Origin of the sequence: Mixta mediterraneensis (assembly GCF_014946725.1) — a bacterium.
Lineage (GTDB): Bacteria > Pseudomonadota > Gammaproteobacteria > Enterobacterales > Enterobacteriaceae > Pantoea > Pantoea mediterraneensis.
Window position 1 is genome coordinate 1 of record NZ_JACFXY010000006.1, and the last position, 57,671, is coordinate 57,671.

The 57,671-nt window shown below is 52.2% G+C and carries 53 protein-coding genes, 1 tRNA gene and 3 pseudogenes; 18 read left to right on the top strand and 39 right to left on the bottom strand.

Annotated elements, in window-relative coordinates; genetic code table 11:
- Window positions 1–389: 389 nt before the first annotated feature.
- From H2P46_RS11880 to copC, 3 genes are read right to left on the bottom strand one after another with little or no spacing between them, the layout of a single operon-like run.
- Window positions 390–737, bottom strand: coding sequence for a DUF2511 domain-containing protein (locus tag H2P46_RS11880; RefSeq protein WP_193405516.1), 348 nt, complete (start codon window positions 735–737; stop codon window positions 390–392).
- 33 nt (window positions 738–770) lie between these two features.
- A complete protein-coding gene (copD, locus tag H2P46_RS11885; RefSeq protein WP_193405269.1) occupies window positions 771–1,649 on the bottom strand; it encodes a copper homeostasis membrane protein CopD in 879 nt (292 codons plus the stop codon).
- A 3-nt stretch (window positions 1,650–1,652) separates the two neighbouring features.
- Window positions 1,653–2,030 carry a copper homeostasis periplasmic binding protein CopC gene (copC, locus tag H2P46_RS11890; RefSeq protein WP_193405270.1) on the bottom strand — a complete coding sequence of 126 codons (378 nt, stop codon included), beginning with the start codon at window positions 2,028–2,030 and terminating at the stop codon, window positions 1,653–1,655.
- A gap of 151 nt (window positions 2,031–2,181) precedes the next feature.
- Between copC and H2P46_RS11895 the strand changes: the two genes are divergently transcribed.
- Window positions 2,182–2,412, top strand: coding sequence for a DNA polymerase III subunit theta (locus H2P46_RS11895; protein WP_193405271.1), 231 nt, complete (start codon window positions 2,182–2,184; stop codon window positions 2,410–2,412).
- A 2-nt stretch (window positions 2,413–2,414) separates the two neighbouring features.
- Window positions 2,415–3,083 carry an exodeoxyribonuclease X gene (exoX, locus tag H2P46_RS11900; RefSeq protein WP_193405272.1) on the top strand — a complete coding sequence of 223 codons (669 nt, stop codon included), beginning with the start codon at window positions 2,415–2,417 and terminating at the stop codon, window positions 3,081–3,083.
- Here the strand turns inward: exoX and H2P46_RS11905 are convergent.
- Entirely contained in the window at window positions 3,077–5,140 is a 2,064-nt protein-coding gene (locus tag H2P46_RS11905; protein WP_193405273.1) for a prolyl oligopeptidase family serine peptidase, read from the bottom strand. The genes exoX and H2P46_RS11905 overlap by 7 nt on opposite strands.
- 389 nt (window positions 5,141–5,529) lie before the next feature.
- Here H2P46_RS11905 and purT point away from each other — a divergent pair, with 389 nt between their 5' ends.
- Window positions 5,530–6,708, top strand: coding sequence for a formate-dependent phosphoribosylglycinamide formyltransferase (gene purT, locus H2P46_RS11910; RefSeq protein WP_193405274.1), 1,179 nt, complete (start codon window positions 5,530–5,532; stop codon window positions 6,706–6,708).
- Window positions 6,709–6,744: 36 nt separating this feature from the next.
- Here the strand turns inward: purT and H2P46_RS11915 are convergent, their stop codons facing one another.
- The 3 genes from H2P46_RS11915 to H2P46_RS23520 form a co-directional block, all read right to left on the bottom strand.
- Entirely contained in the window at window positions 6,745–7,383 is a 639-nt protein-coding gene (locus tag H2P46_RS11915) for a bifunctional 4-hydroxy-2-oxoglutarate aldolase/2-dehydro-3-deoxy-phosphogluconate aldolase (protein ID WP_193405275.1), read from the bottom strand.
- Between the two features lie 202 nt (window positions 7,384–7,585).
- Window positions 7,586–9,061, bottom strand: coding sequence for a glucose-6-phosphate dehydrogenase (zwf, locus tag H2P46_RS11920; RefSeq protein WP_193405276.1), 1,476 nt, complete (start codon window positions 9,059–9,061; stop codon window positions 7,586–7,588).
- A gap of 409 nt (window positions 9,062–9,470) precedes the next feature.
- Complete coding sequence (locus H2P46_RS23520; RefSeq protein ID WP_193405277.1) at window positions 9,471–9,614, bottom strand: hypothetical protein; 144 nt, start codon at window positions 9,612–9,614, stop codon at window positions 9,471–9,473.
- Between the two features lie 268 nt (window positions 9,615–9,882).
- On the opposite strand from H2P46_RS23520, the gene H2P46_RS23525 reads away from it, so the two are divergent.
- The 3 genes from H2P46_RS23525 to H2P46_RS11940 all read left to right on the top strand — a co-directional run bounded on the left by H2P46_RS23525 (window position 9,883) and on the right by H2P46_RS11940 (window position 13,111).
- On the top strand, window positions 9,883–10,113 hold the full coding sequence (locus H2P46_RS23525; RefSeq protein ID WP_476738970.1) for an SIS domain-containing protein: 231 nt from the start codon (window positions 9,883–9,885) through the stop codon (window positions 10,111–10,113).
- 238 nt (window positions 10,114–10,351) lie between these two features.
- Window positions 10,352–11,794, top strand: a complete 1,443-nt coding sequence (gene pyk, locus H2P46_RS11935) for a pyruvate kinase (RefSeq protein ID WP_193405278.1) — start codon at window positions 10,352–10,354, stop codon at window positions 11,792–11,794.
- Between the two features lie 84 nt (window positions 11,795–11,878).
- Window positions 11,879–13,111, top strand: coding sequence for an MFS transporter (locus H2P46_RS11940; protein WP_193405279.1), 1,233 nt, complete (start codon window positions 11,879–11,881; stop codon window positions 13,109–13,111).
- 29 nt (window positions 13,112–13,140) lie between these two features.
- On the opposite strand, the gene lpxM is transcribed toward H2P46_RS11940, so the two are convergent.
- The 3 genes from lpxM to znuA all read right to left on the bottom strand — a co-directional run bounded on the left by lpxM (window position 13,141) and on the right by znuA (window position 16,546).
- On the bottom strand, window positions 13,141–14,115 hold the full coding sequence (lpxM, locus tag H2P46_RS11945) for a lauroyl-Kdo(2)-lipid IV(A) myristoyltransferase (RefSeq protein WP_193405280.1): 975 nt from the start codon (window positions 14,113–14,115) through the stop codon (window positions 13,141–13,143).
- A 125-nt stretch (window positions 14,116–14,240) separates the two neighbouring features.
- Window positions 14,241–15,572 (bottom strand): murein DD-endopeptidase MepM, encoded by a 1,332-nt coding sequence (gene mepM, locus H2P46_RS11950; protein WP_193405281.1) that lies wholly within the window; start codon window positions 15,570–15,572, stop codon window positions 14,241–14,243.
- A 14-nt stretch (window positions 15,573–15,586) separates the two neighbouring features.
- Entirely contained in the window at window positions 15,587–16,546 is a 960-nt protein-coding gene (gene znuA, locus H2P46_RS11955; protein WP_193405282.1) for a zinc ABC transporter substrate-binding protein ZnuA, read from the bottom strand.
- Between the two features lie 77 nt (window positions 16,547–16,623).
- Here znuA and znuC point away from each other — a divergent pair, with 77 nt between their 5' ends.
- The gene (znuC, locus tag H2P46_RS11960) at window positions 16,624–17,379 is read left to right on the top strand and encodes a zinc ABC transporter ATP-binding protein ZnuC (protein WP_193405283.1); all 756 of its coding nucleotides are present in this window, start codon (window positions 16,624–16,626) and stop codon (window positions 17,377–17,379) included.
- On the top strand, window positions 17,376–18,161 hold the full coding sequence (znuB, locus tag H2P46_RS11965; protein ID WP_193405284.1) for a zinc ABC transporter permease subunit ZnuB: 786 nt from the start codon (window positions 17,376–17,378) through the stop codon (window positions 18,159–18,161). The genes znuC and znuB overlap by 4 nt, the downstream gene beginning before the upstream one ends.
- On the opposite strand, the gene ruvB is transcribed toward znuB, so the two are convergent.
- From ruvB to aspS, 6 genes are all read right to left on the bottom strand, one after another.
- Window positions 18,162–19,166, bottom strand: a complete 1,005-nt coding sequence (gene ruvB / locus H2P46_RS11970; protein WP_193405285.1) for a Holliday junction branch migration DNA helicase RuvB — start codon at window positions 19,164–19,166, stop codon at window positions 18,162–18,164.
- 8 nt (window positions 19,167–19,174) lie between these two features.
- A complete protein-coding gene (ruvA, locus tag H2P46_RS11975; protein ID WP_193405286.1) occupies window positions 19,175–19,789 on the bottom strand; it encodes a Holliday junction branch migration protein RuvA in 615 nt (204 codons plus the stop codon).
- Between the two features lie 97 nt (window positions 19,790–19,886).
- Window positions 19,887–20,414, bottom strand: coding sequence for a crossover junction endodeoxyribonuclease RuvC (gene ruvC, locus H2P46_RS11980; protein WP_193405287.1), 528 nt, complete (start codon window positions 20,412–20,414; stop codon window positions 19,887–19,889).
- Window positions 20,415–20,451: 37 nt separating this feature from the next.
- On the bottom strand, window positions 20,452–21,195 hold the full coding sequence (locus H2P46_RS11985; RefSeq protein ID WP_193405288.1) for a YebC/PmpR family DNA-binding transcriptional regulator: 744 nt from the start codon (window positions 21,193–21,195) through the stop codon (window positions 20,452–20,454).
- Between the two features lie 240 nt (window positions 21,196–21,435).
- The gene (nudB, locus tag H2P46_RS11990; protein WP_193405289.1) at window positions 21,436–21,867 is read right to left on the bottom strand and encodes a dihydroneopterin triphosphate diphosphatase; all 432 of its coding nucleotides are present in this window, start codon (window positions 21,865–21,867) and stop codon (window positions 21,436–21,438) included.
- A complete protein-coding gene (aspS, locus tag H2P46_RS11995; protein ID WP_193405290.1) occupies window positions 21,867–23,645 on the bottom strand; it encodes an aspartate--tRNA ligase in 1,779 nt (592 codons plus the stop codon). Before aspS ends, nudB begins: the two co-directional genes overlap by 1 nt.
- Before the next feature lie 219 nt (window positions 23,646–23,864).
- Here aspS and H2P46_RS12000 point away from each other — a divergent pair, with 219 nt between their 5' ends.
- The 4 genes from H2P46_RS12000 to cmoB all read left to right on the top strand — a co-directional run bounded on the left by H2P46_RS12000 (window position 23,865) and on the right by cmoB (window position 26,925).
- Window positions 23,865–24,686, top strand: a complete 822-nt coding sequence (locus H2P46_RS12000; protein ID WP_193405291.1) for a DUF72 domain-containing protein — start codon at window positions 23,865–23,867, stop codon at window positions 24,684–24,686.
- A gap of 68 nt (window positions 24,687–24,754) precedes the next feature.
- Window positions 24,755–25,150, top strand: a complete 396-nt coding sequence (locus H2P46_RS12005) for an MAPEG family protein (RefSeq protein WP_193405292.1) — start codon at window positions 24,755–24,757, stop codon at window positions 25,148–25,150.
- A gap of 81 nt (window positions 25,151–25,231) precedes the next feature.
- Window positions 25,232–25,960 (top strand): carboxy-S-adenosyl-L-methionine synthase CmoA, encoded by a 729-nt coding sequence (cmoA, locus tag H2P46_RS12010; protein WP_193405293.1) that lies wholly within the window; start codon window positions 25,232–25,234, stop codon window positions 25,958–25,960.
- On the top strand, window positions 25,957–26,925 hold the full coding sequence (gene cmoB / locus H2P46_RS12015; protein ID WP_193405294.1) for a tRNA 5-methoxyuridine(34)/uridine 5-oxyacetic acid(34) synthase CmoB: 969 nt from the start codon (window positions 25,957–25,959) through the stop codon (window positions 26,923–26,925). Before cmoA ends, cmoB begins: the two co-directional genes overlap by 4 nt.
- A 3-nt stretch (window positions 26,926–26,928) precedes the next feature.
- Here cmoB and H2P46_RS12020 read toward each other — a convergent pair whose 3' ends face one another.
- The 3 genes and pseudogenes from H2P46_RS12020 to cutC form a co-directional block, all read right to left on the bottom strand.
- Window positions 26,929–27,549 carry a LysE family translocator gene (locus tag H2P46_RS12020; RefSeq protein WP_193405295.1) on the bottom strand — a complete coding sequence of 207 codons (621 nt, stop codon included), beginning with the start codon at window positions 27,547–27,549 and terminating at the stop codon, window positions 26,929–26,931.
- Between the two features lie 82 nt (window positions 27,550–27,631).
- A pseudogene (locus H2P46_RS12025) lies at window positions 27,632–28,447 on the bottom strand (hypothetical protein).
- A 203-nt stretch (window positions 28,448–28,650) separates the two neighbouring features.
- Window positions 28,651–29,403 (bottom strand): copper homeostasis protein CutC, encoded by a 753-nt coding sequence (gene cutC / locus H2P46_RS12030; protein WP_193405296.1) that lies wholly within the window; start codon window positions 29,401–29,403, stop codon window positions 28,651–28,653.
- Window positions 29,404–29,477: 74 nt separating this feature from the next.
- Here cutC and H2P46_RS12035 point away from each other — a divergent pair, with 74 nt between their 5' ends.
- Window positions 29,478–30,665 carry a MalY/PatB family protein gene (locus H2P46_RS12035; RefSeq protein ID WP_193405297.1) on the top strand — a complete coding sequence of 396 codons (1,188 nt, stop codon included), beginning with the start codon at window positions 29,478–29,480 and terminating at the stop codon, window positions 30,663–30,665.
- On the opposite strand, the pseudogene H2P46_RS12040 reads toward H2P46_RS12035, so the two are convergent.
- A pseudogene (locus H2P46_RS12040) lies at window positions 30,629–31,180 on the bottom strand (VOC family protein); the annotation flags it as partial. The gene H2P46_RS12035 and the pseudogene H2P46_RS12040 overlap by 37 nt on opposite strands.
- Before the next feature lie 314 nt (window positions 31,181–31,494).
- Here H2P46_RS12040 and H2P46_RS23255 point away from each other — a divergent pair.
- Window positions 31,495–31,617, top strand: a complete 123-nt coding sequence (locus H2P46_RS23255; protein WP_256449270.1) for a hypothetical protein — start codon at window positions 31,495–31,497, stop codon at window positions 31,615–31,617.
- Window positions 31,618–31,802: 185 nt separating this feature from the next.
- Window positions 31,803–33,533 (top strand): arginine--tRNA ligase, encoded by a 1,731-nt coding sequence (argS, locus tag H2P46_RS12045; protein WP_193405517.1) that lies wholly within the window; start codon window positions 31,803–31,805, stop codon window positions 33,531–33,533.
- 26 nt (window positions 33,534–33,559) lie between these two features.
- Here the strand turns inward: argS and flhE are convergent, their stop codons facing one another.
- From flhE to otsB, 17 genes and pseudogenes are all read right to left on the bottom strand, one after another.
- A complete protein-coding gene (gene flhE / locus H2P46_RS12050) occupies window positions 33,560–33,997 on the bottom strand; it encodes a flagellar protein FlhE (RefSeq protein WP_420846543.1) in 438 nt (145 codons plus the stop codon).
- Window positions 33,997–36,087 carry a flagellar biosynthesis protein FlhA gene (flhA, locus tag H2P46_RS12055; RefSeq protein ID WP_193405298.1) on the bottom strand — a complete coding sequence of 697 codons (2,091 nt, stop codon included), beginning with the start codon at window positions 36,085–36,087 and terminating at the stop codon, window positions 33,997–33,999. The genes flhE and flhA overlap by 1 nt, the downstream gene beginning before the upstream one ends.
- Window positions 36,080–37,231, bottom strand: coding sequence for a flagellar biosynthesis protein FlhB (gene flhB, locus H2P46_RS12060; RefSeq protein ID WP_193405299.1), 1,152 nt, complete (start codon window positions 37,229–37,231; stop codon window positions 36,080–36,082). Before flhB ends, flhA begins: the two co-directional genes overlap by 8 nt.
- A gap of 213 nt (window positions 37,232–37,444) precedes the next feature.
- Complete coding sequence (gene cheZ / locus H2P46_RS12065) at window positions 37,445–38,086, bottom strand: protein phosphatase CheZ (RefSeq protein WP_193405300.1); 642 nt, start codon at window positions 38,084–38,086, stop codon at window positions 37,445–37,447.
- Between the two features lie 9 nt (window positions 38,087–38,095).
- Window positions 38,096–38,485 (bottom strand): chemotaxis response regulator CheY, encoded by a 390-nt coding sequence (cheY, locus tag H2P46_RS12070; protein ID WP_193405301.1) that lies wholly within the window; start codon window positions 38,483–38,485, stop codon window positions 38,096–38,098.
- A 39-nt stretch (window positions 38,486–38,524) separates the two neighbouring features.
- Entirely contained in the window at window positions 38,525–39,574 is a 1,050-nt protein-coding gene (locus H2P46_RS12075) for a protein-glutamate methylesterase/protein-glutamine glutaminase (RefSeq protein WP_193405519.1), read from the bottom strand.
- Window positions 39,574–40,446 (bottom strand): protein-glutamate O-methyltransferase CheR, encoded by an 873-nt coding sequence (gene cheR / locus H2P46_RS12080; protein WP_193405302.1) that lies wholly within the window; start codon window positions 40,444–40,446, stop codon window positions 39,574–39,576. Before cheR ends, H2P46_RS12075 begins: the two co-directional genes overlap by 1 nt.
- Window positions 40,447–40,528: 82 nt before the next feature.
- On the bottom strand, window positions 40,529–42,205 hold the full coding sequence (locus H2P46_RS12085) for a methyl-accepting chemotaxis protein (RefSeq protein WP_193405303.1): 1,677 nt from the start codon (window positions 42,203–42,205) through the stop codon (window positions 40,529–40,531).
- Window positions 42,206–42,466: 261 nt separating this feature from the next.
- Window positions 42,467–44,128 (bottom strand): methyl-accepting chemotaxis protein, encoded by a 1,662-nt coding sequence (locus tag H2P46_RS12090; protein ID WP_193405304.1) that lies wholly within the window; start codon window positions 44,126–44,128, stop codon window positions 42,467–42,469.
- Between the two features lie 159 nt (window positions 44,129–44,287).
- Window positions 44,288–44,785 (bottom strand): chemotaxis protein CheW, encoded by a 498-nt coding sequence (gene cheW, locus H2P46_RS12095; RefSeq protein WP_193405305.1) that lies wholly within the window; start codon window positions 44,783–44,785, stop codon window positions 44,288–44,290.
- Between the two features lie 23 nt (window positions 44,786–44,808).
- Complete coding sequence (gene cheA, locus H2P46_RS12100) at window positions 44,809–46,776, bottom strand: chemotaxis protein CheA (protein ID WP_193405520.1); 1,968 nt, start codon at window positions 46,774–46,776, stop codon at window positions 44,809–44,811.
- A 10-nt stretch (window positions 46,777–46,786) separates the two neighbouring features.
- Complete coding sequence (gene motB / locus H2P46_RS12105) at window positions 46,787–47,752, bottom strand: flagellar motor protein MotB (protein ID WP_193405306.1); 966 nt, start codon at window positions 47,750–47,752, stop codon at window positions 46,787–46,789.
- Window positions 47,749–48,636 carry a flagellar motor stator protein MotA gene (gene motA / locus H2P46_RS12110; protein WP_193405307.1) on the bottom strand — a complete coding sequence of 296 codons (888 nt, stop codon included), beginning with the start codon at window positions 48,634–48,636 and terminating at the stop codon, window positions 47,749–47,751. The genes motB and motA overlap by 4 nt, the downstream gene beginning before the upstream one ends.
- 130 nt (window positions 48,637–48,766) lie before the next feature.
- A complete protein-coding gene (gene flhC, locus H2P46_RS12115; protein ID WP_193405308.1) occupies window positions 48,767–49,345 on the bottom strand; it encodes a flagellar transcriptional regulator FlhC in 579 nt (192 codons plus the stop codon).
- A complete protein-coding gene (flhD, locus tag H2P46_RS12120) occupies window positions 49,345–49,695 on the bottom strand; it encodes a flagellar transcriptional regulator FlhD (protein WP_193405521.1) in 351 nt (116 codons plus the stop codon). Before flhD ends, flhC begins: the two co-directional genes overlap by 1 nt.
- A gap of 1,000 nt (window positions 49,696–50,695) precedes the next feature.
- Window positions 50,696–52,131, bottom strand: a pseudogene (gene otsA / locus H2P46_RS12125) (alpha,alpha-trehalose-phosphate synthase).
- Window positions 52,128–52,916, bottom strand: coding sequence for a trehalose-phosphatase (gene otsB / locus H2P46_RS12130; RefSeq protein ID WP_193405309.1), 789 nt, complete (start codon window positions 52,914–52,916; stop codon window positions 52,128–52,130). The pseudogene otsA and the gene otsB overlap by 4 nt, the downstream one beginning before the upstream one ends.
- A 486-nt stretch (window positions 52,917–53,402) precedes the next feature.
- On the opposite strand from otsB, the gene H2P46_RS12135 reads away from it, so the two are divergent.
- Window positions 53,403–53,969, top strand: coding sequence for a flavin reductase family protein (locus tag H2P46_RS12135; protein WP_193405310.1), 567 nt, complete (start codon window positions 53,403–53,405; stop codon window positions 53,967–53,969).
- Between the two features lie 60 nt (window positions 53,970–54,029).
- Window positions 54,030–54,563, top strand: coding sequence for a peptide-methionine (S)-S-oxide reductase MsrA (msrA, locus tag H2P46_RS12140; protein ID WP_193405311.1), 534 nt, complete (start codon window positions 54,030–54,032; stop codon window positions 54,561–54,563).
- A gap of 124 nt (window positions 54,564–54,687) precedes the next feature.
- Here msrA and phoA read toward each other — a convergent pair whose 3' ends face one another.
- Window positions 54,688–56,094 carry an alkaline phosphatase gene (gene phoA, locus H2P46_RS12145; RefSeq protein WP_193405312.1) on the bottom strand — a complete coding sequence of 469 codons (1,407 nt, stop codon included), beginning with the start codon at window positions 56,092–56,094 and terminating at the stop codon, window positions 54,688–54,690.
- A gap of 244 nt (window positions 56,095–56,338) precedes the next feature.
- Between phoA and H2P46_RS12150 the strand changes: the two genes are divergently transcribed.
- Window positions 56,339–56,426 (top strand) — tRNA-Ser (locus H2P46_RS12150).
- 339 nt (window positions 56,427–56,765) lie between these two features.
- Here the strand turns inward: H2P46_RS12150 and phoH are convergent.
- Window positions 56,766–57,554 carry a phosphate starvation-inducible protein PhoH gene (phoH, locus tag H2P46_RS12155; protein ID WP_193405313.1) on the bottom strand — a complete coding sequence of 263 codons (789 nt, stop codon included), beginning with the start codon at window positions 57,552–57,554 and terminating at the stop codon, window positions 56,766–56,768.
- Window positions 57,555–57,671: the final 117 nt, after the last annotated feature.

The window sequence follows — 57,671 nt, forward strand, 5'->3', positions numbered from 1 at the left end:
TCCGGGAGAAGTGGAGCCATTTTCTCCCAGAGTTCATCGCTGATCTGCCACTTGTTGCCCGCCATACTTCGCCCTCAAAAATTGCCATTATTTACGATCTGACAATTCCTTTTGGGATAGGTTCTTAGTGAAAATAATTATTATAAAACAATGAAACAAAAAAAAGACCGAATACGATTCCTATATTCGGTCCAGGGAAATGGCTCTCAAAGAGCCGTGCGCTAAAAGTTGGCATTAATGAAGGCAGTTTCGCCTTACCCCTTAAGATTAGAACAGGGTGATAGATTTTCCAGCTAGCCAGGTTTTGATCAGGAAAAAGGAGGGCTGTTTGTGATCCGAACGGCAGAAATGGCATGAAACAAGGGCAGCATGGCTGCCGCCCCTCCAATTTACTTATTACACAGCGCCTGGGTGCGCTCGATAATCGGTTGCAGACTCATCATTTTGCCTGGATTCGCTTTGTCCTCAATTTGAATCACGCTAATCGGCTGAGCTTTTACCTGGCCCGCTTTAAAATGCGCATCAGCAAGCTCGTTTAAAGGGTATTGCATCAGCGTGCCGGGATTAATAGCGAATAGCGAACCATCTTTTTCGCAAGTCAGCATCACTTCTTCACGGTTAAAGGGCCACTTATCTTTACCGATCTCGAAGCGGCTAACCGTAATAATTTCAGCCGCCAGCGCCTGACCGCATACAGATAACAGCAAAATAGCGGGGATCACTTTCTTCAGCAAAATAGCCTACCTTGTACTCGTTCAATTTAATCATATTCAGGCTGGTGAAAGCGTAGCAAATACGCTGACCAGTCCAGTTACTCCGCATGCCAGCAGTAACTCAAACTGTGTCATACGAATAAATTTTTGTTGCGTGTCACTTCCTGCCAGGTGAAAGCGCGGCACGAGCCAGTAACGGTTTATTAAGGCCACCAGCACCATCACTGCCACCAGAGATACCTTCACTGAGAGCAACAACAGGTAAAGATTGTCGCGCCACACCAGGGGCCAGGCGACAATGAACAGGCTGTTGACCAGGCCGGTTAGCAATGCCAGCGCCACCGCCAGATGACCATAGCGGGAAAATCGCATCATAGTGAGAATAGCGTCAGCGCGGCGATCAATCTGGCGCGTATCTCGCATCAGCAACAACAATGGTAATAAGCCACCCGCCCAAAAAGACGAGGCGACCAGATGCAACGCATGATTGACTTGTTGTAGCACGCCGCCGGTAAAACCGTCGTGCATCGCAGCGTGTCCTGTCAGGGCCAGACATAGTAACTGCCCTATCCCGGACAGCAACAAACCTTGTTGGCGCAGCCGCCCGCGTAGCAACATCATTAAACACGCGCCCAGCGCAAATCCAATTTCCCACTGCCACACCATGCCAAATCGAGTGCCCAGCACGGCTAACCAGGTAACGCCATCGTTGAGATTATGCCAGTCGCCACTCATCAATACATTTTGCGTGGCCAGCATGGCCAGTGCGCTCAATAATGCCAGGCCGGCGCTGATTTGCAACAATAGCTGCATACGGATCGCCAGCACACGACGATAAGAGACGGGGGCCAGCAGTGCAGTGTAAAAGGCACTGCCTGTCAGCCCCATCACGGCGATAAAATGCAGCATCCGCAGCAAAATCCACAACGTTGTCACAAATCACTTCACGCTGAAGCGGTAGCTTCCTTTAGTTTTATGCCCATCAACCGACAACACATGCCAGTTCACCTGATAGCTTCCCGCTGCAAGCGGCTGCGCGAGATCGACAATCAGCCGGTTATGCTGTTTCGCATCCAGCCTGGTTTTTTCACCAGCGACGGGCTTTTGCTGTGCATCAACAATCTCAACCCCGCTAAATGCCGCTTCGACGTTTTCAGTAAAACTCAGCGTCAATGTCCGGGTGGATTGCGTCACATCGGTGTTGGCTGCTGGCATTGATGATGTCAGGTGGGCGTGTGCACAAGCCAACTGGCTAAAAGCTAACGCGCTGGTAGCAATCAGGGACATTGCCACACGTGAGGCGAGTTTTTTTTGCATGAGATCATCCTTTTAACCGCAGCTATCGCTGCAAACGTGGCGCAAGGATACGCTGCTGTTTTTAAGGTGTCGAGACCAGCGGTGCGATCCTTTACTCTTGATTCAGACGGGGGAAAACATTACTTTTGCCCGACATCATCAGGAGAACACCATGAGTCACAACCTTGCCCTGCTGTCGCAGGAAGAGAAAGACAAAGTGAACGTCGATTTAGCTGCAGCGGGTGTGGCGTTCAAAGAGCGCTATAACATGCCAGTCGTGGCCGAAATGGTCGCGAATGAGCAGCCTGAAGCGCTGCGCGACTGGTTCCGTCAGCGTTTGATGCATTACCGCCAGGCATCGCTGAGCCTGTCTCGCCTGCCCTACGAACCGAAGCAGAAATAGTTATGTTGCGAGTGATTGATACTGAAACCTGCGGCTTACAAGGCGGCGTGGTAGAGGTCGCATCGGTCGATGTCATCGACGGGCAGATCGTAAATCCCATGAGTGATTTGATTTCACCCGATCGTCCCATCAGCCGCCAGGCGATAGCGGTGCATCGCATCACCGAGGCGATGGTCGCTGGCAAACCGACAATTGAGCAGGCGATCGGTCGTTATCATGGCAGTCCGTTTTATGTGGCGCATAATGCCAGTTTTGATCGGCGTATGCTGCCGGAAATGCATGGCGAATGGATCTGCACAATGACGCTGGCTCGCCAGCTGTGGCCGGGCATTAAATATGGCAACCAGGCGTTGCGGCATAGCCTGAAGCTTGACGTTACCCCCCCGGATGATCTCCATGCGCACCGCGCACTTTACGACTGTTATGTCACCGCCGCGCTATTGATCCGCATTATGGCAATATCTGGCTGGGATACGACGCAAATGGCGCAGCGTTGCCAGCCAGCGAAACAGTCCGACGACGTGCTGCCGTTTGGCAAATACCGTGGTCAGCCCGTTGCGGTCATCGCAAAGAAAGATCCGGGGTACCTGAAATGGATGCTGGATAACGTCAAAGATTTACGCCCACCGTTGCGGCAGGCGCTACGTAAATATCTCAGTCAGCTTCAGTAATCGCGGGTGTCAGGCAAACTGCCCTGCGCTAATGCGATAATAAAAGTCAGCTCCATCGCCACGCCTTCATAGGCCTTATAGCGACCTGATTTACCGCCATGCCCGGAATCCATGTCGGTACACAGCAGCAGTAAATTATCGTCGGTTTTCATTTCTCTTAGCTTCGCCACCCATTTAGCCGGTTCCCAGTATTGCACCTGGGAATCGTGTAAGCCGGTGGTGACAAGCAAATGCGGATAGGCTTTCGCTTCGACGTTATCATACGGGCTGTACTGCCTGATGTAGCGATAATATTCCTCGTCATCAGGGTTGCCCCACTCATCGTATTCGCCCGTGGTTAACGGGATGGATTCGTCGAGCATGGTGGTGACGACATCCACGAACGGCACCTGTGCGATCACGCCGTGAAAACACTGTGGCGCCAGATTGATCACCGCTCCCATTAACAATCCACCCGCGCTGCCTCCCATGGCATACAATCGCTCAGGATGCGCGAAGCCGCGTTTGACCAGGGCCTGGGTGACATCGATAAAATCGGTAAAACTGTTCATCTTATTCAGCAGGCGCCCGCCATCGTACCATTGCTGGCCCAGCTCGCCGCCGCCGCGAACCTGTACCAGCGCATAGACAAAACCGCGGTCCAGCAGGCTCAGACGACTGACGCTAAAATCCGCATCCATGTTACTACCATAAGCGCCATAGCCGTATACCAGCATCGGATTCTTCCCTGGCTGGTAGTGTTTGCGGTGATAAACCAGCGATACCGGCACTTCGGTGCCGTCAGTAACGGTAATCCAGTGGTGTTCGCTTTTATAATCATCCGCATTGAAATTGCCGACCACGCTTTGTTTAAGAACGCGGCGTTCGCCGGTATCCATATCCAGCTCAAACAGAGTCGTAGGGGTGGTCATTGATGAATAACCATAACGCAGTTTACTGGTGCGTGGTGAAGGGTTATAGGCCAGCCAGGTTACATAGGTCGGATCGTCGAACGCGATACCACTGGTTTCGCCGCTGCTCCAGTTTATTTGCCGCAAGCTGGTTAAGCCGCGTTGCCGTTCCTCCACGACCAGCCAGTCACGGAAGAGCTGGAAATCTTCCATGACGACATGGTCACGTGCCGGAATAATGGTTTCCCAGCGCGCCTTAGCCAGATAACGGGAACGATACAAACCGAAATTTTTGCCGTCGCGATTGGAGCGAATAAAGAACTGATGCTCGTAGTGATCAAGGCTATATTCATGGTCTTTACGACGTGGCAAAAATACCTGCGGCTGCGCATCAGGAAAACCGGCATCAAGCAGCTGTATTTCACTGGTTGTGGTGCTGTAAAGCGCTATCAGAATAAACTGTTTAGAGGTGGTTTTATGCACGCTAAGATGATAGGTGTCATCCTTCTCTTCATAGATTAACTGATCGTCAGCCTGCGATGTCCCGAGATCGTGCCGCCAGACCTGATAAGAAAGCAGAGTTTGTGGATGCTTTTGCACGTAATATACGGTGCGCGAGTCATTGCCCCAGGCAAAGCTGGAAGAGGCGTTACTTAATACTTCGGGATACCAGCTACCGCTTTGCAGGTTACGAAAGCGAATGCCATATTGGCGACGTGAAAGGAAATCCTCCGCCAGCGCCATTACCTTATTATCCGGGCTGATGTGCAACGCGCCCATGGTATAAAACTCACTGTGTGAGGCGCGCTGGTTGGCATCAAGCAATAGCGTCCATTCCTCTTCCGCTTCGCTGTTGGCCGGTTGGCGATAATAGGCCGCATATTCGTTGCCGCTTTCGTAGCGACTTTGATAACGGTAACCATTTTTAACATAAGGAACGGAATGGTCTTGCGGTGGCAAGCGGTCAACGATCTCTTTAAGAATACTGTCCTGCAATGGCTGCTGTGATGCCATGATTTTTCTGCCGTAATTATTTTCGGCACGCAGGTAATCAAGTACATCGCTGTTTTCACGTTTATCATCACGCAGCCAGTAATAATTATCGATACGCGTTTCGCCATGCAGCGACATTTCATAAGGGATTTTATTTGCGATGGGTGCTTTCATGACATCCGTCTCCGTGAAAGTAATGTCCTGTAAGCGTGGCATCTCTGACCGAAGATGCCAAGCGGAGACCGATAACCGAAGCGGCAAAAAGGCCACATCTGCCCCTCAGAAATAACTTAACTGGCGGAGAAGCGGGCTTGTTCGCCCTGCTCTCTTTTTGCCTGTTATCACAGCTCACCTATGGGCTTTTCTTCAGTGCCGATTGGATCTGTTGCCATTAGTGATTTATCCACGCCTGTTCGTGTGGTTAGCCAACAGCTCTGACGAAACGGGCCTGAGAAAATGACAGAGCAGGCAAAGCAAGAAAAGCCATCCGTGACGGAAGGATGAGAACGCAAACGTTTTCGTTTATACTGCGCGCGCATTTTTGTGACTGTTTAGGTGGAATAATGACGACCCTCGGAACTGCGCTGCGCCCTGCTGCGACGCGTGTGATGTTGTTAGGCTCAGGCGAGCTGGGTAAAGAAGTCGCGCTGGAATGCCAGCGTTTAGGTGTAGAAGTGATTGCGGTTGATCGTTACGCCGATGCACCTGCGATGCACGTTGCGCATCGTAGCCACGTCATCAATATGCTGGATGGCGATGCGCTGGCAGCACTTATCGCCCAGGAAAAACCGGACTTTTTGGTGCCGGAAATCGAGGCCATTGCCACAGAAAAGCTGGTTGAGCTGGAACAGCCTGGCCAGCGCGTCGTGCCGACGGCTCGTGCCGCGCGGCTGACCATGAACCGTGAAGGCATTCGCCGCCTTGCGGCTGAAGAGCTGGCACTGCCCACCTCCCGCTATCGCTTCGCCGACAGCAAAGCCACTTTTGATGCTGCAGCCACTGAGATCGGTTTCCCGTGTATCGTTAAGCCGGTAATGAGCTCATCCGGTAAAGGCCAGAGCTTTATTCGCGAAGCCAGCCAGCTGGACCAGGCCTGGGCGTATGCGCAGCAAGGCGGACGTGCCGGTGCCGGTCGCGTCATCGTTGAAGGTGTGGTGAAGTTTGATGTTGAAATTACTCTGCTGACCATTAGCGCGGTGGATGGCATTCACTTTTGCGCCCCCATTGGTCATCGTCAGGAAGAGGGTGACTACCGTGAATCCTGGCAGCCACAGCAGATGAGCGATAAAGCGCTAGAACAGGCGCAAGACATCGCTGAAAAAGTGATAAAAGCTTTAGGGGGATATGGCCTGTTTGGCGTTGAGCTGTTTGTTTGTGGTGATGAGGTGGTGTTCAGTGAAGTCTCGCCGCGTCCGCACGATACCGGCATGGTGACGCTGATTTCGCAGGATCTGTCGGCGTTCGCTCTGCATGTACGCGCTTTCCTGGGCCTGCCGGTTGGCGGCATTCGCCAGTATGGCCCGTCGGCATCCGCCGTGATCCTGCCACAACTAGTCAGCCAGAACGTACAGTTCGTAAATGTGGAAGCGGCGCTGGGCGCGGGTTTGCAGGTGCGTCTGTTTGGTAAGCCCGCTATTGATGGACAACGCCGTTTAGGTGTGACGCTGGCCAGTGGCGATACCACCGACCAGGCGATTGCACGTGCTGTAGCCAGCGCGGCGTCGATCAAGGTCCAGGGTTAACTCTGATGCGGTGAGCAGAGGTTCACCGCACTTCGGTTATTGAGCGCCTTCTACCGCTTCACGCGCCAGCTTAGTGATTCGATCCCAGTCGCCCGTCTCCAGCGCATCATTTGGCACCAGCCACGAGCCACCAATGCACAGCACACTTTTCAGCGCCAGGTAATCGCGATAGTTAGCGGGTGAAATGCCGCCGGTTGGGCAGAAACGCACCTGCGGGAAAGGCCCACCGATCGCCTGTAACGCTTTTACACCCCCATTCGCTTCTGCCGGGAAAAACTTAAATTCGCGCAGCCCATAATCCATACCGGTCATCAGTTCAGAAACCGTGCTGATACCAGGAATGAGCGGCACTGGGCCTTCAACCGCCGCTTTCAGCAAAGATTCGCTAATCCCAGGACTAATGATAAACTGGGCACCCGCTTCGGTAACTTCCTGCAACTGCTGAGTATTAATCACCGTACCCGCTCCTACAATCGCTTCCGGGACCGCTTTAATCATCGCCCGCAAAGCATCCATTGCCACCGGGGTGCGCAGCGTCACTTCCAGTACTTTTACTCCGCCTGCCACCAGCGCTTTCGCCATCGGCACCGCGTGTTCCAGCTTGTTCACTACGATAACCGGCACGACTGGTCCGGTTTTGAGAATCTGTTCTGCACTCGTTGTCCAGTTTTTCATCACTTCCCCTTGCTTGATAATGCCGGGATTAACGTTCCGACACAGGCGCGTCGGCGCTAACCCTGTAAATTAGCGCATCTACCATACATGATAAGCTTCGCAGGCGTCTATTGAACTACGATGTTTTTGAAACGCCAGTTCAATTTCTCAGGATGATAACAGAGACAAAAAGGCCCGCTCATGGCGGGCCAGATTATTTCAGTTATTCGAACTCATTCCAGGAACGTCCATCGCGAGTAATCATAGCAACGGAAGCCACCGGTCCCCATGTTCCCGCCTGGTAAGGCTTAGAGGAGTCGCCATCAGCGGCCCAGGCATTAACAATTGAGTCTACCCACGTCCAGGCTGCTTCCACTTCGTCACGACGTACGAACAGAGCCTGGATGCCACGCATGGTTTCTAACAGCAGACGTTCATAGGCATCCGCCAGATGCGACTGGTTAAACGTTTCGGAATAACTCAGATCCAGCTTGGTAGTTTGCAGTTTGTGCTTGTGATCAAGACCCGGTACTTTGTTCAGAATCTCAATATCTACGCCTTCATCCGGCTGTAAACGGATGGTCAGCTTGTTCTGTGGCAGCTCTGAATAGGAGTCCTTAAACAGGTTCATCTCAGGATTTTTGAAATACACAACCACTTCAGAACATTTGGTTGGCAGGCGCTTGCCGGTTCGCAGGTAGAACGGTACTCCCGCCCAACGCCAGTTATCAATATCAACGCGGATTGCCACAAAAGTTTCGGTCGCGCTGGTTTTATTCGCGCCCTCTTCTTCCAGATAACCGGGGACTTTTTTGCCCTGAACAAAGCCGGCGGTGTATTGCCCGCGCACGGTTTTATCGCGCACGTTGGTTTGATCGATACGGCGCAGCGAGCGCAGGACTTTTACTTTCTCGTCACGGATGCTGTCTGCGCTGAGATCTGACGGCGGTGACATCGCAATCATCGTCAGGATTTGCAGCAAATGGTTCTGGATCATGTCGCGCATCTGACCGGCTTTGTCGAAGTAACCCCACCGACCTTCGATACCCACCTCTTCCGCCACGGTAATCTGCACGTGATCAATGGTGCGATTGTCCCAGTTGTTGACAAAAATGGAGTTCGCAAAACGCAGCGCCAGCAGATTCAGGACCGTCTCTTTTCCAAGGTAGTGGTCAATACGGAAAACCTGGCTCTCTTCAAAGTATTTTCCCACGCTGTCGTTAATTTCTTGCGAGGTTTCCAGTGACGTGCCAAGCGGTTTTTCCATTACCACGCGTGCCGGTTTAGCATTAAGTTTTGCCGTGCCCAGACCCTGACAAATCGCGCCAAACGTGCTTGGCGGCATGGCGAAATAGTTAATGGTGGTACGATTTTTTTGATCGAGCATTTTGCCCAGTTTCGGGAAATGCGAGGTGTCATTAACGTCGAGGTTGCAGAAGTCAAGACGGCCGCTGAGCTTATCCCATAGCGCTTCGTCTATTTTCTCCTTCATGAAGGTTTCCAGCGCTTCACGTACCACTCTGGTGTATTCTGCTTTATCCCATTCGGCGCGACCTACGCCAATAATGCGCGTCTCTTCATGGATCTGACCTGCTTTTTCCAGCTGATACAGTGAAGGCAACAGTTTACGGCGCGCAAGATCGCCTTTGGCACCGAAAATCACCAGATCGCATGCCTGGGCTGTTTGTGTTACCGCCATTTTCCTCTCCTCGTTGCAGGATAGCCCCGGTGGCGATGCGTCCTCAGCAACCGGGTCCATGTTGTAATTTTCTTTCAGCACAATGTACTTTTTTCCCCGAGCCAGGTAAACCGGCTCGCTGTCGTCAACCGGAATAACTCTGTACCGGATTGCGGCTGCATGTGTGTTGACGCGTGCGCTTTACGCGTTTTTTCTATGTCAGAGCTTGTCCAGATAAAACTTCCACCGGATCACATGCTGCTAAAAAAACCCTATCAAGCGTCTCCGGTATGGCAGGTTGTTAGTGCTTAACGCAATATATTCCCTGTTAATCGCATCAAGCGACAGTAATAATTGAAATCGATAAAAGTGATGATACTCATCGGGTTATGCCAGTGCTGGGTAAACGCAGGGCGCGCAGCTGGCTGCGCTAAGTAACTCTGAACATAAAGTCATCTTCTCGTGGCGCCGCAAAATCAGTCCATTCCCGTATTGCTACGCTGGCACAGGCCGCCGACATCAGCGAGCCTTTTGCCATCGTCTGGGTATGCGTGGTTTTGATTTCAGGTTTCATCTGGTACAGCGCCAGGCAACCGTTGGATAAATAGTGATGTGGAAAAAAGGATGTTGAAAGCGGCAACCATTAAATTTTCGATGCGGCGCTTGTCGGCTGCAACAGCACGTAATCATCGGGATCTGCCCACCATGCGACAAATGGACACACCTGACACGGCACATAAACTGGCGTGCTTCGGCCCTGGCATTTCGGCAGTGAGGGCTTATGACGATTTTTGCATGTTAATTTGCCTGTCATCGGGTCGGGCGATATTGTGATCCAGCGCATGAGTTGTATAAATAGTCGTCCAGCCGACGTATTTGTTCTTATTTCGCATACTGGGCGCCCACAAAATATGGTAGAACTGGCTCGCCTGGCCCGTGTAAACGGTTCCACCGTTATTGCCATCGCCTCTCCCGACTCACCTCTTGCCCAATACGCCATCCAGGCTTTGGTGCCTGATGTGCCGGGAGATACGATGTCTGTTGGCCGAGGGTATCGCGCCTGGCGCAATTAACCGTGATCGATTTTTTAGCTACCGGTTTCTCCCTTGAGCGCGGTGTACCGTTCCGGGATGCTCTAAACGAGTAAAGTAGCGCTTATGGCAGGGAGATTCTGCTTGTAACCGCGTCCAATAAAAAAATTAACAGCACATTTACATATGTGCGTCGTATCACACCGCATCGATCATATAAAATAAATGACCACACCATGTCCAAACGAAGGGACATGCTAATTTGTTAACGGAGTCCTTCATGTCAAGACGTCTCAGAAGAACCAAGATCGTTACAACCCTCGGCCCGGCTACCGATCGCGATAACAACCTCGAAAAAATCATTGCTGCTGGTGCGAACGTTGTTCGTCTTAATTTCTCCCACGGCACGCCAGAAGATCACCAAATGCGTGCCGACAAAGTCCGTGAAATTGCTGCTAAACTGGGCCGCCATGTGGCCATTCTCGGCGACCTTCAAGGGCCGAAAATACGTGTATCGACCTTCAAAGAAGGTAAAGTTTTCCTGAATATTGGCGACCGCTTCCTGCTTGATGCCAGCCTGGGTAAAGGCGAAGGCGATAAAGAGCGTGTTGGCATTGATTACAAAGGGTTACCTGCTGACGTGGTGCCGGGCGATATTTTGTTGCTTGACGACGGTCGTGTACAGCTAAAAGTGCTTGAAGTTCAGGACATGAAAGTGTTTACCGAAGTCACCGTTGGTGGCCCGTTGTCGAACAATAAAGGCATCAACAAACTGGGCGGTGGGCTGTCAGCGGAAGCGCTGACTGAAAAAGACAAAGCGGATATTCTCACCGCTGCAAAAATCAAGGTTGATTACCTGGCCATTTCTTTCCCACGCAGTGGTGAAGATATGCATTACGCTCGCCGACTGGCGCGCGAGGCGGGTTGCGAAGCCAGGCTGGTTGCAAAGGTTGAACGTGCTGAAGCCGTAGCCAGCCAGGAAGCCATGGATGACATCATTCTGGCATCCGATGTGGTGATGGTCGCGCGTGGCGACCTGGGCGTGGAGATTGGCGATCCTGAGCTGGTGGGTATTCAGAAAGCCTTGATACGTCGTGCGCGTCAGTTAAACCGAACCATCATTACCGCCACACAGATGATGGAATCAATGATTACGAATCCAATGCCAACCCGCGCCGAAGTGATGGACGTGGCTAACGCTGTGCTGGATGGTACCGATGCGGTCATGCTTTCCGCTGAAACGGCTGCGGGTCAGTATCCCGCTGAAACCGTTTCCGCAATGGCAAAAGTGTGTTTAGGCGCGGAAAAAATTCCAAGCGTGAACGTATCGAAACACCGTTTAGAAGTGCAGTTCGATAACATTGAAGAAGCCATTGCGATGTCTGCTATGTATGCGGCAAACCATTTGCAAGGCGTCACCGCAATTATCACTATGACTGAGTCAGGTCGTACCCCGTTAATGACTTCACGTATTACCTCCGGCCTGCCAATCTTCGCCATGTCACGTCACGAACGTACGCTGAATCTGACAGCACTTTATCGTGGTGTGACGCCCGTGTTTTTCGACAGCAATAACGATGGGGTTGCTGCGGCCCATGACGCCGTAAAACTGCTGCGTGACAAGGGTTTCCTGGTTTCCGGTGATTTAGTGATTGTGACGCAAGGCGACGTGATGGGCGCTACCGGTACCACCAACACCAGCCGTGTATTGCGCGTGGATTAATTTCCTGTCGCTGACAGCGACTGTATCAATCGGATAACGCGACTGCCTGACAGTCGCGTTTTTATTTTCTGACAAGGAGGCCAGATGGTTCGCTTTCAACCTGTCAGCCAACTGAGCGGGCGCAGTTTACTGTTTCCACTGGCGTTGGTTCTGTTTGAATTTGCGACTTATATCGCGCATGACATGATTCAGCCAGGCATGTTGATCGTCACGGATGAATTTCATGTCGGCCCGGAATGGATTTCTACTTCTTTGACGGCTTATCTGCTGGGGGGCGTGGTACTGCAATGGCTGCTGGGACCACTTTCTGACAAGTTTGGTCGTCGCCCTATTATGCTGTCTGGCATACTGTTTTTTGCGGCGGCCTGCATTCTGACAACCTGGGTTAACGATATTCAACAATTCGTCGGGTTGCGCTTCATACAGGGCATCAGTCTGTGCTTCATCGGCGCGGTCGGCTATGCCGCTATTCAGGAAGCGTTCGACGAGGCATTAGCCGTCCGCATGATGGCATTGATGGCGAACGTCGCGTTACTCGCGCCACTGGCCGGGCCGCTGGCTGGCGCCGCATGGTTAACCCTCGGCGGCTGGCGCAGTATGTTTTGGCTGTTCGCAGCCTGTAGCATCCTGGCTTTTCTCGTGTTGTGGCGCGTAATGCCAGAAACCGCGGGGGATCGCAGCCACTCCGTCTCGTTACCCAGTCTGGCCCGCAGTTATGCGCGACTGGCGAAAGATCGTCAGGTGATATACGGATCGTTCGCCATTGGGCTCGTGTTTATTCCCATCCTGACGTGGGTGGCGCTGTCGCCAGTGATCCTAATGCACGACGAAGGCCTGTCGCGTATGCAATATGCTCTGCTGCAACTGCCTGTTTTTCTGGCGATGATTGGAGGCAATCTGACCCTGAGTAAGCTTGCAGGGCGCGTACCGATTGAACAACCCGTAAAATTTGCCACATGGCCGATTTTGCCTGGTTTAGGGCTGGCGTTAATGGCCAGTTTGCTGCATAGCCATAGCTATCTGTTACTGACTGCCGGGCTGAGCCTGTACGCGTTTGGTGCTGGTATGGTGAATGCGGGTTTGTATCGCTTAACGCTGTACGCCAGCAGTGAAGGAAAAGGCAGCGTAGCGGCCATGCTTGGCATGATTAGTATCATCACATTCGCTATCGGGATCGAACTGGCGAAAAGCGGCTACTTCAGTGGCGGCACGCTGTGGTTTAGTCTGGTTAACTTTGCCAGTGGCGTGCTGTGGTTTGGTCTGGTGTTGCTCTTTCTGCGTGAGCGCAAACGCCGCGCGCAGTTGATGTCGCTATAAACACAAGGCCGCTTTTATGCGGCCTTGGGCTATTTACGCGGATAAAGCTCTTTACGCTTATAAGGTTCGATGTCGCCCTCTTTTCGCGTTTTAAACAACTTTAATATCCAGGTATATTGTTCTGGATGGGGCCGCACAAACACTTCGACTTCTTCATTCATACGACGTGCCAGTTGGCGATCGTCGGCTTCGAGCAAATCATCCATCGGCGGTCGCACATAAATTTCAAGCTTGTGCGTTTTCTCGTTATATACCGGAAACAGCGGCACAACGCGTGCACGACACACTTTCATTAAACGCCCAACCGCTGGTAAGGTCGCTTTGTACGTGGCAAAGAAATCGACAAATTCGCTATGTTCTGCGCCATGATCCTGATCAGGAAGATAGTAGCCCCAATACCCCTGACGCACAGAACTAATAAAAGGTTTGATGCCGTCATTACGCGCATGCATACGACCACCAAAGCGGCGACGTACCCGGTTCCATACATAGTCCAGTAGCGGATCACTTTGGTTGTGAAACATTGCCGCCATTTTTTGGCCTTCGGAGGCCAGCAGCATGGCGGGAATATCCACCGCCCAACCGTGCGGCACCAGAAAAATGACGTTCTGCTTTTCTGTCTGCATCTGATCGATAATTTCACGACCGTGCCATTCAACACGCGGACGGATACGGGCAGGATCGCGCATCCCGAGTTCCGCCATCATAGCCATCGCTTGTGGCGCGGTAGCAAACATGCGCTCCACAATTTCAGCGCGCTGCGTTTCGCTCAGTTCAGGCAAGCAATAACAGAGATTGATCAGCGCCCGACGTCGCGCGCCTTTGGCAAGCTTCCCGCCAAATTTTCCCAATCTGCCTAAAATCGGGTCGCGCACTTTTGCTGGCAGTCTCGCCATGCCCGCTAACGCACCAATCGCTAGCCAGCTACCCCAGTATTTAGGTTTAAGGAATGAACGTTCAAAAACGGGAATAAACTCAATGTTATTTTTTTTACGGGTTTCCATGCACTCGCCTCAATCAATGACCGGCTAATGATAATGTCGATGTGCAAATTTGCAATCATCCCGCAATAGATATGAAAAAACCGACAGCCTGGCCGTCGGTTTTTGCATTACTACAAAGGAAACGCTTATTTCAGGCTTAATTGTGGTAACCAGGATTTAACTTGTGCTAAGTACTGGGTACGATCTTTGCCGGTCAGCCCTTCCATACGCGGCAGTTTCGCCGTCAATGGGTTTACCGCCTGGTTGTTAATCCAGATTTCAAAATGCAAATGAGGTCCGGTTGAACGCCCCGTATTGCCTGATAAACCAATGCGATCGCCACGCTTCACTTTCTGGCCCGGTTTTACCAATACCTTCTTCATGTGCATGTAACGGGTCATATACTGGCGACCGTGGCGGATTGCCACATAGTTGCCCGCTGCGCCGCCGTTTTTCGCAACCACGATCTCGCCATCACCGACCGCCAGTACCGGCGTGCCAATTGGGAGAGCGAAATCGACACCTTTGTGAGGCGCGATACGTCCAGTAACCGGATTAAGCCGGCGCGGATTAAAATTAGATGAAACGCGATACTGTTTCACGGTTGGAAAGCGCATAAAACCACGCGCCAACCCGGCTGCATTACGGTCATAAAACTTGCCATCTTCGGCGCGGAAAGCGTAATAATCTTTTCCACCGGTATGCAAACGCACACCTAACAGCTGGCTTTGAGCGCTTTTACCGTCCAGCATTTCGCGTGACATCAGCACGCTAAACTGATCGCCCGCGCGCAGTTTGCGGAAATCCATTTGCCATTGCAGCGCTTTAATTACGCTGCTGATTTCAGCACTGCTTAATCCGGCACGCTGGGCGCTGGCAGCAAAACTGCCCCGCACTTCGCCCTGCAATACGTTGTTTTTCCATTCACCCTTCTGCAGCTCAGTCTGCATTTTGAAGCCACCTTTATCGGTGCGCTCGTAGGTGCGGGTTTCACGGCGGGAAATTTCCCAGCTCAACGTTTGTAGGCTGCCATCGTCAGCCAGCGTCCAGCTGAGTTGCTGCCCGACCTGTAAGGTACGCAGATCGCGATCGCTGGCAACCAAAGCAGTAATATCACCAATATCAATGCCATATTGGTTGAGCGCGCTACTTAATGTATCGCCAGATGAGACGGTATAGTCATGGACGCCGCTGGTTTCAGGCACCTCTTTATCCATGTCATCCGCAGGCAGTTCTTCGTCTGGTTCCGGTGTGCTTTGATCGATCGGCTCACTGGCTTCCGGCAACAGCGTACGAAGCTCATTTTTATCCAGCTCGATGGTTTTGACAATCGGCAACACATCATCGGTAGGATGATAAACATAAGGCCGCCAGACGGCGACGGCCAGAGTTACAACAGTTAATGAACCCAGCATTACGCGGTGGGGGCGCGGCAAATTATTAAATGCGAGGGCGACAGAGCGGGCTATCTGCTGCACTTTTACCTATTCCTCTAAGCTCCTTTCAGGCAGGTTGCATACTGGCTCGACAGTTGTGAGAGGAACTTCACATAGCTGTCTTTAGATAAGCTGATGTCTGTACCGAGCGGGTCCAGCGTGCCTTTACGCACCTGTGTCCCCCTGGCTACAGCATCGATGACTGCCGGCCTGAATTGTGGCTCAGCAAAGACGCAAACGGCCTTCTGCTCAACCAACTGTGTTCGTATTTGATGTAAACGCTGTGCGCCCGGTTGGATCTCAGGATTTACGGTAAAATGCCCGGTAGGCGTCAGACCGTAATAGTGCTCAAAGTAGGTATAAGCGTCGTGAAAAACGAAATATCCTTTGTTCCTGACCGGAGCAAGTTGCGCGCCAATGCGTTTGTCCGTAGCGGCTAATTCTGCCTCAAAATGCTGCAGGTTAGCGTCAAGTTTGGCTTTGTCTTGCGGCATAAGTTCCAATAATTTTTCATGGATTGCAACCGCGGTTTTCCTTGCTATCTCTGGGGACATCCACAGGTGCATATTAAACTGTCCATGATCATGATGATGCGCAGACGCGTCATGGTCTTCGGATTTTTCTGGCCCGTGCCCGTCATGAGGGTGGTCATCATCATCATCTCCACTCATCAGCAACGCATTCACCCCTTGTATATCGGCAATCGCCAGGTTTTTTTTAGCAGGTAATTCAGCGACGGATTTGCTCATGAAGGCTTCCATACTGGGGCCTACCCAAACCACTAAGTCCGCGGATTTTATGCGTTTTGCATCTGAAGGACGTAACGAATAGTCATGCTCTGAAGCCCCATCCGGCAGCAGCACGTCAACAGGCGTGACGCCATCGGCAATAGCAGAGGCGATAAACCCTACAGGCTTGATCGAAGCAACAATACTGGCATGAGCCGGAAGCGCGATTGATGCGGCGAAAGAGAAGGCTGAAAAGGCGAAGAACAGGCCCTTTTTTTTATGTAACATAATGCGACTTTCCATCGTGAGCAAGTGATGGGGTGTGATATTATAACATTCTAAATTCTGTGCAACCTGTAAATACTATGTCCTCACTCGTCACACTTGAAAACGTATCGGTAAAATATGGGCAGCGCGCCGTATTATCAGGCATCACTCTGGCTTTACAGCCGGGCCGCATTCTTACTTTGCTCGGCCCTAACGGAGCAGGTAAATCTACGCTGGTGCGGGTAGTCTTAGGGCTTCTTACGCCTGATGCCGGGAACGTCCAGCGAACCGCGGATCTACGCATCGGCTATGTGCCACAAAAATTGCACATAGACCCTACTCTGCCGGTCACGGTTGAACGCTTTATGCGCCTGTCACGCAACAGCAGAATGGCAGATATTTTGCCGGCGTTAAAACGCGTTCAGGCCGGTCATCTGCTTAAATCGCCGCTGCAAAAGCTTTCCGGCGGGGAAACCCAGCGCGTCTTGCTGGCACGCGCCCTGCTCAATCAGCCCCGGTTATTAGTCCTTGATGAGCCAACGCAAGGTGTGGACGTGAATGGTCAGGTCGCGCTGTATGATTTGATTGATCAGCTGCGTCATGAACTGAATTGCGGCGTGCTGATGGTGTCTCATGACCTGCATTTAGTCATGGCAAAAACCGATGAAGTGTTATGCCTGAACCATCACATTTGCTGTTCAGGCACGCCGGAAGCGGTATCGCAGCATCCTGAATTTATCGCTATGTTCGGCCCGCGCGAAGCGCAGCAGCTGGCTATTTATCGTCATCACCATAACCACCGTCACGATCTTCAGGGACGTATCGTTTTACGCAGGGGACAAGGACCATCATGATTGAGTTATTATTACCTGGCTGGTTAGGTGGCGTCATGTTAGCGCTGGCGGCTGGCCCACTGGGTTCGTTTGTCGTCTGGCGTAAAATGTCTTATTTTGGCGATACGTTAGCTCACGCATCGCTGCTTGGTGTGGCGTTTGGTTTGCTGCTTAACGTGAATCCATATTATGCCATCATTACGGTTACCGTTTGTCTGGCGCTGGGTTTAATCTGGCTGGAGCGCCGCCCCCACCTTGCCATTGATACGCTGCTGGGCATCATGGCGCACAGCGCACTCTCCTTAGGTCTGGTGGTGGTCAGCCTGATGTCAAACGTTCGCGTTGATTTAATGGTATACCTGTTTGGCGATCTGCTGGCGGTCACGCCAGACGATTTGTGGACCCTGGGCGCTGGCGTATTCTTGGTGTTGGCGGTGATGGCGTGGCAATGGCGGTCACTGTTGTCGATGACCATCAGCCCAGAACTGGCGCAAGTCGATGGTGTAAACATTCAATGTACGCGTTTAGTCTTGATGCTCGTCACGGCGCTGACGATTGGTGTGGCGATGAAGTTTGTTGGTGCGCTGATAATCACTTCGCTATTGATCATTCCCGCCGCCACAGCGCGCCGCTTTGCCCGTTCGCCTGAGCAGATGGCAGGCATTGCGGTAATTGTCGGAATTATAGCGGTGACAGGCGGCCTCACTTTTTCTGCCTTTTATGACACGCCTGCTGGTCCTTCTGTCGTATTGTGCGCCGCTATTCTGTTTATCATCAGCATGATACATAAACCGGCGGTGTGATCAGGACTCTCGCGTAATGCCAAAATGGCGGTAAGCATGCTGCGTGGCCATCCGGCCACGTGGCGTGCGCTGAATAAAGCCTTGCTGGATCAGGAAGGGTTCAATTACATCCTCAATCGTTTCACGCTCTTCGCCAATGGCAGCGGCAAGGTTATCCAGGCCAACCGGGCCACCGGTAAATTTATCGATGATTGCCAGCAGCAGTTTGCGGTCCATGTAATCAAAGCCTTCGCTGTCAACATTCAGCATGTCAAGCGCGCTACATGACACCTCTCCGCTTAAATTACCGTTGGCGCGCACTTCAGCAAAATCACGTACGCGTCGCAGCAAACGGTTAGCAATACGCGGTGTGCCCCGTGAACGACGCGCAATTTCCAGCGCTCCTTCCTCACTCAACGCCAGATCTAAACAGGCTGCGCTGCGGCTGACAATATGCTGCAGATCGTTGACCTGATAAAACTCCAGCCGCTGCACAATACCGAAGCGATCGCGCAGCGGCGATGTCAGCGAGCCCGCCCGCGTTGTCGCACCGATCAGGGTAAAGGGGGGTAAATCAATTTTGATTGAACGCGCAGCCGGCCCTTCGCCAATCATGATGTCCAGCTGATAATCCTCCATTGCAGGATAGAGCACCTCTTCCACAACCGGCGATAAGCGATGGATTTCATCAATAAACAGTACATCATGGGGTTCAAGGTTGGTCAGCATGGCGGCCAGATCGCCAGCCTTTTCAAGTACCGGGCCAGAAGTCGTCCGTAGGTTAACGCCCATTTCATTGGCGACGATATTTGCCAGCGTGGTTTTACCTAATCCTGGCGGCCCAAAAATCAGTAAATGATCAAGCGCATCACCACGCAGTTGCGCCGCTTTGATGAAAATTTCCATCTGCTCACGTACCTGTGGCTGTCCGACGTACTCAGCCAGCAGTTTAGGACGAATCGCGCGATCAATACTTTCTTCTTCATTAACGCTGGCAGCAGAGACCAGGCGATCGGCTTCTATCATGAATGACCTCAAATAGCGGCGCGTAGCGCTTCGCGGATAAGTGTTTCGCAATCCGCATCAGGTTTTCCAACTTTGCTGATCATGCGGCTGGCTTCCTGCGGTTTATAACCCAGCGCCACCAGCGCTGCAACCGCTTCGGCTTCCGCATCATTGGCGTCAGATTCAGCGCTCGGAGTAGACAGCGTAAAGGCCGATTCGCCGCCGAACAGGTCGCCATGCATCCCCTTGAAGCGATCTTTCATCTCTACGACTAAACGTTCAGCTGTTTTCTTACCCACGCCGGGAAGTTTAACCAGGGTAGCGATTTCTTCTTTTTCCACGGCAGTCACAAATTGCTGAGCCGACATACCGGAGAGGATCGCCAGCGCCAGTTTTGGCCCCACGCCATTGACTTTAATCAGCTCGCGGAATAGCGCGCGTTCTTGTTTGCTATTAAAACCAAACAGCAGCTGCGCGTCCTCACGCACCACGAAATGGGTAAAAATCACCGCTTCATGATTGAGTTCAGGTAACTCATAAAAACAGGTCATTGGCATGTGTACTTCATAACCCACGCCGTTCGTTTCAATCAGCACCAGCGGTGGCTGCTTTTCCAGAATATTGCCCCGTAGACGACCTATCACCTGAACGCTTCCTTCCAAAATAGTATGTGGCGGATTTTATAACATAAAAAAGGCTGGATGAATATCCAGCCTGAAAGTCCTGGGTAGCGGTTTATATTTAGCCCGATCGTAGACGACCGCGGGTTAACACCAGTTTGCTGTCGCTCATCCGCGCTGCGTTTTGCGCAACGTGACAGTGCGTTATCGCAATCGCCAGCGCATCCGCAGCATCGGCCTGGGGATTCGCTGCCAGTTTAAGCAAGGTACGAACCAAATGCTGTACCTGACTTTTCTCTGCACTGCCCAGCCCCACCACGGTTTGCTTAACCTGCCGCGCTGCGTACTCAAACACCGGTAAATCATGATTAACGGCGGCGACAATCGCCGCGCCGCGTGCCTGCCCCAGTTTTAACGCTGAGTCAGCGTTTTTCGCCATGAATACCTGTTCAATGGCGAAATAATCGGGTGAAAACTGAGTGATGATTTCGCTGATGCCCGCATAAATGAGCTTCAGGCGAGCGGGTAATTCAGCGGTATTCATGCGAATACAGCCGCTGCCTAAATAGGTTAGCTGCCGACCTGTTTGACGGATCACACCATAACCGGTGATGCGCGAACCGGGATCGATCCCCAAAATGATCGCCATTACGCGCCTCCGGTTTGGTATGAACAGGCGAACGCCATTACAGCATTTCCGCCACCTCGTCGGAAATTTCACCGTTGTGGTAAACTTCCTGCACGTCGTCACAGTCTTCCAGCATATCGATCAAACGCAGCAGTTTCGGCGCGGTTTCGGCGTCCATTTCCGCTTTGGTCGATGGGATCATGGTGACTTCAGCGGTGTCAGCTTTGAAGCCCGCAGCTTCCATCGCATCACGCACTGTGCCCATATCTTCCCAGGCGGTGAAGATGTCAATGGTGCCGTCATCGTAGCTCACCACATCTTCAGCACCGGCTTCGAGAGCCGCTTCCATAACCTGATCTTCATCCTGACCCGGCGCATAAGAGATCACGCCTTTTTTGTTAAACAGGTACGCAACGGAGCCGTCGGTGCCAAGGTTTCCGCCGGTTTTGGTAAAGGCATGACGCACTTCGCCAACGGTACGATTACGGTTATCACTCAGGCATTCGATCATGATGGCCGATCCACCCGGACCGTAACCTTCATAGATGATGGTTTCCATGTTGGCGTTATCATCGCCACCCACGCCACGTGCAATAGCGCGATCCATGGTGTCACGCGTCATATTGTTGGACAGGGCTTTGTCCATTGCAGCGCGTAAACGCGGGTTAGAGGAAGGATCGCCACCACCAAGTTTGGCTGAGGTGACCAGCTCGCGAATGATTTTGGTGAAGATTTTGCCTCGCTTAGCATCCTGAGCCGCTTTGCGGTGCCTGGTGTTCGCCCATTTACTATGTCCTGCCATCTTACATTTTCTCCGAACTTGGCATGGTGCAGGCTATCCTGCTGGCGATTTTCGCCGTTGCCAGTGCTCATTCTCTTCACGTACAACACTACGCTTTGATTGCTTTGCGCTGGCAACGAATCTACTCGCTGCATCGATAACGCCCGACTGTTTAATGCTGTGGTGCTGATTATTGCGTCATCACCGGAAAGATATAACCTTAACCAGATCGCCGCCGGAAAAACGCGCGGCGGCAAACATTCAGGTAAATTCTTCTATCGCCTGGCGATTACTCCAGGACTTGGTTAGCGCTGCGGCGGCTGCGGGTTCAAGCCAGCGAAAAGCAAGATGCTCGCTCAACGCAACGTTGCGCTCGGTTGGCAGTAACAGCCGGAACCAGTGTTCACGGTTGTGCGTGATACCCGGAGCATAACGATGGCGATAGTGTGGAAAGATCTCAAATTCAATCTGGCGTTGACAATCTTCCACCCGTAGTCGCTCGGCGAGAGCGTTAATGCCCACCTCTTCCCATACTTCGCGCTGGGCAGCCTGAAGTGCGGTTTCTCCCGCCTCCAGGCTGCCAGTCACCGACTGCCAGAAATCGGGATCATCACACCGCTGCAGCATTAACACCCGGCCAGTATCCTGCGCATAAATGACCACCAGCACCGAAACCGGATGTTTGTACGCCATTATTGATTCTCTGGCTTATCTTTCTTCACTACCTGAATACCCAGTTCAAGCAGCGCCGCCGGATTCGCTGTCCCTGGCGCTTCGGTCATCAAACATGCTGCTGCCGTGGTTTTCGGGAAGGCAATGACGTCGCGAATATTGTCCGTGCCGGTCAGCAGCATGGTCAGACGATCCAGGCCAAATGCCAGACCTGCGTGCGGCGGCGTGCCAAATTTCAACGCATCCAGCAGGAAGCCAAACTTTTCACGCTGCTCATGTTCTTCTATACCCAGAATGCTGAACACGGTTTGCTGCATTTTGCCGTTGTGGATACGCACAGAACCGCCGCCGACTTCGTAACCGTTAATCACCATGTCGTAAGCATTGGCCACCGCCAGGGTAGGATCAGCGGCCAGCTGCTCTGCGCTCATCTCTTTCGGCGCAGTAAACGGATGGTGCATCGCTGCCAGCCCGCCCGCTTCATCTTCTTCAAACATCGGGAAGTCAATCACCCATAAAGGCTTCCAGGCTTTATCATCCGTGATTTGCAGCTCGCGGCCTACTTTCAGGCGCAGCGCCCCCAGGGCATCCGCGACCACTTTCGCCCGGTCAGCGCCGAAGAAAATAATATCGCCATCTTGCGCGCCAGTGCGGTTCAGAATGTCGTCTATGATGTCCGCGTTCAGGAACTTCGCTACCGGGCTTTGTACGCCTTCCAGACCCTTAGCGCGTTCGTTGACCTTCATCCACGCCAGCCCTTTGGCGCCATAAATTTCAACAAACTTGCCGTATTCATCAATCTGCTTGCGACTTAGCTGGGCACCCGTAGGGACACGCAGGGCAGCAACGCGTCCTTTTTCATCATTGGCGGGTCCGGAAAAGACCTGGAATTCCACGTTTTTCAGCAGATCACCCACATCAACCAACTCCATTGGGTTACGCAGGTCCGGCTTGTCTGAGCCGTAACGGCGCATCGCTTCTGCAAACGTCATTTGGGGGAATTCACCGAGATCCACCGCCTTGACGTCCAGCCACAGGTTGCGGATCATACGCTCCATAATTTCTCGCACCTGTGGCGCGCTGAGAAAAGAGGTTTCCACATCAATTTGGGTAAATTCTGGTTGACGATCGGCACGCAGGTCTTCGTCACGGAAGCATTTAACGATTTGATAATAACGATCAAACCCGGACATCATCAGCAGTTGTTTGAACAGCTGTGGCGACTGCGGCAATGCATAAAATTTACCTTTATGCACGCGGCTCGGCACCAGATAATCACGCGCACCTTCCGGCGTGGCTTTGGTCAGCATCGGCGTTTCGATGTCGAGGAAACCCTCGTTATCCATAAAGCGACGCACGAAGCTGGTGATTTTCGCGCGGGTTTTTAATCGTTCGACCATTTCTGGACGACGCAGGTCCAGGTAACGGTATTTCAGACGCGCTTCTTCACTGTTGTTCTGGTTGGAGTCCAGTGGCAGCGGCTCGGAACGATTAATGATATTCAGCGCTTCAGCAAATACTTCCACTTCACCGGTCGCCATCTCGGCATTTTTATTCTTGTCATCACGCGCACGCACAGTTCCGGTGATCTGGATACAGAATTCGTTGCGCAGCTCAGAAGCCAGCTTAAAAGCATCCTGACGATCGGGATCGAAGAATACCTGCACGATGCCTTCGCGATCGCGCATATCGATAAAAATCAGGCTTCCCAGATCGCGACGGCGGTTGACCCAGCCGCAAAGAGTAACTTGCTGACCTACATGAGACAGATTGAGCTGTCCGCAATATTCTGAACGCATAACACCATCCTTTTAACTTCACCGCTGCAGCTGACAGCATCGGGCCGCGTAACCTTTGAGATGCTGCCGCAAAAAAGGCGGTCATTATAATGGAAAAAGGTAAGCAGGATAAGTAGAGGCGCGCCAAAGCGAACATTTCATTATCGGTTTTCATCTGTTTGCAGTGACGGGCTACCTTAAAGGATAATTTGTCATCGCATTTGAGCCTGGAGAACTGGCGTGACGCTTCGTATTGGCCTGCCGCAATGGCAACATTCGCACTGGAAACGCTGGGGGATTGAAAACCTGGCTGACTATGCGCGCTATTTTCACTGCGTGGAAGGCAACACCACACTCTATGCGTTGCCGAATAGCGAAACGGTCCTACGCTGGCGCGACATGACGCATGATGACTTTCGCTTCTGCTTTAAATTTCCCCATACCATCAGCCATCAGGCGGCGCTGCAACACAGCGACGATCTGGTCGCCGAATTTCTCCGTTTGTTCGATCCGCTGGCCGGTCGCATTGGGCAATACTGGCTACAGCTGCCTGCTCGCTTCTCTCCCCGCCAGCTTAACGAGCTGTGGCGCTTCCTTGATAGCCTGCCGCGCCGTTTTTCCTATGGCGTAGAAGTTCGTCATCCTGAATTCTTTGCTAAAGGCGAGGCTGAGCGCGCGTTGAACCGCGGTTTACTGCAGCGTGGCGTTAATCGTGTCATTCTGGACAGCCGCCCGGTCCATGCGTCCACCTCGCAAGCTGCCGCTGCCCTGCTCGCGCGCCAGCAGAAACCGCGCGTGCCGCCGCATGCGCTGCGCACGGGTTCACAACCGATGGTACGTTTTATCGGCAGTGACAGCGTGGATGAGAGCGTGCCTCTGTTTCAAATCTGGATAAATAAACTGATGGAATGGCAGCAGGATAGCGATCCCCTGCTTTTTCTGCACACCCCAGATATGGGAGAAGTCTTTCCGCTGGTGCAGACGCTGTGGCCGCAGCTTCAGCAGCTGGATGCGCGTATTGGCAGCGGACCGGACTGGCCGCAACAGGATTCGCTGTTTTAAGCCATCAGCAGGACAGGCAACATCTGGCTGGCTAGAATGGCCGTCTTAGCAATATGCGGGAGTCGCGGATGGTTAGCGCGTTATATGTAGTAGTGGGTGCTTTATTAGTGATGAAGTTTGCGCTGGATGTGGTGCGTTACCGTCGGCAGTACCGCGTGGCTTATGGCGATGGCGGCGTTTACGATCTAAAAATAGCCATTCGCCTTCACGGCAATGCGATTGAAACCATTCCGCTGGCCCTGTTGCTGCTTATTGTCATGGAAATGAACGGTGCAGACATCTGGATGATCCACATAACGGCATTGCTGTTTTTTGCGGGGCGTTTATTACACGCTTACGGTTTGCGCAACAGCGTCATGAAAGGCCGCCAATACGGCATGATGCTTACGCTGTTTGCCCTGTGCGGTATGACTCTGTTCAACCTGATCTACCTGCCGTGGGCGTTAGTCCTGACGCTACACTAAAGATTGCAGGTTTACGGGTGCAGCCTGCGTTTCTTTCTGCCAAAATAGCGCCCTTTCCGTCATCTTTCCGGATTTTTCGTTATGTCTGACCGCGATACGCTATTTTCCGCGCCCATTGCTAAACTGGGTGACTGGACCTTTGACGAGCGCGTAGCTGAAGTTTTTCCCGATATGATTCAGCGCTCGGTGCCCGGCTATTCCAACATCATTTCCATGATCGGTATGCTGGCAGAACGTTTTGTTCAGCCCAACAGTCAGGTTTATGACCTCGGCTGTTCGCTGGGCGCGGCGACCCTTTCAGTGCGTCGTAATATTCATGTGCCGGGTTGTACCATCATTGCGGTGGACAATTCTCCGGCGATGGTCGAGCGCTGCCGTCGCCATCTGGACGCGTTTCGCGCCGACACGCCAGTGACGGTAATGGAAGCCGATATTCGTAATATTCACATTGAGAATGCCTCGCTGGTGGTGCTCAACTTCACGCTGCAATTTCTGGAGCCGCCGGCACGTTTACAGCTGCTGAAAAAGGTATGGCAAGGACTGAATCCTGGCGGCGCCCTGGTATTGTCTGAGAAATTCAGCTTTGAAGATGCCGACGTTGGCGAGTTGCTGTTCAATATGCATCACGATTTCAAACGCGCTAACGGCTACAGCGAACTGGAGATCAGCCAGAAACGCAGCATGCTGGAAAACGTGATGCTGACCGACAGCGTCGAAGCGCATAAAGCGCGTCTGCAACAGGCGGGTTTTGCTCATGCTGAGCTGTGGTTCCAGTGCTTTAATTTTGGTTCGTTGGTGGCATTGAAATGATTGATTTCGGCCCTTTTTATCAGCAAATTGCCGTCGGGCCGCTTGCAAAGTGGCTGGAAGTGCTGCCTGGGCAGATCAGCAGCTGGCAGCGTGAAAACCTGCATGGGCACTTCCGTGACTGGTACAAGTCACTGGAATACCTGCCATTACTGGAGCCGCAGCGGCTGGATTTATTGCATAGCGTAAGCGCCGATCGCGACGACATCAGCGAGCGCCATCGTCAGGGCATTGAAAAACTGTTGCGTAATCTGATGCCGTGGCGGAAAGGCCCCTATTCTCTTTATGGCACTGAGATTAATACTGAATGGCGCTCGGACTGGAAATGGGAGCGGGTTCTGCCCCATATTTCATCCTTAGCCGGTCGTACGGTGTTAGATGTGGGCTGTGGTAGCGGGTATCACATGTGGCGTATGCTTGGCGCCGGTGCGCATTTTGTGGTCGGCATCGATCCAATGCAGCTGTTTTTGTGTCAGTTCGAAGCGGTACGCAAGCTGTTGAATGACGATCGTCGCGCACATCTGCTGCCTGTCGGCATTGAACAGTTACCGGCTTTGCAGGCTTTTGATACCGTTTTTTCTATGGGCGTGCTGTATCACCGCCGTTCGCCGCTCGATCATCTGTTGCAGCTGAGAAATCAGCTGGTTAACGGTGGCGAACTGGTGCTGGAAACCCTGGTGATTGAAGGCGATGTGAACCAGGTATTAGTACCGGGAGAACGTTATGCACAAATGCGCAATGTGTTCTTTATTCCCTCTGCCGAGGCGTTGAAAAGCTGGCTGGAGAAAAGCGGCTTTGTGGATGTACGTATCGTTGATTACACTCTGACAACGACTGACGAACAGCGTCGCACCGACTGGATGACCAGCGAATCGCTGGCCGAGTTCCTTGATCCCAATGATTCGCGCAAAACGGTAGAGGGTTATCCCGCTCCGCTCCGCGCGGTGCTGGTCGCGACCAGACCATAATACTTAGCGGCGAGATAACGCCAGTTTCGCCGCAAAACCGATAAACACGCACCCAGTCAAACGATCCATTATTTTTAATACGCGGGGCTGACGCAATTGACGGGAAAAATAGTGGCTGCCACCGATCAACGCCGCATTCCACATCAATCCCAGTAGCATATGCGCTAACGCCATTAGCGTGCACCACAGCGCCACTGATGCCCCGGCAGGAATAAACTGCGGCAGGAAAGTGACGTAGAAAACACCCACTTTTGGATAAAGCAGATTTCCAAACAGGCCACGGCTAAAGCAGGCGACAAAGCCCTGCTGCGCCTTATCCGTTTTGACCTCTTCAGGTTGACTGCGCGGATTAAGCACTAACTTTATGCCGAGATAAAACAGGTATGCCGCGCCAATCCATTTCAACAGATTGTAGGCCGTTTCTGAAGCCAGCAGCAGCGCACCCAGCCCTAGCCCCACCGCAACGCCCCAGATTAAACAGCCTAACGTCACGCCAAAAGCGGTAGCGCTGGCGCGTTTCCATCCCTGAGCAGCCGCAGAACGCAGCACTAATGCCGTATCAAAGCCAGGCGTTATCGTCAAAATCGTAATAGCGAACAAAAAGGAGAGCAGCGTGGTAGTCATAGTGATCTCTCTGTTTTAATTACGCACAACATAGCAAGTGAGGAAATTATTGTAACCTTTTCAGCGCAACCTTCATTCCACTCTATTCATTTGACGAGGCGGTTTTATCCCAGTATTGATATTTATAGGCCGAGCTGAGGTGGCGCTCAAGGGTGCCTTTATCGAATACTTCCGTTTCGTGCAGGTAACTTAACGTGCAGTTGCCTACCTCATCCCATAGCTGACATTCATCAATCGAGCGAATAGTGCTGACCGGGGTACTGGTCATGCCGTGCAGACGTAGCTCGCGGAATTGTTTGTCGTAAGTGTACGTGTCCTTGCTACGTGCTGATTGCGTGCCGGTCACTAAACCCTGCGGATTCCAGCGATAGTGATTTTCGCCGTTGCTCAGTGCATCAGTACCGCGCGCCACGCTCTTTTCCAGCCGGAAATGACTATCGTAGCGGTAAAGGGTGTCAGTGAAACCCGTCTGGCCCATGCTGGTAAATTTATCAGAGGCACTGATAATGTTGCCGTGCTTACCCATTTGCCAGTTAATCGTACCCTGACGATTATCGACCACCACTTCTTTGCCTTCCTTCAGCACTTTGACCAGGTAGGCATACTCTGCAACCCAGCCACTTTGCACCCGGACGATGTGCTGTTCCATGCTGAGAGTAACGTTGCGCTCATTTTTGTCATAGCTGACGTCAGCAACCGTGAGATCGCCGCAGGGATCAAACTGACCAAGCATACGTTTTTGCGAATTGACATCTTTGCCGAATTCCCCGGCGATGACCTGACGCACCGCACCTTTTGCACTGCCGCCGAGCATAATCCAGTTATTACTGCTGGCAATATTACCGCTTTGCTAACCGCAATTGCTGGCCGCAAAGAGCGGGCTGCTTAACGCAGCCATTAGCAAAGTTAACGCAGAGATAAAAAAGCATTTCATGGTGTTAAGTCTCCGACAACAATAGGTTAAGTGTAATCGCAACTGTGTTTATCGGAGGCAAAAGCGTAAATAGCAGACAAAAAATACCCCAGCAAGCATACTGGGGTTTGGTACTTGCAAACATCACGTCAATCAGCGGCGTGCTGCGCGGCAAAATCTGGCGTGATTCAGGCCACCCGGACAGTGTTCATCTGCATCACACTTCTCATCGCTTCCACCACATCGCTATCGACACAATAGCGACTGAATTCGTCGGTTTCGGCTTCGGAACACATCGAAACACCGGCCTTTCGATAACGCATCGGCGACGCCACAAGGCGGCTGGCCGAGCTATGAACTTCACGAATGCCCATGTCGAGGAATTTTTGCAGGTTACTCAGGCGAACGCCCGCACCTGCCATAATAATAGGACCTGTACTGTGTTCATTAAGTTCCTTCAACAATGCAATTCCGTTTTCCGCGCTTTGTTGCTGCCCTGACGTCAGAATGCGCGCGACACCAAGATCGGTCAACTCCTCCAGGGCACGTTTCGGACTATGGCACAGATCGAAAGCCCGATGAAAGGTTACTGAGAGGCCGCCACACAGCGCCATGATTTGCCGCATTTGACTCTGGTTAATATGCGCCTCTTCATCTAGCATACCAATGACCAGGCCGGGAAAGCCGAGATCGCGAATCAAAGCCACATCTGATTTCATCGCGTCGAATTCACGCGCGGTATAGCAAAAATCGCCACCGCGTGGTCTGACAATCGGATGAACCGGAATCGTTCCCTCACGACGGACCGCTTCCAGCATCCCCGCCGACGGCGTTAATCCGCCTTCACGCGGCGCGGCGCAAAGCTCAACCCGATCGGCTCCGGCCTGCTGCGCGGTCACTGCGCAATCCACGCCGTAGCAGCAAATTTCCAGTTTAGTCATTCTCTTCTCCTTTACATGACGCCTGCTTCGAATCAAATTACTCTTTTGAAATAAGTTTACGCGGAAAGGTAAATATGGCATTCAATTTTGACCAACGGATAGACCGTCGTCACAGCGATAGCCGTAAATGGCACAAATATGCGGGCCAGGACATCCTGCCATTATGGGTAGCAGATACCGATTTTCGATCGCCTGAATGCATTATCGAGGCGATAAAAAACCGCGCCGATCACGGGGTTTTTGGCTATGGCGAACACCCCGACGGCTTGATTGATGTCGCGGTTCAGCGTTTTGCCTCGCGCTATCAGTGGCACGTTGATCCAGCGTGGATAGTACTATTACCGGGCGTGGTCAGCGGGCTAAATTTATCGGTGCGCGCTTTCACGGCTGCTGACGAGACGACTATCGCCCCTACGCCAATTTATCCGCCGTTTCGTAGTGCAGCCAAATTAGCCGAACGGGCGCAACTTAATCTGCCGTTAACCCTGCAGGACTCGCGTTGGGTGATCGATCTGGCCGCCGCCGAAGGCCAGATGCGTGGCAAAGAAAAGTTATTGATGCTGTGTAACCCACAAAATCCTGGCGGTACGGTTTATCATCGCGACGAGTTGCAGGCACAACTTGCCTTTGCTCAACAATATGACTTAATTGTGTGCTCTGATGAAATCCATTGCGATTTACTGCTCGAGCCGGGCGTGCAACACATTCCTTTTGCCTCGCTGAATGAAGATGCCGCACAGCGCAGCATTACGCTGCTCTCACCGTCAAAAAGTTACAATATCGCTGGCCTGGGCGCGTCAATGGCTATCATTCCCAACCCTGAACTACGCGCTCGCTTTAATCGCGTGCGTCAGGGCATTGTACCGTCAGTAGATATTCTGGCGCTGGTCGCAGCGGAAGCCGCATGGCGCGACGGAGAGGCATGGCTGGAAGCCCAGCTTAGCTACTTACGCAGTAACCGCGACTGGCTGGTTGAACAGGTCAATGCCTTACCAGGGCTAGAGATGGCTTCCCCCGAAGCCACTTACCTTGGCTGGATTGATGCCAGCGCGCTCAGCGTTGCCAGCCCGGCTCTCTACTTCGAAAAACATGGGCTCGGCTTTTCACCCGGCCGTGATTTTGGTGATGACAACTTTGTACGCTTCAATTTTGGTTGTACCCGCGCCACGCTAAAAGACGCCGTTGCGCGGTTACAGAACGCTGTTGCCGCGCGCGCTTCATTTGCCTCGCTGGCGACGATTTCTTCCAGTCGCCACGGGTGAAATTTAATCGTTGTTTGCCCGTCCGTTACTGCTAAGGTCGGATTGGGCAAGCCTTCATTTTCCCCTTTTGGCGAGCTGGTTTTAAACGAAATGTCGCGCTGCATCAGCGCCTGGTCCGCGAGTAAGGCCATCGCACGTATGCCGAGGGTTTCAGGTTCTCCACGCAGTACAATTTCTACATGCTCCCATCCTTCATGGCGATACCGTTTTTCGCCCGGCCACGGCAGTTCAATTATATCCAACTGCCAACCGGCGACCTGAATGGGTTGATGCAGCCTGAACAGGCAAATTGGACGCCCGTTAATCATCGCTTCAGAAAGCGGGCTGCCTATTTGCAAAAATCCCTGTTTCCAGCGCTCCGCTGTCACGTTCTGATGGCAGCGAACAGCAATATGATCCGCCTCAAGATCGCTCAGGGTGAGACCCAGTCGCTCAGAAAAACTTTTTAACGATTTTTCAAAACGCACTAAATCCGCTTCTAAATCGTCCAGTTCTGGGGGAAAAGTGGTGTTCACAGCCCGCAATCTCCTTTAATAATCCAGTATTTCTAATCAATGTAATGCGCCGTCAGCACTACGCCATGCACAACAAAATAGTAAGATTCATCCGATTTGGCGAGAAAACTGGCGTAAAATCGCATAACTACTGCTTTTAATTCGGACTTATCCCCTCTTTAGATCCAGAAGTTACTGGATGAAACTGCATTAATTTACTGTTTTAAATCAACTTATTTAATACAATGAGATAACTCTTATTTGGGTGATAAACAATTGCAGCCATGCGAGGTTTCTTATAAATTTGACTCAACACAACTAAAAGGAATAGCTCAATGACCATGCTTATTGTTGTCGCAGTCCTGATCGCACTGATGGGATTTGCTATTTCCCGCCACTGGAAGGTGCGTGAAGATAAAAGCGTTAAAAACCCTCGCCGTCATCTGCGTCGCCGTTAAAGCCAGCGGGAAACATTTCAGGCCCTGTTTCCCTGCTTTATCCAACTGCTGACGCCCACCAACAATTCACGTATACTTTCCCCCTCATTTTTTCCCGTTTTGTCTGGCGATTGACCCCAGGCAAGATGATGATGACGGCTCGTGGTGGTTCAGACGAGCGTTTTTCAGCATATGAAGGTATTTCGGTGAATATTCAGGCACTTCTTTCCGCAAAAGTCAGTCAGGCAATGGTTTTAGCCGGCGCACCCGCCGATTGCGAACCGCAGGTTCGTCCGTCTGCCCGGGTCCAGTTTGGTGATTATCAGGCGAACGGTATTATGGCCGTGGCGAAGAAACTGGGGCAAGCGCCGCGACAATTAGCGGAGACAGTGTTGCAGCACCTTGATCTGGCCGGTATCGCCAGCAAAATGGAGATTGCCGGACCGGGCTTCATCAATATTTTTCTTGACCGCCAGTGGCTGGCTGAAAATGCCAAAACCGCTCTGCGTCAACCGCGTTTGGGCATAGCACACGTCGAACCACAAACTATCGTAATTGATTACTCTGCGCCCAATGTGGCAAAAGAGATGCACGTTGGGCATGTGCGTTCCACCATTATTGGTGATGCCGCCGTGCGCACCCTGGAGTTTCTCGGTCACCACGTAATTCGTGCAAACCATGTGGGCGACTGGGGCACGCAGTTTGGCATGTTGATTGCTTATCTGGAGAAACAGCAAAACGAAAATCACGCTGAGATGGCGCTGGCCGATCTGGAAGCGTTTTACCGCGAAGCAAAACGTACCTATGACGAAGATCCTGCCTTTGCTGAACGCGCTCGCCGTTATGTGGTGAAGCTGCAAAGTGGTGACGAGTATTGCCGCCAGATGTGGAAAAAGCTGGTCGACATTACCATGAGTCAGAACCAGAAAGTGTACGACCGCCTGAACGTCACCCTGAGCCGCAAAGATGTGATGGGTGAAAGCCTTTACAACGATATGTTGCCTGGCATTGTCAGCGATCTTAAAGCCAAAGGGCTGGCGGTTGAAAGCGAAGGCGCCACTGTGGTGTTTCTGGATGAGTTCCAGAACAAAGAAGGCGAGCCGATGGGCGTCATCATCCAGAAAAAGGATGGAGGCTATCTGTACACCACCACCGATATTGCCTGTGCAAAATATCGGTATGAAACGTTGCATGCCGATCGCGTGCTGTATTACATCGATTCACGTCAGCATCAGCATCTGTTGCAGGCGTGGACCATTGTGCGCAAAGCCGGTTATGTGCCTGATAATGTTCCGCTTGAACATCACGCATTTGGCATGATGCTGGGTAAAGATGGTCGCCCTTTCAAAACCCGTAGCGGCGGCACTATTAAATTGTCCGATCTGCTGGATGAAGCCTATCAGCGTGCCTACACGCTGGTGCGCGAGAAAAATCCTGAGATGTCCGAAGATGAGGTAAAGCAGCTGGCAGAAGTGGTTGGCATTGGCGCAGTGAAATATGCTGACCTGTCAAAAAGCCGCACCACCGATTACATCTTTGACTGGGATAATATGCTGGCTTTTGAGGGCAACACCGCGCCTTACCTGCTGTATGCCTACACTCGTGTATTATCCGTTTTCCGCAAAGCCGGTATCGATGCAGAAACGCTCAAAGGTGAGCTGGTGATTACTGAGGATCGCGAAGCGCTGTTGGCTACTCGTCTGTTACAGTTCGAAGAGGTCATTACCCAGGTTGCGCGTGACGGTACGCCACATGTGATGTGTGCTTATCTCTATGATCTGGCTGGGCTGTTCTCTGGTTTTTACGAGCATTGTCCGATTCTTAATGCCGAAGAGGAAAGCACTCGTTTCAGCCGTTTACAGCTAGCGGCGCTGACGGCCAAAACACTGCAACAGGGTCTTGATACCCTCGGTATTAAAACCGTCGAACGTATGTAAAGTAAAAAACCCTGCTTCGGCAGGGTTTATCTATGGTCACGATGATGGCTATCCCGCAGGCTGAACTCGCGATCGTGATAGTTCACCATTACTTCACTGCTCACTACCCGCAGGCCCGGCGGTAATTTCCCCGTCCCGGCAAAGCCAAACACCATATGCAAGGTTTCCTTTGCAGCTACATGCGCCAGACCGCGCGTGCTACCGCTGGCTCCCTCAAGCGCAGTACAGCGTTGCGCCGCACACAATCTCACTTCCAGCCCTGATGGCGCTGGCTTGCTAAGCTGATAGCGCCAGTTCACCACCTCAATATAGCCGCTGACATTTTGCGGTGGCGTTAAAGGCTGTGAGCGTTGCCAGGCCCCCCGATTCGCCAGCACCGGACCACGGGCGCTGGCATGCCACGCCCCGTCCATCGCCTGTACCCACAATGGCCAAATGCACAGCAGCCACAGCAAACGTTTCACTATTTTCCTCCGATGGTCGCCGTCATACGGATCTGACGATTGTCGCTGAGCTCCATGTTTGACAGCACCACCAGTTGCGGCGGGTTACGGCGCAGGAAGCGCGCCAGCAGCGCACGTAACGGATGATTCACCAGCAACACCGGTGGCGCACCCAGCATTTCCTGTCGCTGCAATGCGCTCTGCGCCTGGCTCAATAAGCGTTCGGCAAGGCCCGGTTCCAGTCCGCCGCCGCCCTGTAAAGCCTGCAACAGCAAACGCTCCAGCGTGGCATCCAGACCAATCACCTGCACTTCGTCATTACCAGGGAACCACTGTTGCGTAATCGCACGGCCCAGCGCAACGCGGACGACGCTGGTGAGTTCTTGTGGATCGCTTTGCACGGGCGCATGTTCCGCCAGCGTTTCAATGATGGTGCGCATATCGCGAATCGACACCCGCTCTACCAGTAGATTTTGCAGCACTTTATGCAGTGTGGTCAGGGTGATCACGCCCGGCACCAGGTCGTCCGTTAGCTTTGGCATTTCCTGCGTGACGCGATCTAACAGCTGCTGCGCTTCCTGACGACCAAACAATTCGCTGGCGTATTGACCAATCAGGTGGTTAAGGTGCGTAGCCACCACGGTACTGGCTTCAACCACCGTGAAGCCCTGAATCTGCGCCTGTTCTTTCAGCGCACTGTCAATCCAGATGGCCGCCAGACCAAAGGCCGGATCCACCGTGGCTTCGCCCGGCAAGGATCCCGCTGCGGTGCCTGGGTTGATCGCCATCCAGCGCCCTGGATAAGCATCGCCGCTACCTATTTCCACGCCTTTCATCAAAATGCGATAACGCGCTGGAGGCAGTTCCATGTTGTCACGGATATGCACCACCGGTGGAAGAAAGCCAACATCCTGTGCCACCTTTTTACGGATACTGCGTATGCGTCCCAGCAGTTCGCCGTTTTGCAAGTGATCGACCATCGGAATCAGGCGATACCCCACTTCCATGCCGAGCGTATCCTCCAGCTGCACGTCGGTCCAGGACGCTTCCGCAGCGGCCGGTGTTTCCTGCGCTTTGCTGACGCTACCCGGCGTTTCAGCGCTCTTTTTCGGCTGCATTTCTCGTCCGCGCAGCCACCACGCCAGGCCCAACAGCGCCGCAGTAAACAGCAGAAAGACCAGGTTCGGCATGCCAGGCACTAAACCCAGCAAACCAATCACGCCAGCACTCAACATCAGGACGCGCGGATCTTTAAACAGCTGACCAACCATCTGTTCGCCCACGTCCTGATCGGTAGCAACCCGCGTCACGATCACACCCGCTGCGGTGGAGATGACCAGAGCAGGGATTTGCGCCACCAGACCATCACCGATGGTTAACAGCGTATAAGTTTCTGCGGCATGGCCTGCATCCATACCATGCTGCACTACGCCCACCAGCAGGCCACCAATCACGTTAATCACCATGATCATAATGCCGGCGATAGCATCGCCGCGCACAAACTTACTCGCTCCGTCCATCGAACCGTAGAAGTCTGCTTCCTGCGTCACTTCCTGACGCCGTCGTTTTGCCTCATCTTCGCCAATCAAACCGGCGTTAAGGTCAGCATCAATCGCCATCTGTTTGCCGGGCATCCCGTCCAGCACAAAGCGCGCGCCAACTTCCGCGATACGACCAGCGCCTTTAGTGATAACCATAAAGTTGATGATCACCAGGATGATGAACACCACGATGCCGATGGCAAAGTTACCGCCAACCAGAAAGTGCCCAAAGGCTTCTACCACGCGCCCTGCCGCCGCCGCACCGGTATGCCCTTCCATCAGAATGATTCGGGTTGAGGCCACGTTTAATGCCAGACGCAGTAACGTGGAAAACAGCAGAATGGTTGGAAACGCGGCGAATTCCAGCGTGCGTTGAGTGAACATCGCCACCAGCAGCACCATGATGGAAAGCGCAATGTTAAAGGTAAACAGCAGATCGAGGATGAACGGTGGCAATGGCAGCACCATCATCGACAGGATCATCATGATCAGCACCGGACCGGCTAACACCTGCCATTGCGTATCTTTAAAGCTTTCCGGTAAACGCAGTTTTGCGGCCAAATTAGCCATCGTTTCTGTTCTCTCCTGCAAAGTCCATATCTGCCGGTACTGGCAAATTCTTCGGTTTGGTTGGGATCAGGCCACCTTCACGCTTCCAGCGACGGAGCTGCCAGACCCACGCCAGCACTTCCGCCACTGCGGCATAAAGCGCGCCGGGAATATGCTGCCCAATTTCGGTGTGTCGATACAAAGCACGCGCCAGCGGCGGAGCTTCTAACAGCGGGATGCGGTGCTCAGTCCCCAGTTCACGAATTCTCAGCGCAATCTCTCCTGCGCCTTTCGCCACCACTTTCGGCGCGCTCATTTTCTTCTCGTTATATTGCAGCGCCACCGAGTAGTGCGTCGGGTTGGTGACAATGACGTCGGCTTTCGGTACATCAGCCATCATGCGACGCCGTGCAGCAGCCCGCATTTGCTGGCGAATACGCCCTTTAACATGCGGATCGCCCTCCTGCTGTTTGAACTCATCGCGAATTTCCTGACGCGACATACGCAATTTTTTGTAATAGCTATAAATCTGCCAAAAGACGTCATAGCCAACCATGGGGATCAGCCCCAACATCACCAGCGCGCAGCATATCGCGATCAAATCCATGCCATGGATCAACGCTCTGGTCGGCGATTCGCTGATTAACCGCAGCATTTCCGGCCAGTGTGACCAGATGTACCAGCCCCCGACGCAGCCCACCAACACCGATTTCAGAATGCCTTTGAACAGTTCAGTCCAGGCTTGTGCGGAGAACATGCGTTTGAAACCAGGCAGCGGGTTCAATTTGGTGAAATCCATTTTGATCGCTTTACCGCTAATCACGATACCGCCTAACAGCATCGGTGCAGCAATCGCGACCAGCACCAGTCCCCCCATCAACGGCAGCAGCGCCAGTATTGCCTGGCCGACCAGACTTCCGATGTGGGCAATAATGATTTTGTCGTCAGTGACCATGCCATGGTCAAATTGCAGCCCCGTCGCCACCATGCTGGCTAACCTGTGCGCCATAAGCGTGCCGCCCAGCCACAGGATCATAATGCCGGCCAGTAGCATTAACAGAGAAGTCAGCTCGCGCGAACGCGGAATCTGCCCCTCCTCACGCGCTTTCTCAAGTCGGTGGGGGGTGGGCGATTCTGTTTTGTCCTCGTCGCTTTCTTCAGCCACAACAAACCTCGGTGGATGGGATTTCTGAGCATAGAATGCCAAATTTGAGTTTGGTTAAAGCGGGGATAAGACGAAGAAAAGGCGTGCTCTTTTACGGATGGGAAAAAGAAGCGGTAAAAGCCCGCCGTCAAGCGGGCCGTGTTTTATCGTAATCGCGCGTAAATAAGCTTACGCGCATTAGCCGGGTAATCAGCCAGACGCTAAGCAGTAAAATTAAAAGCCTAAGCTATCCAGCAAGTCATCTACCTGATCCTGGTTCGCCACTACGCCGGGTGCATCAGTATGAATTTGCGGACCGTTCAGCAGGCTGGAACCGCCCTGACGTTTCTCCGCACTGACTTCCGGCATGTTCTCCAGCAGCACCATCAACAGTTGACGCTCGATTTCCTGGATCACATCCATCATGCGCTTGATAACCTGACCGGTAAGGTCCTGGAAATCCTGCGCCATCATGATTTCAAGCAGCTGTTTGTTGGTGAAGGCGGTATGTCCCGGCACGGCATCAAGGAATTCGCGCGTATCCGTCACCAACTCACGAGCATCGGCCAGTTCAATGGGATTTTCAAACCATGCATCCCAACGCCCTTTTAGCTGGGTTGCTCCGGCCTCCATTTTATCCTGGTGCGGTTGTGCCGCTTCTACGCAGTTTAGTGCGCGATCGGCAGCCTGAGCCGTCATTTGGACCACATAGTCCAGACGATCGCGTGCATCAGGAATAGCTTCGGCGGCTTCGGCAATAGCATGATCAAGCCCCAGCTCGCGCAGGCTGTCACGCAACATGCGCGTCAGCGAGCCGATGCGAGCAATAATGTCGTGTGCCGAGGCATCCTCAGTTGATTTCGGAAGGTCACTCATCACATCTCCTTACATGCCCAGTTTTTCGAAAATTTTGCCTAATTTCTCTTCCAGCGTGGCCGCAGTGAATGGTTTAACCACGTAGCCGCTGGCACCCGCCTGCGCAGCAGCAATAATATTTTCTTTTTTCGCTTCCGCAGTGACCATTAACACCGGCAGGCTGCCCATTGCCGCATCTGCCCGAATAGTTTGTAGCAGTTGCAGGCCGTCCATATTCGGCATGTTCCAGTCGGAGATGACAAAGTCAAAGCCACCCGCCTTGAGCTTAGCCAGCGCATCTACGCCATCCTCCGCTTCTTCTACGTTATTAAAACCCAGCTCTTTTAGCAGATTACGTACGATACGGCGCATCGTGTTGAAGTCGTCTACCACTAAAAAGCGCATGTTTTTATCAGCCATACTTACTCCTGTTTTATCTCGCCCGGCAGGACGGGCCTGTTAAATACGCAATGCCTGTCCGGCGCTAATTTTCGCCAGCATATGCTGGCTGATATTGCTTAATTCCACGACTTCGCTCACGCCGCCCGTGGCAATGGCCTCACGCGGCATGCCAAATACGACGCAGCTGGCTTCACTCTGGGCGATGGTCCAGGCACCGGCACGGTGCATTTCCAGCATTCCCGCCGCGCCATCGTTACCCATACCGGTCAGGATCACGCCGACTGCGTTACGCCCGGCATTGATCGCCACGGATTTAAACAGCACGTCAACTGATGGTTTATGCCGGTTGACTGCTGGTCCTTCATTCAGTTTCACCACATAGTTAGCGCCGCTGCGGCCCAGCTCCATGTGCATCGCGCCAGGCGCAATATAGGCGTGGCCAGGCAGAATGCGTTCCCCCTCTTCCGCTTCCTTTACCGTGATCTGACACAGCTTGTTCAAACGTTCAGCGAACGAACGGGTAAAACCAGGCGGCATGTGCTGAGTAATCAGCAGCGCCGGGCTGGTGGCAGGCAGCGGTTGCAGTACATGGCGAATAGCTTCGGTGCCGCCGGTTGACGAACCAATGGCAATCAACTTTTCACTGCTCAGTAACGGTCCAGCCTTCAGCGTGGCGGGGATAGGCATCGCCGCACGCGAGTGCAGACGGGCGCGCGCCGCTGCACGAATTTTGTCGCCGATCATCTGGCTGTAGGCCAGCATCCCTTCCCGAATACCAAGCTGCGGTTTAGTAACAAAATCCACCGCACCCAGTTCCAGCGCCCGTAAGGTGATCTCGGAACCTTTGCCGGTCAGCGACGACACCATAACTACCGGCATTGGTCGTAAGCGCATCAGCTTTTCCAGAAAATCGAGCCCATCCATCCGCGGCATTTCCACATCCAGCGTGAGCACCTGCGGATTAAATTGCTTAATCAAATCGCGGGCGACTAACGGATCGGGTGCGGTAGCAACTATCTCCATATCGGGATGACTGTTGATGATTTCCGTCATCAGTTGCCGCATCAAAGCGGAATCATCCACGCACATCACGCTGATTTTGCTCATCATCTTTCCTTCGTCAGTCCATAGACGGTTTGTCCACACAGCCAGAACTCTTTACTGATCTGGCTGAAATTTTCAGAGTGTCCGGCAAATAAAATGCCGCCAGGTTTCAATAGCGGGACAAACCGACGCAGAATTTTTTCCTGCGTCTCTTTGTCAAAATAGATCATCACATTACGGCAAAAAATCGCGTCGAACGGGCCAGGCAATGACCAGTCATTCGCCAGCAGATTAAGCTGGGCGAAAGTCACCGTGTTAGCCAGTTCAGAACGGACCCGTACCATGCCAGCATGTGGACCGGTGCCGCGTAGGAAAAAGCGCTGTAGCTGAGCCGGCGTCAAAGTGCGCAACTCCTCCTGGCGATAAACGCCCGCTACCGCTTTTTCCAGAACCTGGGTATCAATGTCGCTGGCATAAACCTGAAATTTACCGGGGCCGTGGCCTAGCGTTTCGGCCAGCGTCATGGCTATGGAGTAAGGCTCCTCACCTGTAGACGCGGCAGTACTCCAGACGTTAAAACTGCCCTGCCGCTTACGTGCATGTTCAGCGAGAACAGGAAAATGGTGCGCCTCGCGGAAAAACGCCGTCAGGTTGGTGGTTAAGGCATTAATAAATGCCTGCCATTCAGCGCTGTTTGGGTCGTGCTCCAGCAACGCCAGATAACCACCAAAATCATCAATGTTCAGCGTGCGCAGGCGGCGTACTAAGCGGTTGTAAACCATCTCGCGCTTGTGATCGGCCAGCACAATCCCGGCACGCTGATAGATCAGCTGACTGATCCGCCGAAAATGCGTGTCTGAAAGCGGTAAACGTTGAACCATCTGCGACAGCAGCGTTGTCGCCTCATTTTGATCCAATAACGTCGATTTCTTCATTTCTGCACCTGGCACTGAACTACACATTAAAAATTTGCTGCGATGCCCAACCTCCGCAGTCAGGTGTCAGCCATCCAGGCAATTAAAAGGTTTCCCAGTTGTCGTCACTACGAGAAGCAGGTTGACCAGCAGCCGCCAGCGGCGCATCCAGCCGAAGAGTTTTTGCCGCCGTTGTCTTGTTAACGGCCTGAGCAACAAATTCTTTACCGATATTGAACACGGAAACGGCCTGTTTTAAATTGCTGGCCTGATCTTCCAGTGCCGCAGCGGCCGCTGCAGACTCTTCCACCAGCGAGGCATTCTGTTGCGTGACGCGATCCATTTCCGTCACCGCCAGGCCAACCTGATCGATTCCGCGGCTCTGCTCATCAGAAGCAGAGGCGATTTCACCCATAATATCGGTCACGCGCGTCACCGCACTGACGATGTCGTTCATGGTCTCGCCCGCGCTTTCCACCAGCACCGAACCGGTATTGACGCGGCTCACCGAGTCTTCAATCAGCCCTTTAATCTCTTTCGCTGCCTGAGCACTGCGCTGCGCCAGATTGCGCACTTCGCCCGCCACCACCGCAAAACCACGGCCCTGTTCACCCGCACGGGCCGCTTCAACGGCTGCGTTCAGGGCCAGGATATTGGTCTGGAAGGCAATACCATCAATCACGCTGGTGATGTCAGCAATTTTTTTCGAGCTACCCGCAATCTCCTTCATGGTGGTGACCACTCCATCCACTACTTTGCCGCCCTGCTGAGCGGTTTCGGAGGCGTTGAGCGCCAGCTGCGATGCCTGACGGGCATTTTCCGCGTTCTGTTTCACCGTGGCGGTGAGCTGCTCCATGCTGGCAGCCGTTTGCTCCAGTGAGGCAGCCTGCTCTTCGGTACGAGAAGAGAGATCGTTGTTACCGGCAGCAATTTCACTGGCTCCGGTATAAATCGACTCCGAACTATCACGCACCGTTCGTACGGTGCTTACCAGCTCTTGCTGCATGTTTTGCAGCGAACGCAATAACTCGCCAATTTCATTGCGCACCGAGACTTCAATCGGCTGAGTCAGATCGCCGCGCGCAATATGCTGAATATGTTCAATGCTCTGTTTCAATGGACGAATCAATACGCGGCGCATCACGTTCCACACCAGCACGATCATCAGCAATGTGACGAATAAAGTGCCAACTACGATAGTGACTGAGCGCTGATAAGCATGGTTATTAACATCAACGCCACGTTTGGCCAGCGTCAGGTTGTAACTCATCCAGGCATCGTAATCCTGCTGGAATTTGTCCTGATAACGTTGAGTTGGCTGGTCAACAAAGGCCTTAAAATCCCCCTTACCGAGGAGGACAACCAGCTGCGCCAGCGCGTCATGATAGGTTTTATAGTTCGCTTGCAACGTCAGCACGTTTTTAGCGGTTTTGCCTTTTTCTGACAGATTGGCATTGAATGTATCAAAGCCCTGCTCGGCGCGTTTCAGCTCTTCACTCGCCAGCGCCACCAACTCTTTTACGGTGGCGCCTGTGCCAGCCATTTGCGCGTCCAGCAGATAACGAATTCCGGCACGGTTCAGGCTGTTACGCGCCTGAACCAGCGATACCCATGAGGTGCCCATCGCCTGCTGTAAGGTACTCAGACGCTGGTTATAGGCAAAGTTTTCTCTGTCAGATTTGACCGTCTGGAAAAACATTCCTCCAGAAAAAAGCTGCAGTAAAGCAAACAACACCAGCACGCACAGCAGGCCGGAGACAACATGTACTCGATTAAACATAAACACCTCATTGGTTGGCGACTCACCTCTGTTTATCGGCGCGAGTAAAGGGAACTTTATGTCCGACAATACGGGTTGGACCAGCCGCCATTAAATAGCTTACAAAGCCGGCACTTGTGCTCTCCTTTCGATCACCTTCCTTAAGTCGGCGGGTTCATTGCTTGCAGAAGTCAACGCATTTTGCGGCATGAAGAGAGGCCGGGAGCAGGGCCTTTTAAAGATGTTGCCAGTCTTGCCTGACTGGCAATGTCGCTGGATGGCTTAAAACGTTTCCCAGTTCGTCTCGCTTACCGGCGCTGCCTTGCGCGGCACGCTGAGTATCGGGGCAGCAAGCGGGACAGGCCTAATGAGCGGCGGGACAACCTGCTCGCGGCGAACCTTAAACACGGCAACGGCCTGGCTCAGACGGCTGGCCTGTTCTTCGAGTGAGGCGGCCGCAGCGGCAGACTCTTCTACTAACGAGGCATTCTGTTGCGTCACGCGATCCATTTCGGTTACTGCCTGGCCAACCTGATCGATACCGCGACTTTGCTCATCCGACGCCGAGGAAATTTCGCCCATAATGTCGGTAACGCGCGTTACAGCGTCAACGATATTGCTCATGGTTTCACCGGCAACGCCCACCAGTTCCGAACCGGTATTGACGCGATTAACCGAATCTTCGATCAGACCTTTAATCTCTTTCGCTGCCTGTGCGCTACGCTGTGCCAGGTTACGGACTTCACCTGCAACAACTGCAAATCCGCGGCCTTGCTCGCCCGCACGTGCAGCTTCTACAGCAGCATTCAACGCCAGAATATTGGTCTGGAAAGCAATACCGTCGATCACGCTGGTAATATCGGCGATTTTCCGGGAACTGCCCGCGATTTCGCTCATGGTTTTCACAACGCCTTCGACGACGTTGCCGCCCTTTTGTGCCGTTTCTGATGCGCTCAGAGCCAGTTTCGATGCCTGACGGGCGTTTTCCGCGTTCTGCTTCACCGTGGCGGTGAGCTGTTCCATACTGGCAGCCGTTTGTTCCAGTGAGGCCGCCTGCTCTTCAGTGCGGGCTGAAAGGTCATTGTTACCGGCTGAAATCTCACTCGCGCCGGTAAAGATGGCATCTGAGCCGTCGCGAACATTACCTACGGTGCGCACCAGCGACTGCTGCATCTCATGCAGACTGGCGGCCAACTGGCTCATCTCGTTACGCCCTTCAACGATGATCGCCTGAGTCAGATCACCCTGAGCAATATGCCGGATATGGTCAATGTTACTGTTCAGTGGATTAATCAGCACGCGACGCAGGCCAATCCAGCACAACGCGATAACCGCAATAACTGACACCATGATTATGCCAAGGAGCCACATCATGCGATCGGAGGCGCGGGCATTCTCTTCCACACCTAGCGCGGTCAGATGGTTTTGATCGGCCCGCCACTGGGTATACATTTTCAAAACGGCGCTTTGGCTGGGGGCGACCGGCACCTTGCCTGCACTTTCTAAATCTTCCGCCATTAGCGCTGTCTGCATCTGGCTGAGCGCACTGGCATAGGCGGCATAGCTCTCGTCCAGCTGTTTGTTCAGTTGAAGATCTTGCCCTGGCGTATCCGGTATGGTTTTAAACACTTTATAGAACCCGGCGGCGCGTTGCTGGAAATTTTTGCTGTCATTGAGCAAATCTTCCACATTGGCTTCTTTACCGGTCAGCTTACTGTTTGCCATACGTAACTGAACGCGGGTCAGCGCAACACGGCTCTGGTTAAGGCTCATATAGGCATCATTCAGCGCTTCGGTGTTTTTGCTCGCCAGCTGTGATACCGCAAAACTCTGTTTATCGTGACTCAAGGCCAGATAAAAGGACGAGCCGGAGAAGAGCTGCAACAGGCCAAACATCAATAACACCAGCAATAAACTGGTTACAACGCGGACTCTTGTTAACATAATTAACCCTGATAAAAGTGTGCAAAAAAGACGAGGGGATTATCGGCAGACAGCGGAAAGAAATTAGGGCAGGAAATGTAATTATTATTTGATTTTAAAAGAATTGCTTCAGGTATGGGCTATCACGGAACGGCGTTTGCCGCTCCGTGATAAAAGGGATTACGCGGTACGCAACGTGTCCACCAGCGCCATCTCTTCGCTGCTCAGCAGCTTTTCAATATCGACCAGAATCAGCATGCGATCGCCGAGCGCGCCAAGACCGGTCAGGTATTCAGTTGACATCGTCACTGCGAATTCTGGCGCAGGACGAATCTGCTCATGCGTCAGTGACAGCACATCAAACACACCGTCCACCACAATACCCACCACCCGGTTTTCCAGGTTCAACACAATGACTACGGTGTTGTCATTGTATTCCACGCCCGGCTGGGAGAATTTCACGCGCAGATCAATGATCGGCACAATCACGCCACGCAGGTTTGTCACACCGCGAATAAATTCGGGTGTATTCGCAATACGGGTTACCTGATCGTACCCACGAATTTCCTGCACTTTCAGAATATCAATGCCGTACTCTTCGTCGCCCAGCGTGAAAACCAAAAATTCCTGACCGACATTTTCGCCAGCGATTTTTGTTACGGTTGCCATTCCACTCATGTTATTTACCCTTTCATTATCAATCAGGCGACAGCGCCGGCCATACGCTTTTCACGGTTGAGTGATTGCAGCGCCGAAACATCCACAATCAGCGCGACGCTACCATCACCAAGGATGGTGGCGGCGGAGATCCCCGGTACTTTGCGATAGTTACTTTCCAGGTTTTTCACCACCACCTGATGCTGACCAATCAGCTGATCAACCAGCAACGCATAGCGTCTGCCCGCACTTTGCAGGATGACGACGATGCCTTGTGTGGCTTCAGTTTTCGCGCCCTGCACATCAAAAACGTTCCACAATTCCACTAATGGCAGATATTCGCCACGGACTTCCAGTACGCGCTCACCACCCGCTAAGGGTTTCAAGTCTTCGGCGCGCGGTTGCAGCGATTCCATCACCGCGTTAAGCGGCAGAATGAACACTTCGTCCGCGACGCGCACCGACATGCCGTCAAGGATAGCCAGCGTCAGCGGTAACAGAATGCGAATGGTCGTGCCCTTGCCCTGCTTCGAGGCAATTTCAACGTGGCCGCCCATTTCCTGAATATTACGCTTCACCACGTCCATGCCAACGCCACGTCCGGAAACATCGGTGACCTGCTCGGCGGTAGAAAAACCCGGCGCGAAGATCAGCATACCGACCTCTTCATCGCTCATATTTTCACTGGCCGGCAGGCCAGATGACAGCGCTTTAGCGAGGATTCGTTCACGATTCAAACCGGCACCGTCATCAGCAACTTCAATGCAAATGTTGCCGCCCTGATGCTCTGCTGAGAGCGTTAAATTACCGGTGGCGACTTTACCTGCGGCGAGACGTTTTTCTGGTGATTCAATACCGTGGTCGAGGCTGTTACGTACTAAATGGGTTAATGGATCGATGATGCGTTCGATCAGGCTTTTATCCAGCTCGGTCGAACTTCCCAGCAGCGTCAGCTCCACGTCTTTGCCCAGCTTGCTGGCCAGATCGCGCACCAGCCGCGGGAAGCGGCTGAATACATATTCCATCGGCATCATACGAATCGACATGACCGACTCTTGCAGATCACGGGCATTACGTTCCAGCTGCCCCATGCTGTTTAACAGATCGCCATGGGCAACCGGGTCCAGCTCGCTGGAACGTTGCGCCAGCATTGACTGGGTGATCACTAATTCACCGACCAGGTTAATGAGCTGATCGACTTTCTCTACCGCGACGCGGATGCTGCTGGATTCACTGACTTTTGCTGGCGCGGCAGCACGTTTGATTTCGCGTTTAGCCACAACCGGCAATTCGCTCACGCTGGCGGTTTGGACTTCAGCAAGGATCGGCGCCGCAACGTCTGGCACGGCGGCGACCGGCTCTTCAGGGAAGCGAATCTGTGCTTCGTCAATAACAAAACACAACACCGCAACAATATCGTCTTTGCTGACGCCCTCAATGGTGGCTTCCAGAGACGTGCTGCCCTTCTGTACCTGACTTACCGTGCCGAGATTGCTCATCTCTTCCAGCATCAGATCAACTTCTTTCTCTTTCAGCGAGACCAGCTGAACGCGTAAACCGCCAGTGCTTTCTGCGGCAACCGCCGGCGCTGCGGCAACGGGCGTGGCAACTTCAGCCGGCAAACCTTTTGCCTCTAACGCCAGCTGACGCAGCGCTTCACAAATATATTGAAAGCTTTCCGCGTTTGGCTCTTGCGCGGTTTTATAGGCATCGAGCTGTTCCTGCATAATATCTTTGGTTTCCAAAAACAGGTTGATGATGTCGGTGCTGAGCTGCATCTCGCTGCGACGAGCACCATCCAGAATGTTCTCCAGGATATGAGTGGTTTCCTGCAATACCGTAAAGCCAAAAGTGCCGGCTCCGCCTTTAATCGAATGGGCGGCGCGGAAGATGGCGTTAAGCTGTTCGGAGTCTGGTGCCTGGGGATCGAGTCCCAACAGATGTTGCTCCATATCCGCTAACAGCTCATCGGCTTCATCAAAAAACGTCTGGTAAAAATCGCTGATGTCCATGCTCACGGGATCACCTCGGTTGTGAGGGGGCTGCTGTATTCACCGCGCTACCGTCTGGTGTTGGCGGTGCGGTAATCTGTTCAATGGCCGCCGGATCGCTAATCTGGACGGCATCACTTTCTGCATTCTCTTTTTCTATTGCCGCTTCGGTGTCGTGGTTTAACACCAGCAGGCTGATGCGGCGGTTAACGGCATCATCACCGCCGCGATTTTCCAGTTTCATGGTGTCGGCCATACCCAGCACCCGCAGAATTTTGCCGCTGTCGAGCCCTCCCAACACTAATTCGCGTCGTGAGGCATTGGCGCGATCGGTTGAAAGCTCCCAGTTGCTGTAACCCCGGTCGCCGCTTGCATATTGAAAATCATCAGTATGTCCAGCCAGGCTGATGCGGTTAGGAATGTCATTCAGGACCGGCGCGATGGCGCGCAGAATATCGCGCATATAAGGTTCAACCTCGGCGCTACCGGTTTTAAACATTGGACGGTTCTGGCTGTCGATGATTTGAATGCGCAGCCCTTCTTCCACCATGTTGATAATTAAATGCGGACGCAATGTTTTCAGGCGTGGATCGGCCTCAATCAGCTGGTCGAGCTTTTCGCGCAGGCGGTTCAGGCGAATGTCATCCAACTTGCTTTTCTCCGCATCCAGCTTGCGTTTCTCTGCATCCATATTGGGTTCTTTTTTTACTTCTCCCGTTTTCTGGGTGGGATCGTCACCGCCACCAGGAATCGGGCTTACGCTGTCGCTACTACGTGGGCCACCGCTTAGCGCTACTTTAAGTGGCGTTTTGAAATAATCTGCTATCTGAACCAGTTCTCTCGGGCTGGCGATGGAAAGCAACCACATCACCATGAAAAAGGCCATCATCGCCGTCATAAAATCGGCATAGGCTATTTTCCACGAGCCATGGCTTCCTTCATGCTTTTTAACCCTGCGCCGTTTTACCAGCACAATCGGGCGATTGCCGTGCTTCATGAGCTCTGATCCGAAGTCTGTTTAGCCGGGTTCTTCGCGTTACGTACATGCTCTTCCAGTTCGCTGAAAGAGGGACGTTCAGCCGAATATAACGTTTTACGACCAAATTCCACTGCAATCTGTGGAGCATAACCGTTCAGGCTGGAGAGCAAAGTCACTTTGACGCATTGCATCATCTTGGTGGATTCCGCACATTTCTGACGCAGCACCGCCGCCAAGGGTGAAATGAAACCGTAGGCCAGTAAAATGCCGAGAAAAGTCCCGACCATCGCGTGAGCCACTAACGCACCCAGCTCCGCCGCCGGACGATCCGCTGATGCCAATGCGTGTACCACGCCCATGACCGCCGCCACGATACCGAATGCCGGTAAACCGTCACCCATCGCCGTCAGACTTTGCGCTGGGACGTCACACTCGTGTTCGTAGGTTTCTATTTCTTCATCCATTAACGCTTCAATTTCAAAAGCGTTCATATTGCCGCTAACCATTAAACGCAAATAATCAGTAATAAAATCGACTAACTGTTTATCGGCTAAAATTCGCGGATAATTAGTGAAGATTTCACTCTGGCTGGGATCTTCAATATCACGTTCCAGCGATAACATGCCTTGTTGACGCGATTTCGCCATCAGGCGATAAAGCAGCGCCATTAAATCCATATATACGGCTTTGTTATATTTAGAACCACGCATTAACAGCGGCAGTGCTTTTAACGTTTTCTTGATCGCCTTGCCATTGTTACCGACCAAAAAAGCGCCTATCCCGGCACCGCCGATCATTAATAATTCGGCAGGTTGATAAAGCGCCCCTAAATGGCCCCCTATCAGCGCATAGCCGCCCAACACAGACGCTAACACCACGATATAACCTAAAATTATCAGCACAAAAATTCCTTACGTCCGTAACGTGTTGGTGGAAGTTAAGCCAGAGAGCCGCCCTGTTAGTGGCAAATTAGAAGCAAAAAAAAGCAGCGGTATTAACCGCTGCTGGATGGCTTCCACAGTGCGAACAAACTTAAACGGCGTGTTTAACCGGTTCATCCAGCAGTTGTGGAAACATATCGGCAGTATCTGCAGAAAGTTTACGTCTTTTTACGGCGCGTGACGGCGGCTGGCAAAGGCTGCAGACAAAACTGCCAACCGGCTGATGTGCATGATTAATAAAGCTACCGTTGCAACATTTACACTCAGTTAATTCCAGCATGCCACTTTCAACGAAGCGCACCAGCGTCCAGGCGCGAGTCAGCGCTAACAGCGGACCATCGTCTGATTGCGGGCACTGTTCGAGATACAGGCGGTACGCTTTGATAACGGCATCAACGCCAGTGCTTAAACCGGTGTTAAGCAGGAATTGCCAGGCGTTACAGAACATCGACGCGTGGATATTCTGCTCCCAGGTCATAAACCAGTCAGTAGAAAAAGGCAGCATCCCTTTTGGCGGCGGGCTGCCACGCAATTCTTTATATAATTTAATCAGGCGACCACGACTTAACTGGGTTTCGCTTTCTAACATCTGTAGGCGAGCGCCAAGCGTAATCAGCTCCATAGCAAGCTGAATATCACGCGCTTCCTGAACAATACTTTTCTCAGACATTACATCGCCCTCTTCTTAGCAGGCGCGCCCTCTTTTGACGCGCTACGTAATAAACGGCTGGATAATAAAATGCCGGTGTGAATTTGCTGTAAATCATCCACACGAGATTCCTGCGTCAGGCGATTAATATGCGTACTGTCGGTGAAACGAAACTGACAAACCAATTGGTTAGTTTCCGCTAATTTTACCATTTCCGGTAACGTTAATTCAGACAATGCATCTGCCATCTTTTCATCAATACCGAGGCGAAACATTGCAGACGCTTTTTCCTGGTTGATTAATCGCTGAGCGAGCAGTAAATATGACAAATTAAGATCGTAAATATGTTTTAGTAATTCAGATGTACCCATTTTTCCATCCTGAGAGACGCGACGTAACACTGCCGCAGATTTAAATCTGCGTATCGAGCTGCTGGTTGGTAAATCTAAAGATGGCAAAATAAAAATCATATAAAGCACGGAGTCAGTGAAACTTGCCTCATGCCCTCAACGGGACACTGAACCAGTCTAAAGTCAAAACCCCAGGCCATTTTATTCTTGAGTTGTCACTTTCTTCCGTGACGTCTTATTACATTTTTTAGGACTAATCCGAAAACAAGGCAAATCTATATCGTCTGATTTCGACATACAACGACAGCACGATGAAATTTTAGATAAAGTGTGATCCATATCACATTTTTAAGGCAAATTTCTTCAGCATTCCTTTGCTATTACCCGCCAGATGGTTATTTTTTAGACAAACCAAGCCTCTTTCCGACTTAATTAGTCCTTGCAATGGCCTTATTAAGGCCGCGACAGCTTATTTTGCCGCATGCGCGGCTAATCTGATCTTTTATTGGCACTAATGCGACAAATGCACTATTTAGCGCCATTAAAACTTAATTATTAAGAATAAAACTCCGAAACATACAAATATTATTCGCAGCTAAATTAATCGCTTAGGGATAATGTTGCGACTAGTTAGCAATAAAAGCGTAAGGATAAGACGCAGAATTGCAGCGCTTACTGACAACGAATCGTTAACGGTTAGCGGTGATCGTTTAGCAAGCAACAGTAGTTGTAACAGAGAGTAACATAAGAGAATTTAATATATTGCGGGAGGTCCATTTTGCTGCCCGATTACTATCGGCGCTGGTAGTAAAAACTTTAGTGAGTAGCGGTAAAAAAGTCTGGAAATCGCCACGCATGTCGGTTTTATGGTCATTTTTAAGAAAAGCAGGTCTTTTCTCGCGCTGCGTTACTTAATCATTAGTGAGGACTGGAAAGGGATATACCTGCAGAGTGAGGCGGTATTCAAAGCAGCGAAATAGCGAGAGGTGACTGTATGCCGTCCGTGGCATATGAAGCTTAATCAGGCGAGTCGGGGAAAAGTGGCGACTTTATTGACGGTTCCATGATCTTCATTGCGCGGAGCCAGGCTTTCCAAATCTTTAAGGAAGTTTTCACGCCAGGCGGTAATATCATTTTTACGCAACACCGCCATCATGTCGTTATAGCGTGAAATCCTTTCGGTACGCGGCATGGTAATGGCTTTATCCAGTGCTGCCGCAACTTCGTCTCGATCGTAAGGATTAACGATCAGCGCTGAGGTCAGCTCATTCGCCGCGCCAGCAAACCGCGACAGTACCAGTACACCCGGATCGTCGGGGTCCTGCGCGGCTACGTACTCTTTTGCCACCAGATTCATCCCGTCGCGCAGCGGCGTCACTAAGCCAACATCGGTCAACCGGAAGATTTTCATCAACAGGCGGCGATCAAAATGCTGATTGAGGTAATACAGCGGCGTCCAGCCCAGCGTACCGTACTTACCATTTATGCGTCCGGCTTCGGTTTCCAGCTGATGACGAATATCCTGATAAGCTTGTACATCACCACGCGATGTCGGCGCAATCTGCGAATAACGGATTTTACCGCGATGCTCAGGAAAGTTTTCCAGCAACGCTTCATATGCCAGAAAACGTTCTGGTAAACCTTTGGAATAGTCGAGGCGCTCGCAGGCAATAATATTGCGCGCATCGCCCAGTTCACGTTTCATTGCCGCCATTTTAGGCGGTAGCGGACCTTCTGCCATTTCTTTAATGCTGTCCGGTTCAATACCAATTGGGTAAACCTTAGTCATAAAGGTATTACCAAAAGCGCGATGTAATTTATCGCCTTTATTTTGCAACTGCGTGAACTGGCTTATGCTGTCGAGGAATGCTACGCGGTCGGATTCGGTCTGGAAGCCCAGCAAATCATATCCAGCCAGCATGCCAGCAATTCCTGATGGGGTGGCAATGCATTAAATACTTCTGGCGTAGGGAACGGAATATGCAGGAAAAATCCAATACGGTTTTTAATGCCCGCTTTTCGCAACGCCGCTGCAAAGGGCATCAGATGATAATCATGTATCCACAGAATATCATCAGGCTTAATTAGCGGTTTTAAGCGCTGGGCGACCTCTTCATTTACCCGGCAATATCCTTCCCAGGCTTCACGCTGGAACTGCACTAAATCGAGACGATAGTGAAAGGCTGGCCAGATAACGGTATTAGAAAACTGACAATAATAGAGGTCGTAATCATTTTGGCTCAACGGAAAAGAAGCATAAGTGATGCCGTCATGCTCTACTTTCTCCGTATCGTCTACTTCTTCGCCTGAAAATTCGCTAATTTCGCCGTTCCAGCCAAACCACAGGCCACCGGTGCTTTTCAACGCATCAAGAATACCGACGGCAAGACCGCCCGCACTGGTTTTTGTCCCATCGGGAATAGCAATACGGTTAGAAACAACCACTAAACGACTCATAACCTAAACTCCTTACCGACGTTGTCTTGCTTTAATTGTAATAGTGTTCGTTCCAGCCAGGCATAAACGGCTTCGACATCCTCCAGGCGATAACGCGCCTGGCTTTCGCCTTCACCCACCTTAACGGAGATGCCCTGCATGGCATTTACCGAGATAAAGCCTTTTTCGTCCGTCAGGTCATCTCCAATAAACACCGGGATGCGTCCGGTAAAAGGTTTTGTTTGCATAAGGTCGCGAATGGCCGCGCCTTTATCAATACCTTGCGGTTTAATCTCAACCACGCATTTGCCTGGCTGTAAGGCCAGACCAGGAAAGCGTTTAACTGACTGTTCCGCCAGACGCATAATATCCTGTTCATGCTGCATTGCCTGACGATAGTGCAGCGCAAAAGCCATGCCTTTAATTTCAAGCTGGGTGCCTGGCCATTGATTCATGGCATGCTGCAATTCGCTACGTAATTCCTGTTCGATCACTGCAGGCAATGTAATGCGATGGATCTCGCCTTGTGCATCGCGGCGTTCGGCGCCGTGTACGCCCGCAGCTGGCGCTTTGAGGGGGGCCGATAATGCGTCAAGCTGCTCAATGGGTCGTCCAGACACCAGCGCTAACGCGCCGTGGCAAAGCGACGAAAGTTGCTGCAGTTGCTCAATAACGTTATCAGGAATGAACACTGCGTCAGGACGAGACTGGATCACCGCCAGCGTGCCATCAACATCAAAAAAGAAGGCATACAGACCGCCGCTCAATGACGGAAACGTGGCATGAAGATTTGCCGCCTGGGTCACGTGTCTTCTCCTGTTATTCGACAAAATGTTATCCACGCTAACTGCGTGCTGATACAAAAAGTAGAAGATGTCTCTGTAAGAGGGAGAGCAGCAACTGAGGCGGCGCAAGGCCAACTCGGGGACAAGAAGGTCGATCCAAACACCACACCGTTTTGATAAGTCACGCTCCTAAAACGTTCACGTTTTGCTGACAACACCTTCTTATTAAGAACATCATCAGGTTAAGTGTAGACGTAAAAGCAGTTCCAGCCAGAAATATGCAGGTGTCGTGCCAGCGGTTACGTTTAATTTAAACGCTTCTCACATGACTGCCGCTTCACTCAAATCGCCCAGTACAGAAAGTTATGCCGTTCCCCCGCCTCATTCCAGGTCTGTGTAGAACGCTAATCCTCATGCCACACTAATCACAACTTATCCAGGCCGCTCCGCTGCTTTTTTTCTGGCTTCTACACTTAATGGTTAAGTTCTAATCAAAGGAGAGCGACCATGAGTCAACGCATGCACAAATATACCTTCCCTGTTAGCAAAGCACGTAAATACCTGGAACCCGGCCCTGTGCTGCTGCTGAGTTCGCAGTTTGAGGATCAGAACGATATTATGACGCTCGGCTGGCATACCGTTCTGGAATTTTCCCCCTCGCTGGTGGGGTGTATGATTGCCAGCAATCCCTTCAGTCACGAGCTGATCCGCAATAGCGGGCAATGCGTGTTAAATTTGCCTACCGCCGATCTCATCGATAAGGTTGTTGCCATTGGTAATAGTCATGGCGACAAGCTGGATAAATTTACTTCATTTGGACTGACGGCTGAGCCGGCACACAGCGTCGGTGCGCCACTGATTGCCGAATGTTATGCCAGCTTTGAGTGTCAGCTGTACGACGATTCAATGGTCGATAATTACAACCTGTTTATCTTTGAAATCGTAAAAGCGCATGTGGCAGAACAGCCCGAATTTCCGACTACGCTGCACTATACCGGCGAAGGCCGCTTTACCGTCATGGGCGACAAACTGCTGGATAAGAGCAAAGACTTTAAGCCTGAGATGCTGATTTAGTTGAAAACGCCCGAACGTGTCCCCACCTTTTTCCTTTCGACCTGACAGGAGTAAAGCATTATGACAATCGAATATGCAGTAATCGCAGGGGGCTGTTTCTGGTGCACCGAGGCGGTATTTAAGGATGTGACAGGCGTGGAGTCGGTTGAAAGCGGTTATACCGGCGGCGCACGCCCGAATTCGACTTATGAGCAAGTGTGCAGCGGAGCAACTGGTCATGCGGAAGCGATTCGTATTGGTTTCGATCCCGAGCAGGTGAGCTACGGAGACTTGCTGGATATAAGTTTTGTCACCCACGATCCCACGCAGCTCAACCGTCAGGGTAATGATGTGGGCACGCAATATCGCTCAGCAATTTTTCCGGCAAACGCTGAGCAGGAAGCTGAGGCTCGTGCAGCCATTGAACGTGCGCAGGCCGACCATTCCGTGCCTGTGGTGACCACCATTGAGCCGCTAAAAGCGTGGTATCCGGCGGAAGATTATCACCAGGATTACTGGGACGGCGCGGGTCAGCGCAATGGATATTGTCTGGCCGTTATCCCACCAAAATTGCAAAAGCTACGTAAAAGCTTTGCCAATAAAGTTAAAAGCTAAGTCTACACGCGCTTTCCCTGACTGAACCTCGCGACTGAATGGTATGTTCAGGTTTCGAGGTTCAGCTCAGCCTGCAGAAAGAGAGTGAAATGCGTGTCAGCACGCTCTGGTTTATTCCTTCCCTTTACTTCAGCGCCATCGCATCACGTAGCGTAAAGAACAGATCGGTTTGATCGGTTAATCCCACGACATTTGCCGCATGCGGCCCATAAGCTGCAACACGTAGCTGTGACCCGGTGTGCGCCTGAAAATCTCCTTCCGCGTTGCCATAGCTGATTGTCATTACCGCGCCATCCCGGGTGTTCAATGCCTGTGTTAAGCCTGGCGCCTTCGTACCGTTTTCGACAATCTGGCTGCTGTGCGCATGGTCAGCAGTGACTACCACCAGCGTATTGCCATCCTGGCGTGCAAATGCCAGAGCCTGTTGAACCGCTTCATCCAGATCGACCGTTTCACCAATTTGACCGCACGGGTTCGCCGCATGATCCTGCTTATCAATCGATGCGCCCTCTACCTGTAAGAAAAATCCATTTTTATTGTCCTTCAGAAGATCGATCGCCTTTGAGGTCATCTGCGCCAGCGTTGGCGTAGCAAGCGGACGATTTTTATTCACTTCGCAGGTTACAACCGGCTTGTCCAGATTGCCGTGGTAACTGGCTTTCGGTCCTTGCCAGCGCACCGGCATATTACCCGACGCAAACAGCCCCAGCAGCGGTTTTTGCTGATTAGCGACGCTAATCGCGTTAAGACTCTGCCAGTTATTAACCCATTGATAACCCAGCGCCTGCGCCTGTTCCTTCAGCGTTTTTCCTTGATAATTTCCGGCTTTTGCCACTTCGTCAAAACTTTTGCTGCCACCGCCCAGCGTAACGTCAGGACGGGTTTTCAGCATCTGCTCGGTGATCGAGCCTTTGCCACCCTGCTCTAACGCGTTGGCTGGGCAAAGTTCGCTGGTTTTTTCCGGACCATAGCATTTACGCGCCGTCACATGTGCCACCAGTGCGGCTGGCGTAGCGTCCTGCAGTTCTGCTGTCGTCACGTTACCCGTAGCCTTCCCGGCCGCTTTTGCCAGCTCCAGCAGGGACTGTTGATCTTCACCCTCCACATCTACGCTAATCGCGCCGTTATAGCTTTTGGTGCCGGTTGCCCATGCTGTCGCGGAAGCAGCCGAGTCAGTGACATAATTAGGTTTGTGCGTTTTTTTATCTAATGAATAGTGGGTGTATTGCCCGGTCAGCGGCAGCGCATCAATCCCTTTAAAAAAACCGCCTGCGCCTTCTGCTACGTTACGCGCAGCGGTGATTTCAGCATCACCCATGCCATCACCAATTAGCAAAATGACGTTTTTTGCCGTGGTATTACTTAATGAAGCCTTTAATGCTTCTGTCTGATCGGCCGCCAGGCGACGCGCACCGCCATGCTGGCTGAGGTCACCGTGAGCGGCACGGTTATAGTCGTCTGCCCTGGCGATGGCCGACGTGGCGATTAAACTGACGAGCAAGGAAACGGTAAAAAGCGGCGCCTGTTTCATTCTGTCACTCCTTATTAACAATAATTACCAAGGGTTTCAGGCAATAAGTTTGCGACAGTTCGGTGAGCATTTTGAGTCAGCTTGATTTCATTTTGATGACGAAACCAGCAACCTGTGCAGCACGAAAGCGATTCGTTCAGTGCTTAAACGAATAGAAAAAAAGAGAAAAATAGTGCTTGACCGTTTTCAGCCGGGTCCCTATAGTAGCGCCCCGTTGACCCAGCAAGGTCAGCAAAAAATTTGTGGTGAGGTGTCCGAGTGGCTGAAGGAGCACGCCTGGAAAGTGTGTATACGGCAACGTATCGAGGGTTCGAATCCCTCCCTCACCGCCATAAATTTCAGAGAAATGCCTGAATTCACGTTCAGGCATTTTTTATGCCTGTTCTCCTGAGAGGGAGGATGAGAATCCTCGTCAGGGTTCGACAAAACGGCAGGACCGCCGTTTTGCATGGCCGGAGGCCACCCCCAGGGCGAGCGCCAGGGACGGCGCGAGTATATCCCTCCCTCACCGCCATAAATTTCAGAGAAATGCCTGAATTCACGTTCAGGCATTTTTTATGCCTGTTCTTCTGAGAGGGAGGGTGAGAACCCTCGTCAGGGTTCGACAAAACGGCAGGACCGCCGTAAAAAACCCGGCCAAAGCCGGGTTTTAGAGTCATCAATGTAAAAGATTAACTGTAAGCATGCAGTGTACGCTGGCAGAGCGCTGAACGCACATAATCCTCTTTGCCGAAACGGACAATGCCAACCATCTCGTCCTCTTCGAAACGCGCCAGCGCGTCTGCGAGACCGGAAGGCACCCCAGCGGGCAAGTCGCACTGGGTAATATCACCGTTAACGATTACCGTGACGTTTTCGCCAAGGCGTGTCAGGAACATTTTCATCTGCGCGGCGGTAACGTTTTGCGCCTCATCCAGAATAACTACCGCATTTTCAAAGGTGCGTCCGCGCATATAAGCGAAGGGCGCAATCTCCACCTTGGCGATTTCTGGACGCAGACAATATTGCATAAAAGATGCGCCAAGACGTTTAACCAGAATGTCGTAAACCGGTCGGAAGTACGGAGCGAATTTCTCGGCGATGTCGCCGGGAAGAAATCCCAGATCCTCATCCGCCTGTAGCACCGGGCGCGTAACAATAATCCTGTCGATGTCCTTATTAATCAGGGATTCAGCCGCTTTCGCAGCACTGATCCAGGTTTTACCGCAGCCGGCTTCCCCGGTTGCAAAGATCAGCTGTTTCATTTCTATGGCGTTGAGATAGTGCGCCTGAGCTTCATTTCGAGCTTCAATCGGCGCCCGGTCACGCACATCGCGCGCCATGCCAATCGAATCTAACCCACCCATTTGCACCAGCGAAGTGACCGATTCTTCTTCACGCTGACGATGACTGCGAGAGTCATTGCGAAGCACTCGTCTTGCTTCTCGACGCGCTTTGATCACTGCTTTCTGTCTTCCCATAGTGGCACCTTACAGTTGGTTTCATTTCCCGCAGGGTTGTTGATCCATTGCGATTACGTGAACGCTTTAGAGGTTTTGTTTGGCTTCCTTGTAAGCCGTGATGAGCCATGAGAATGG

Coding starts and splice junctions, on each gene's coding strand:
- ruvB (WP_193405285.1), bottom strand. CDS start 19,166: ATGATAGAAGCCGATCGCCTGGTCTCTGCTGCCAGCGTTAATGAAGAA.
- phoA (WP_193405312.1), bottom strand. CDS start 56,094: ATGAAACAGGCGCCGCTTTTTACCGTTTCCTTGCTCGTCAGTTTAATC.
- flhC (WP_193405308.1), bottom strand. CDS start 49,345: ATGTCTGAGAAAAGTATTGTTCAGGAAGCGCGTGATATTCAGCTTGCT.
- msrA (WP_193405311.1), top strand. CDS start 54,030: ATGACAATCGAATATGCAGTAATCGCAGGGGGCTGTTTCTGGTGCACC.
- purT (WP_193405274.1), top strand. CDS start 5,530: ATGACGACCCTCGGAACTGCGCTGCGCCCTGCTGCGACGCGTGTGATG.
- H2P46_RS12135 (WP_193405310.1), top strand. CDS start 53,403: ATGAGTCAACGCATGCACAAATATACCTTCCCTGTTAGCAAAGCACGT.
- H2P46_RS12075 (WP_193405519.1), bottom strand. CDS start 39,574: ATGAGCAAAATCAGCGTGATGTGCGTGGATGATTCCGCTTTGATGCGG.
- znuA (WP_193405282.1), bottom strand. CDS start 16,546: ATGTTACATAAAAAAAAGGGCCTGTTCTTCGCCTTTTCAGCCTTCTCT.
- cheA (WP_193405520.1), bottom strand. CDS start 46,776: ATGGACATCAGCGATTTTTACCAGACGTTTTTTGATGAAGCCGATGAG.
- H2P46_RS12090 (WP_193405304.1), bottom strand. CDS start 44,128: ATGTTAACAAGAGTCCGCGTTGTAACCAGTTTATTGCTGGTGTTATTG.
- cutC (WP_193405296.1), bottom strand. CDS start 29,403: ATGACTAAACTGGAAATTTGCTGCTACGGCGTGGATTGCGCAGTGACC.
- H2P46_RS23520 (WP_193405277.1), bottom strand. CDS start 9,614: ATGAAACCTGAAATCAAAACCACGCATACCCAGACGATGGCAAAAGGC.
- H2P46_RS12035 (WP_193405297.1), top strand. CDS start 29,478: ATGGCATTCAATTTTGACCAACGGATAGACCGTCGTCACAGCGATAGC.
- cheW (WP_193405305.1), bottom strand. CDS start 44,785: ATGAGTGGAATGGCAACCGTAACAAAAATCGCTGGCGAAAATGTCGGT.
- motB (WP_193405306.1), bottom strand. CDS start 47,752: ATGAAGCACGGCAATCGCCCGATTGTGCTGGTAAAACGGCGCAGGGTT.
- H2P46_RS23255 (WP_256449270.1), top strand. CDS start 31,495: ATGACCATGCTTATTGTTGTCGCAGTCCTGATCGCACTGATGGGATTT.
- H2P46_RS12005 (WP_193405292.1), top strand. CDS start 24,755: ATGGTTAGCGCGTTATATGTAGTAGTGGGTGCTTTATTAGTGATGAAG.
- H2P46_RS12085 (WP_193405303.1), bottom strand. CDS start 42,205: ATGTTTAATCGAGTACATGTTGTCTCCGGCCTGCTGTGCGTGCTGGTG.
- flhD (WP_193405521.1), bottom strand. CDS start 49,695: ATGGGTACATCTGAATTACTAAAACATATTTACGATCTTAATTTGTCA.
- exoX (WP_193405272.1), top strand. CDS start 2,415: ATGTTGCGAGTGATTGATACTGAAACCTGCGGCTTACAAGGCGGCGTG.
- copC (WP_193405270.1), bottom strand. CDS start 2,030: ATGCAAAAAAAACTCGCCTCACGTGTGGCAATGTCCCTGATTGCTACC.
- H2P46_RS11915 (WP_193405275.1), bottom strand. CDS start 7,383: ATGAAAAACTGGACAACGAGTGCAGAACAGATTCTCAAAACCGGACCA.
- lpxM (WP_193405280.1), bottom strand. CDS start 14,115: ATGGAAACCCGTAAAAAAAATAACATTGAGTTTATTCCCGTTTTTGAA.
- cmoB (WP_193405294.1), top strand. CDS start 25,957: ATGATTGATTTCGGCCCTTTTTATCAGCAAATTGCCGTCGGGCCGCTT.
- flhA (WP_193405298.1), bottom strand. CDS start 36,087: ATGGCTAATTTGGCCGCAAAACTGCGTTTACCGGAAAGCTTTAAAGAT.
- zwf (WP_193405276.1), bottom strand. CDS start 9,061: ATGGCGGTAACACAAACAGCCCAGGCATGCGATCTGGTGATTTTCGGT.
- nudB (WP_193405289.1), bottom strand. CDS start 21,867: ATGGCGTACAAACATCCGGTTTCGGTGCTGGTGGTCATTTATGCGCAG.
- H2P46_RS11895 (WP_193405271.1), top strand. CDS start 2,182: ATGAGTCACAACCTTGCCCTGCTGTCGCAGGAAGAGAAAGACAAAGTG.
- znuB (WP_193405284.1), top strand. CDS start 17,376: ATGATTGAGTTATTATTACCTGGCTGGTTAGGTGGCGTCATGTTAGCG.
- cheR (WP_193405302.1), bottom strand. CDS start 40,446: ATGAAGAAATCGACGTTATTGGATCAAAATGAGGCGACAACGCTGCTG.
- cheZ (WP_193405300.1), bottom strand. CDS start 38,086: ATGAGTGACCTTCCGAAATCAACTGAGGATGCCTCGGCACACGACATT.
- H2P46_RS23525 (WP_476738970.1), top strand. CDS start 9,883: ATGAGTTGTATAAATAGTCGTCCAGCCGACGTATTTGTTCTTATTTCG.
- phoH (WP_193405313.1), bottom strand. CDS start 57,554: ATGGGAAGACAGAAAGCAGTGATCAAAGCGCGTCGAGAAGCAAGACGA.
- H2P46_RS12020 (WP_193405295.1), bottom strand. CDS start 27,549: ATGACTACCACGCTGCTCTCCTTTTTGTTCGCTATTACGATTTTGACG.
- znuC (WP_193405283.1), top strand. CDS start 16,624: ATGTCCTCACTCGTCACACTTGAAAACGTATCGGTAAAATATGGGCAG.
- H2P46_RS11940 (WP_193405279.1), top strand. CDS start 11,879: ATGGTTCGCTTTCAACCTGTCAGCCAACTGAGCGGGCGCAGTTTACTG.
- ruvC (WP_193405287.1), bottom strand. CDS start 20,414: ATGGCGATCATTTTGGGGATCGATCCCGGTTCGCGCATCACCGGTTAT.
- pyk (WP_193405278.1), top strand. CDS start 10,352: ATGTCAAGACGTCTCAGAAGAACCAAGATCGTTACAACCCTCGGCCCG.
- H2P46_RS11905 (WP_193405273.1), bottom strand. CDS start 5,140: ATGAAAGCACCCATCGCAAATAAAATCCCTTATGAAATGTCGCTGCAT.
- aspS (WP_193405290.1), bottom strand. CDS start 23,645: ATGCGTTCAGAATATTGCGGACAGCTCAATCTGTCTCATGTAGGTCAG.
- cheY (WP_193405301.1), bottom strand. CDS start 38,485: ATGGCTGATAAAAACATGCGCTTTTTAGTGGTAGACGACTTCAACACG.
- H2P46_RS11985 (WP_193405288.1), bottom strand. CDS start 21,195: ATGGCAGGACATAGTAAATGGGCGAACACCAGGCACCGCAAAGCGGCT.
- cmoA (WP_193405293.1), top strand. CDS start 25,232: ATGTCTGACCGCGATACGCTATTTTCCGCGCCCATTGCTAAACTGGGT.